Genomic DNA, 57,473 nt, shown 5'->3' with positions numbered 1-57,473 from the left:
AGTCTCTTTGGTGGAATGGCGATAACTGATGCTGGTGCAGGACTCGTTCACACCCTTGCACACATTTTAGGAGTTATGTACGATGTTCCTCACGGACTTGCAATCGCCATGTTTCTTGTTCCTGTCTTAAAATTTTACGGACTGGCAGCCGAAAGAGAGATTGTTGAAATCGGTAAAGCTTTCGGTTTTAAAACAGAAAATTTTGAAACTGTTTTATCAGAAATCGAAAGCTTTTTGAAATTCCTTGGAAAACCTGAAAGTTTACGCTCTTTCGGCGTTTCAGAGAGTGATATAGGAAACTTTGTTTCCCTTGCCATGGCAAAAAGATTCCTTATGGGAAACCTTCCAAGAATACCTGCAGAAAAAGATATAAGAATTATTGTTGAAAATTTGATAGATACTCCTTGACACAGGAGAATCGTAAGCCTATATTAGTTGCTACGCAGGTTCTGCGGGAGTGGCGGAATCGGCAGACGCGCTGTCTTGAGGGGGCAGTGCCCTTACGGGCGTGCGGGTTCAAATCCCGCCTCCCGCACCATCAGATTTCTCTCCGCAAATCAGTCATCTATCTGGTATCATTCTCCTATCACTTCTTTGCGGAGGTTCAATGAAAAAAATAATAAAAAATTTTCAAAATAAAAAAATTCTTGTTATCGGCGACCTTATGATAGATGAATATATTTTTGGAAAAGTTGAAAGAATATCTCCCGAAGCACCTGTCCCCGTTGTAGAAGCAGCAAAAACAGACATAAAACCGGGGGGAGCGGCAAACGTAGCAGCCAACTTAGTTTCTCTTGGTGCAGAAGTAGCAATGCTTGGAGTGGTTGGTGATGATGATAGAGGTTCTATTTTAAAAAATCTTCTTAAAAGTAACAAAGTAGATACTTCGTTCATAATAGAAGATTTTAATAGACCTACAACGGTTAAAACGAGAATAATAGCTGGAGCACAACAACTTTTAAGGGTTGACTGGGAATCAAAAGAGTACCTTACAGGCAGCACATTAAAAAAGGTGATAGAAACTTTTTTAGATAATTTTGAAAACTTTGACGGAATAATAATCTCAGATTACGGTAAAGGTGTTATAACAGAAGAACTTTTTAAATATACAGAAAAAGTGAAAAAACAGGATATACCAATAACTCTTGACCCTAAAGAGAGAAACTTTCCAATATACAGAAATATCACAGCAATGACACCAAATAAAAAAGAAACCTGTCAGGCAGTCGGTATATATCCAGAAACAGATAAAGACAGTGAAGAAGCCGGCAAACTCATAATAGAAAAATTTAAATGCAATTACGCACTTATAACCCGCAGTGAAAAAGGAATGAGCCTTATAGGAAAAGATGTTAAATACCACGTACCTGCAAAAGCAAAGCAGGTATTTGACGTTACAGGAGCAGGAGATACAGTTATAAGTGTATTTACTCTTTCACTAACTGCCGGAGCAACGGTTAAAGAAGCAACAGAGATTGCAAACATCGCAGGGGGAATTGTTGTAGGGAAACTTGGAACAGCCGTTGTTACACCTGAAGAACTGTTAAACGAAATAGGGGGAGATTAATCCCCCTTATCAATTTTTATTTATAACTTTTTGCAACATAGCCACCAGTCAAAGCACTCAATTTCACCCTTTTCTGCCTGCTCAAGTCTCTCTTTTGCAGTCTTAACATCAGTTGCTGGTGGAACTATAACTTTATCGCCGATAAGATCGTTATTTGGCCAGTTTGCCGGAAGAGCAACACCATTTGCATCAGAAACCTGAAGTCCCTTAACAGCCCTTACGATCTCATCTATATTTCTTCCAAACTCCTGTGGATAGTAGATAATAAGTCTTATAACACCCTCTGGATCAACGATAAACACAGCCCTTACAGTTGTTGAACCTTTACCCGGATGGATAAGCCCGAGCTCTTTTGACACATTTCCCACATTATCAGCAATTATTGGAAATTCAATCTTAACTCCAAGCTTTTCTTCAATCCACTCTTCCCACTTGATGTGAGAGAAAACCTGGTCAATACTAAGACCTATAAGTTCACAGTTAAGCTTTTTAAACTCATCCATTTTCTTTTGAAAAGCCACAAACTCAGTTGTACAAACTGGTGTAAAGTCAGCTGGATGGCTAAAAAGTACAAACCACTTACCTTTAAAAGCTTCTGGCAACTTCATAGGACCATGTGTTGTAACAACTTCAAGCTCAGGAAACTTATCACCAAGAAGTGGCATTCCCTTTCTTTCTTCCATTTCAACCTCCTTTCGGTTGTTATTTTTTTTCGTCGTATATAAATATATATCAATATGAGGTAATTGCAAGTAATTTTCAATTAAAATGTAAGTTTTTGATTAGTAAAGTGCCAAGGGGCAAAATAAACAAAAATTTCCATTAACTTTTTCTTTAAATTTTTGATAAATAAAAAAAGGGGGCTTTACAGCCCCCTTTCATCTTCTAAAGTCAACAAAGAACAAATTTTATAATCCTTCAGGTCTTTTAACATCGTAAAGAACATCATCCATAGGATGTCTGTAAAGAGGCATTGCAAGCCTTTTCTCATCAAGAATATGACCTATAAACCCGATAGACCTTCCAAGAACGAAGAAAGCGTTGAAAGCACCAGCATTAATAAGCTCATCTATTTCAGAATCTGAATATCCAAGATTCCTGAACATATCAACAAGAAGAACACCTATTGTTCCATCAACGTTAAGAATGAGATTCTCTTTTTTAGATGTGGTAACCTTCTCAACCTCAAGAGCATAATCAAGAAGTTCAGTTGATGGGAAATTCTCTTTTGCAAAGTTTTTAAGGAGCTCTACCCTTTTATCAGGGTTCTTTGTTGATTTAATTCTGTGTCCGATACCTGGAATAGGTATCTTTTCAACATTTTTCATGTAATCAACAAACTCAAACGGATCCATTCCCTGCTCTTTTGCAAACTTAAAGTATTTAGCAGCACCATCAATAGCACCACCAAACCTTGGTCCTATTGTCAAAATACCTGTAGCAAGTGCTGACATTAAATCCTTACCAGCCCTTGCAGTTACTTTAGCGTTGTGAGCACCGGAAACACAGGGACCATGATCAGCAACAACTTTAATAACCATATCTATAAATTTGGAAGCCCACTGCGGAAACTTCTTCTTAAACCAAAGAAGACCTATAACATCAGCAATGGAGAAATCTCTTTCTACAACTTCACTTATAGGTACACCACAGTATGTAGCTTCCTCGCCTCTATCATCTGAAATTGTACAGATAAAGTTTGTCGGCTTTCTAACCTTTCCAGCTTTAACAAGTTTCGCATAATCTTCAGGAATTTCAGGAATCTCAGGCTCTTCAATTTCCCCGATAAGACCTTTAGCTTTAAGATCTTCATAAACTCCTTTAATAAGCTCTGGAAACTCATCAAAAGAGTTTGGAACAAGTGCACCAGCAGCACGAAGAGCAGCATTTTTAGCATCAGCTGTTTCCATATCAGCACCGGCTTTAGCACCAGCATGACCAAACTGAACTTCTCCGGCAAAGTGCTTTGATATTGTACCTATACACCATGCAATAAGAGGTTTTGTGATAATTCCATCTTTTAATGCTTCAACAACCCTGTACTCAAGATCACCACCAAGCTCACCAAGCATAATCATAAACTTAACCTGTGGGTTTTTCTGGAATCTTATAAGATGATCAAGGAAGTCAGAGCCCGGGAATCTATCTCCACCGATTGCAATTCCTTCAACTATACCGTCAGCATTCCTTGCTATAACATTTGAAAGCTCATTGAAAAGACCGCCTGAACGGGTTACAAGACCAACAGAACCAGGTCTGTGAAGCTTTGATTTAACAATATTTTCGATAGTTCCACCTGCATTACCTATTCTAAATGCTCCAGCTGCTATACCACCAACAGTAGCAGGTCCTATAATAACTTTACCTGCCTTTCTTGCCTTGAGAGCCATATCCCTTGCAAATCTTTCAGGAATACCCTCTGCAGTGATGGCTATTGTTCTTATTGTAGGAATATTGATGGCTTCTATTGTCACATTGTAGGCTGTTCTAAATGAAGCAAAGTTTACAAGAACATCAGCTTCCGGATGAGCCTGAGCAGCTTCTGTTGTTGATTTATAAATAGGAATCATAATCTCTTTTGTGCCGTGGAAAAACTTTTCAAATTTCCTGTTCTGTGTTGGAGCTACTATAGCTGTGATACTTGGACTCCTACCAACAAGAAAATCGTAATCAAGCATCCTCTGAATCGCATTTCTGTTTAAGTTCCAGAAAATAGCTTTTGTGTCTCTATCAAAAAGAATGTAATCAGGCTTTGCCATTCTATTCCCTCCTTTAAAGTTACTTATTGTCTGTTAATGCTTTACTAACAATGGCTGTGATATGAGTTTCTGGTCCATAAACCTCTATCGGAAGGCCTAATTTCTCAGCAGCTTCTTTAATCTGCTTTAGTCCAAGCTCATAGTTTGGACCACCGCGTCTTACATAGATTCTAACACCAACATCTCTTAGCTTATCCGCATACTCCTGCATAGCATCAATTATCCCGGCAAATGTTTTAGCAACATCTGTAAAGTTAGCAATAGCACCACCGATAATAAGAATCTTCGGCTTTCCTTCTGGATGCTTGTTTCTTGTCATAAGGTCAAATACGGTCTTAACATATTCCCTTGTTTCTGTTCTTGAAGGGTTACCAGAATACTCACCGTAGTTTGCGAGCTCATTAACATATCCAAGGTCAGCAATGGTATCAGCATAAACAACAGACGCTCCACCACCAGCAACAAGGGTCCAGATTCTTCCTTCAGGATTTAAAATTGTAAGTTTTAAAGATGCACCGGATTTCTCATCCATCTCTTTAATATACTTTTCTTCAGGGCTGAGCTCTCCACCAAATCCTGCCGGAAACTCAATATCTCCCCACTTTCTTCCTGCAACAAATTGAGCTGTGTCATCAAGTCTTGCAACAAAATCAAGCGGATATACCTGAGTTCCCGTCATTGCAAGGGGGTTGATTTCAAGATATGTGAAGTGTAGGTCTCTAAAGAAGTTGTAAAGTTTTTCAACAAAGTTTGCATATTTATCTTTATCTTTTATATCAGCAGGTACATTCTCTCTTATAAGCTTTTTAATTTCATCATCTGTCGCAAGAGCGGGAATGAAGACTTCAACAACTTTATCCCAGTTTTCTTCAACATCTATACCACCATGGGCAGACATAAATATCTTGTCTCCTTCCCTTTCCATAGTCATAGCTATGTAATACTCTTCATCGTGAGGAATAAAAGGTTCAACAATAAAATGGGTAAGATAACCTGTCTGTCCTTTAATTGTTACCGGTTCAGACATTTTTTCCTTTATCCATTTCTTTACATCTTCCCATGTAACATCTCCCGGTTTCTCCTTTTTATAAAGAACAAGACCAAGCTTACCCCTTTTACCAAAAAGCATGTCAGGTTTTGCAACAAGAGGCATGTGTAAAAGCCACGGATGGTGTTCTGGAAGTTTATCAAGGTCTGTCTCTGGAGTAATTAAAACAGATTTAAAGTCATACTTAAAATCTCCATCAAAGTATTCAGACCAGTGGTTAAAAAGCATTCTTTTGGCATCATACTCTCTAATCGCCCTCTGAGCCATACTGTTTCCTCCTTAGAAGTTCTTTAAAATCAAAGAGGTGCGCCCTAAAAGCGCACCCCCGTATATTATCAAATTTTTAACATCTTTTCTCTCCACAAACTTATCCATTTAGAAGAGAGTCAATAATTTCATTAAGAGTTTTGCTTGGCCTCATTGCAGCTTCAGCCTTTGCATCGTCAGGATTATAGTATCCGCCGATATCCTGAGGCTTACCTTGAGTAGCATCAATCTCACCAAGAATTTTCTCTTCATTCTCAACAAGAGCAGCAGCTACAGGTTCAAAGATTTTTGCAAGTTCTGCATCTTCTGTTTGAGCAGCAAGCTCCTCAGCCCAGTAACGAGCAAGCCAGTAGTGGCTACCTCTTGTATCAAGCTGCCCAACCTTTCTTTTAGGAGTCTTATCGTTATCAAGATATTTACTTGCAGCTTTTGAAAGAGCCTCTGCAACAACAAGAATTTTCTTGTTATCTCCGCCAGCCTGTTTGTATGCAAGCTTTAAAGATTCTACAAGAGCAAGAAACTCTCCAAGTGAATCCCATCTAAGATGTCCTTCCTTAACAAACTGCTGAACATGCTTAGGAGCAGAACCACCAGCACCAGTTTCAAAAAGACCGCCACCGGCAATCTCAGGAACAATAGAGAGAGCCCTTGCACTTGTTCCAACCTCAATAATTGGGAAAAGGTCTGTAAGGTAGTCTCTTAGAACGTTTCCAGTAACAGCAATTGTCCCTTCACCTTTTCTAAATCTTTCAAGTGTAAATTTCATAGCTTCTCTTGGAGCTTTTATGTACCACTCAACATCGGAAAGGTCATACTTTTGAAGTTCTTCTTTAACTTTTTCAATAAGCTCTCTGTCGTGAGCTCTTAAAGAGTCAAGCCAGAATACTATTGGATATCCTGATTCTTTTGCCCTATTAACAGCAAGTTTAACCCAGTCACGAATTGCAATATCTTTTGTATGGCAGCTTCTATAAATATCTCCCTGCTCAACTTCATGCTCAAGAAGAACATTTCCATCTTCATCAACAACTCTTATTACGCCGTCAGATGATGGGAAGAAAGTTTTATCGTGAGAACCGTACTCCTCAGCTTTCATAGCCATAAGACCGACATTTTGAACAGTTCCAACCTTTGTAGGATCAAACTGACCGCGAACCTTTATATCTTCAACAATCTCACTGTACATTGTCGCGTAGGAACGGTCTGGAATAGTTATAACACAATCATCAGTTTCTCCTGATGGACCCCATCCTTTAAGGCCGTTTTTAATAACAGCAGGAACAGAAGCATCAATAATCACATCGTTTGGCCTGTGAAGGTTTGTAATACCTTGATCTGAATCTACCATATAGAGTCTTGGTTGCTTTTTATAAATCTCTTCTATTGTCTTTTTGATCTCCTCCTGCTTTTCAGGTGGAAGCTTTGAAAGTCTTTTTTCAAGGTCTGATAATCCCCTGTTAGGGTCAAAACCGATCTCTTCAAGCTCTTTCCCAAACTTTTCAAAAAGTTCTTTATAGTAAACTCTTATAGCATCACCAAAAATTACAGGGTCAGAAACCCTCATCATTGTAGCTTTAACGTGAAGAGAGAAAAGAATGTCCTTCTCTTTTGCATCGTTTATAACTTCATCAAAAAATTCTCTCAGTCTCTTTCTGCTCATATATGTAGCGTCAATAACATCACCCATTCCGGCATCAATCTCTTTAAGAACGGTAACATTGCCATCTTTATCAACAAACTCATACCTTAATTTTGTATCTTTACGGAGCGTTACAGATTTTTCATGCTCATAAAAATCTCCACTTTTCATGTGAGCAACATAGCTTTCAGATTTTGGAGAAACCTCTCCCATTCTGTGAGGATGTTTCCTTGCATACTCTTTAACAGGTGGAGCTATACGTCTGTCAGAGTTACCCTGCCTTAAAACTGGGTTAACAACACTACCTATACATCTGTCATACTTGGCTTTTATCTCTTTCTCCTCTTCTGTCTGAGGATTCTCAGGATAATCTGGAATATCGTAACCTTGAGATTGAAGCTCCTTTATTGTATCAAGAAGCTGTGGAAGAGAAGCAGAAATATTTGGAAGTTTAACTATATTAGCCTCTGGTTTCCACACAAGCTCACCAAGGTAAGCAAGGTCATCAGGAACAATTCCAAACTGTGCAAGAACTCTACCAGCAAGAGAAATATCTCTAAGCTCTACATCTACACCTGCTGGTTTTGTAAAAGCCTTTACAATTGGCAGTAAAGAATAGGTTGCCAGCGCAGGTGCCTCATCAACTTTTGTCCAGATAATCGTTGGCCTTTTTGCCATTCTCCTTCCTCCTTTAAAGTGGTTTTTTTATTTCAAAAATTCTATTTTTAAATTAAACTGTTAAATAGCAATATCCTTTGCTACTACTGTGAGATTATATAATTTTTACAAAAATTTTACAAGTCAGAAGTAAAAAAATTTTTACATTTTTTTTACAAATATTGAGGAGGTGTAAAATGTCAGTACTTGTGGAATTTGCCATGTTCCCTACCGATAAGGGAGAAAGTGTAAGTAAATACGTAAGCAGAATTATAAAGATGATAGACGAGTCAGGAGTAGAATACAAATTAACTCCGATGGGAACAGTGTTTGAAACAGAAACGATGGATGAGGCTCTTGAAATCCTGAAAAAGGCATACCAGCAACTTGAACCAGATTGTAACAGAGTTTACTCCACAGTAAAGTTTGACATTAGAAAGGGGAGAAGCAACCGCTTAATCCAAAAGATAAAATCGGTTGAAGAAAAAATTGGAAAAGAAGTTAAAAAATAAGGGGGAACCTTTCCCCCTTAAACAATTATTTTTCAAGGAGATACTCGTGAATTGCAGCTGCTGCTTTTCTCGCGTCACCCATAGCCTGAATAACAGTTGAACCGCCATGAATAACATCACCACCTGCAAACACACCTTCAAGGCTCGTTTGACATGTTTCAGGATCAACAATAATCTGTCCCCACTTTCCTATCTCAAGTCCCTCAACACCTTCCATAACAATAGGATTTGGTCCCTGCCCTATGGCAAGAACAACAGTTTCAACATCTATTACAAAGTTTGATCCTTCAATAGGCACAGGTCTTCTTCTTCCAGACTCATCAGGTTCAGAAAGCTCCATTCTCACACATTCAATTCCCTTAAGCCAACCATTTTCTCCTATAAACTTTACAGGATTTGTGAGAGTTTTAAATATAACTCCCTCTTCCTTTGCATGATGTATCTCTTCAACCCTTGCAGGCATCTCTTTTTCAGAACGTCTGTATATTATGTAAACCTCTTCAACACCTTTAAGCCTTTTTGCAGTTCTTGCGACATCCATTGCAGTATTTCCGCCACCTATAACAGCAAGCCTTTTACCCGCAAAAACAGGAGTATCATACTCAGGAAATCTATAAGCCCCCATAAGATTAACACGGGTTAAAAACTCATTGGCTGAATAGACACCATTCAGATTTAGTCCTTCTATATTAAGCATATAAGGAAGTCCCGCTCCTGACGCTATAAACACAGCATCAAATTCCCTCCTTAACTCCTCAAGAGTTTTTGTTTTTCCTATTACACAATTCAACTTAATCTCAACACCAAGTTCTTTAAGCGCTTCAAGCTCTCTGTGAACAATCTCATTTGGCAGTCTAAACTCAGGAATTCCATATATTAAAACACCACCCGGTTCATGAAGAGCTTCAAAAATAGTTACAGAATGCCCCAACTTTGCAAGGTCAACAGCACATGTTATACCACCCGGACCTGAACCTACTATAGCAACCTTTTTACCGGTAGGTTCAGCTTTTTCAATCTTTTCAGAACCCATCCTTGCTTCATAATCTCCAGCAAAAGCTTCAAGCCCGCCAATATTTACAGGCTGACCTATTTTCCCGATAACACAAACTTTCTCACACTGGTCTTCCTGCGGACAAACCCTTCCGCAGATTGAGGGAAGAATATTCTCTTCCTTAATTTTTCTTGCTGCCTCTACAAATTTTCCTTCTGCTATGAGCTTTATAAATTGAGGAATCGGAACCCTAACAGGACATCCTTCAACACACGGTGCCGTAGGACACTGGATACATCTTTTAGCTTCTTCAATAGCAAGTTCAGGAGTGTAACCTAACTTTACCTCTTTAAAATCTTTAATTCTTTCTTCTGCAGGTCTTTCTGGAACAGGAATTCTTTCTTTTTTTATCTCCTTTTTTCCCATAGCTTACTCCTTTCCACAGCCACAATGTTTTTTCTGGAACATTTTTAAAGCTTCAGCTTCAAGAGTTTTAAACATATTAAGCCTGTTTATAAGTTCGTCAAAGTCAACCTTATGAGCATCAAACTCAGGACCATCAACGCAGGCAAACTTAACCTCACCGTCAACTGTTACCCTGCACGCACCACACATTCCAGTTCCGTCAACCATTATAGGATTAAGAGAAGCAACTGTTGGAATTTCATACTTTTTAGTAAGTTCTGCCACAGCCTTCATCATAGGAACAGGACCTGCTGTAATAACCATATCTATCTTAACACCATCATCTATCAGCTTTTGAAGAGCATCAGTAACAAGCCCTTTCATTCCGTAAGAACCATCATTTGTAGTCACTATAACTTTATCTGAAAGCAGCTTCATCTTATCTTCCCAGAAAACAAGGTCTTTTCTTCTAAAGCCCATAATTGTAGTGATTTCGTTTCCTGCTTCCTTAACACCCTGAGCTATATGGTGAATCGGAGCAAGACCAAGACCTCCACCGATACAAACAACATGTCCCCACTTTTCTATATGGGTTGGCTTACCAAGAGGACCAACAACATCAGGAATAATATGTTCCTCTTCAAAACAGGAAAGGTGAAAGGTTGTCTTCCCAACTCTTTGCACCATCAAAGTAATAGTTCCAAATTCAGGGTCTTTTTCGGCAATTGTAAGAGGTATTCTCTCCCCTTTTTTTGATATTCTGATAATAACGAACTGACCCGGTTTTGCTTTTTGAGCAATCTCTGGAGCCTCAATAACAAACTCATCCACATTCTCTGCAAGTTCCCGCTTTTTTACTATCCTGTACATATCATCACCCCGTTTCCAGAAATTTGTAGGGAAATTTTACAAAATTTTTACATTTTATCAACACACTAAAACAGTGCGTTTTATCTCCTAAGACGTTCTCTATAAAAATCCAGAATCTGTTTTAAGAAAGTAAAATCATCTGCTGGAAACGTTTCCAGTATCTCTCCAAGAAGCGTGATAGCAAGCATCGCTTCAGCCACAACACTTGCGGCAGGCACAGCACATATATCTGAACGTTCAATAGAAGCTTCAAAAGGTTTTAAAGTTTCAAGGTCAACACTTCTTAAAGGTTTATAAAGTGTAGGTATAGGCTTCATAGCACATCTAACAATCACCGGCTCTCCGTTTGTCATTCCACCTTCAAGACCGCCGGCACGATTTGTTTCCCTGTAAAAACCTTTTTCCTTATCATAGAAAATCTCATCATGAACCTTTGAACCCGGAGTAACTGCACTTTCAAATCCCATTCCTATCTCAACACCTTTAATTGCCTGAATACTCATCATAGCCTTAGCTATTTTCCCATCAAGCCTTCTGTCCCACTGAACATGAGAACCAAGACCAACAGGAACATTAAGAGCAAAAACCTCAAATACACCACCTAAACTTTCCCCTTTCTCCCTCATTCTATCTATGTAAGATTTAATCTCCTCCTCAAGAGCCGCATCCTTAACAGGAATCCTAACTTCAGAACTTTCAGCATTTTTAAACCGCTCCAACAACTCTATATTCCCATACAACTCTTTTGAAACAGTAAACTCACCTATAGCAGTCACATAACTTCCAATCTCAATACCAAGATGCCTTAATACATCCTTACACAAAGCTCCCGCCGCAACCCTCCCGGCAGTTTCCCTTGCAGAAGAACGTTCAAGAACATTTCTAACATCATCAAAACTGTATTTTAGATAGCCTGTTAAATCAGCATGCCCAGGCCTTGGTCTTTTAACTTTCCTGTCATCTGGAAGTATTCCCTCTTCCGGTTTCATTATATCTTCCCAGTTTTCATAATCCCTGTTCCAGACAGCCATTAAAACCGGAGAACCGAGTGTTTTCCCAAGTCTTACACCTGAAAGAAATTCCACCCTATCCTTCTCTATCTTCATCCTGCCACCGCGGCCGTATCCTCCCTGCCTTCTGCGAAGTTCTTCGTTTATAAAGTCAACATCCACAGGAAAGTTTGCCGGAATTCCATCAAGAAAGGCAAAGATTCCTTTACCGTGAGATTCGCCTGCAGTATAAAATTTTAAAGCCACGTTTCCTCCATCACCAAAATATTTTCAACAAAATATACCAGAACAAACTTGAATTATAGGAGGGTATATCCTATCATTTTTAATAGTAAAAAGCTTTAAAGCGGGCGTAGCTCAGGTGGTAGAGCATCAGCTTCCCAAGCTGAGGGTCGCGGGTTCAAGTCCCGTCGCCCGCTCCAGAAAAATAAATATTTACCTTAGGAAAGAAAACTTTGGAAAGTTTTGAAAAAAACTACAGAAAACTTGATATCTTTGCATTTACAGTTTCGCTTGTAATTCACATTTTCATTTTAACTTTCTTTCAAATCAAAAACACCGTTTTTAAAACATCAGAATTTGAAGTGGTAGATTTTAACGCTTTTAGTCTTGACACAGAAGTTGAATCAAATCTTATAGCCCTTAAAAGCAACCCGGGAAAATCAACCACAACATCTGGAGAAAACTATAAAGTAGAAATTCCCCGGGGAATGAAAATAAAGCGATCCGGAAAAGGAGAAACAAAAAAAAGCATAACTTTTCCTGTAAAAAGGAAGGGACTCTCAAAAGCAATACCTGCACCAAAGACAGGAAGAAAAGATGCTATAAGCTCAAAAAGGGTTAATAACAGAGCCACAGGAAATGCAAGATACACTTTCTCAATTTCAGACAGCGCAGGTGAGAAAGAAAAGAGTTCTTTTTCCGACCTGAAAGTAAAAGGTTCACCGATAGCAGAGTATGCTTTACAGATAAAAAGAAAAATTATGGAAAACTGGCAAAATCCCTACACTAACAGCAACAAAAAGCTACTGGTTGAACTCTCCTTCACTCTTGATAAAAACGGAAAGCTCACATCGTTTAATATAGAAAAACTATCAGAAGATAGTCTGTTTAACGACTCAGCAATAAATGCAATCTACAGCTCGGCTCCTTTCCCTCCATTTCCAGAAGAGTTAAGAAATTTAAATAGCCTTACTTTGAAAGTAAAATTTGAAGTGAAATAGAGTAAAATTACTTTACATAGAACTGAACATTCCGGAGAGTTAGAAATGGAAAATCTTATAGCAGTAATAACAGATTTTGGAACCAAAGACCACTATGTTGGAACTTTAAAAGCTACTTTATATAACAATAACAATGAAGCGAAAGTCGTTGACATTACACATTCTGTAAGACCTTTTGACCTTGTTGATGCAGCTTTAAAACTTAAATGGTCATATAAATACTTTCCGTCAGGAACGGTATTTCTAATTGCTGTTGATCCTGACCCTTCAGCCGAACTTATAATAATTTCAACTGAGAAATATTATATTGTTACTCCAAATAACGGAATTCCAAGCCTGATGCTTGAAGAAGAACCTGCAGACTCTGTTTATGAAATCGTTGCAGACCACTACTTTATTCAGGGAAAAGGACACTTTAGAGGCAGAAACCAGTTAGCACCAATAGCTGCTCAACTTGCCAAATTTCAATCTCCATTTTACCTTGGAGATGAAAGAGAACTGTCAATAATAAAGCGGTTCAGAATTCCATCTCCTAAAGAGATTGCTCCGGGAAAGTTTGAGTGTCTTGTTTTAGATGTGGACAGTTTTGGAAACTTAATTCTTAATATGGAAAATACAGGAAAACTACCTAAAAAAGCAATAATAAACGGAGTTGAAATAATAACCGCTTCAGAACACTTTAAAAACTATAAAAAAGGAACTTGCTTCATCTCTATAAACCCCGAAGGGCACTACCAGATAGTTGCGTATATGAGTGCAGCCTCAAAACTTTTAAAAGCAAACAGAGGAACAAAAGTGATACTGGAGTTTTAAATGTGGGATGATGTTTTTGATGTGATTGTTGTAGGAGCAGGGCATGCAGGATGTGAAGCTTCTCTTGCAAGTGCCCGTATGGGATGTAAAACAGCTCTTTTCACAATTAATGTTGACAAAATAGCGGAAATGTCCTGCAATCCTTCAATCGGTGGAGTAGCCAAGGGAACTGTCGTAAGAGAGATAGATGCCCTTGGTGGAGAGATGGCAAAAAACATAGATGAAACCGGCATCCAGTTCCGACTTTTAAATAGAAGAAAAGGCCCTGCGGTAAGAGCCCCCAGAGCACAAGCTGACAAAGAAGCATACAGAAATAGAATGCGTCAGATTATTGAACACACCGATAATCTGTATGTGATCCAGCAGACAGTTGATGATATTATCGTTGAAAACGGTAAGGTTAAAGGAGTGATAACACACATAGGTGCAAGATACAGAGCAAAAGCTGTTATAGTAACCGCCGGAACTTTCCTCAAAGGAAAAATAATAATAGGTTTTGATGAGTTTGAAGGCGGAAGAATGTGGGAGCCTTCCGCCAATAAACTTTCAGATTTTTACAGAAAACACGGATTTAGAGTTGGAAGATTAAAAACAGGAACCCCCACAAGAATAGATGGCAGAACCATTGACTTTTCAAAGATGGAAGAGCAGCCGGGAGATGAGCCACCTCCATTCTTCTCTTTCTGGACCAGACCGCGAAAAATTGAGCAGATTCCATGTTACATAACTTACACCACACCTGAAACTCATGAAATAATAAGAAGAAATCTTCACCGCTCTCCGATGTATGGAGAAAAGAAACTTATAACAGGAGCAGGAGTAAGATACTGCCCTTCTATAGAAGATAAAATTGTTAAGTTTCCTGATAGAGAAAGACACCATGTATTTGTAGAGCCAGAAGGGAGAAACACAATTGAATTTTACCCGAACGGAACATCCACAAGCCTTCCCTACGATGTGCAGGTTGAGATTATCCATTCAATTCCCGGGCTTGAAAACGCAAAAATTATAAGACCAGCTTACGGTATAGAGTATGACTTTATAGACCCGACCCATCTTTATCCAACTCTTGAAACAAAGCAGATAAAAGGCCTTTTTAACGCAGGGCAGATAAACGGAACAACTGGATATGAAGAAGCAGCCGGTCAGGGTATAGTTGCAGGAATAAATGCAGCCCTTTACGCAAAAGGAAGTGATGAAAGATTTGTGCCTGGAAGGGATGAAGCATACATCGGCGTAATGATAGATGACCTTGTTAATAAAGGAGTAAGAGAACCTTACAGGCTTTTCACTTCAAGAGCAGAATACAGACTTCTTTTAAGATATGATAACGCAGATCTTCGCCTTGCAAAATACGGATACAAATTCGGTCTTTTAACAAAAGAGCAGTATGAAAGAGTGGAGAAAAAATACTCACTTGTTAAGGTTTTCATCAGCAAGCTAAAAGAGATAAAACTCAAACCTGAAGTTATCAACCCCGTTCTTGAGAAGGAGGGATCAACACCTTTAAAAGAATCTATATTATGCTACCAGATACTTAAAAGACCGGAGGTGAAGCTTGAAGAGATTCTAAAACTGATTGAATTTGACGTCGGTGAAGATGATGAAAAACTTATAAAAGAGGCCCTTGAAGAAGCCGAAATTGAAATAAAGTATGAAGGCTATATCAACAGACAGCTTGAAGATGTAAAAAAGTTTAGAAAAATAGAGAACATAAAAATACCTGAAGATTTTGATTACGACAGTGTACCAATTTCAACAGAAGAAAAACAGAAGTTAAAAGAAGCAAAACCTTTAACTTTAGGACAGGCATCAAGGCTTGAAGGCATAAGACCATCCTCCATCTCTGTCCTTGCAATATACATCAATAAACATAAAGCCTCAAAAGAGGACAAAAGTGCTTGAAAAACTGTGTGAACTTAACAACATCAGGCTAACAAAAGAGCAGATTAAAAAGTTCAATACTTACAAAGAACTTCTTAAAAAATGGGGAAAAAGAATAAACATTACATCTATCCTTGATGATGAAGGAATAGAAACAAAACACTTTTTTGATTCTATTGTCGGAATAAAAGCCTTTAAAAAAGCAGGAATAGAATTAAAAGGAAAAGAGATAGCAGATGTAGGTTCTGGTGGTGGCTTCCCGGGTATTCCCCTCGCAATAATGGTCCCAGAATCCCGATTTACTCTTATTGAACCGCGACACAAAAGGGTTGTATTTCTTGAACAGGTTAAAAGAGCTTTAAACCTTTCAAATGTTGAAATAGTAGGAAAAAGAGTTGAAGAGATAAGCAATAAGAAGTTTGATATACTAACAATGAGAGCCGTTGAAGACCCTGAAGATGCTGCAAAAATAACAAAGAGATTCCTTGATGAAGGAGCAGTACTCTGTATCTATAGAGGAAAGGAACCTTTCAAAGAGAATCTTAAAGGATTAAATATCAGAAATATCAATCTTGAGCTAAAAGGAGTAAACTTTTCAAGACATTTTCTCTTTATCACAAAAGGAGATAGATATGGAAATAAAAATTGATGGCGAAAAAATTTTCATTATTGAAAACGGTCAGGAGGCTTTTCTAAAATTTAAGATAGAAAAACAAACCATAATTGTTTCAACAACATTTGTTCCAGAACCTATGCGCGGGAAAGGAATAGCCAAAATTTTAAATGAGAAACTTGTTGAAATTGCAATAGCAGAAAATCTTAAAATATATCCTCTGTGCAGCTACACACAGAAATTTCTTGAAAAAAGAAAGCTCACAAACCTTATCTCTGACAACTTTTAACATAAAATGCAACTCATTCTCACTTGACTGTAAAAGAGTAAATGCATAAACTTTCTGATGAATACAAATTCACTCAGGATGGAAAAATGAGGAAAGCCTTTTTAATAGCACTGGGATTGGTTCTACCTGCCAATGCCCTTACCCTGAATCAGCTTAAAACGGTAATAGATAAAAACATACAGCTCCAGCAGGAAAAGAAAAAGATAGAATCTTTTCTGTTAAAAAAGAAATTTGACGAAAAAACACTTTACTACCCTGAAATTACATTCTCCGCTTCTGCCAGCACTTTCTATCCAGATATTCCTGGAGGGGATAACTGGGAAAAGAACTTTTCTGCCGGGATAACAGCTGCCGCAACTCTTTTAAACTTTCAGACAAAAATCGATACTAAAATAACAGATAAAAATATAGAAACCGAAAGACTAAACTATAAAAAACTCTTAAATGAACTTTATTTTGAAGCAACATCTCTCCTTTTTCAGCTTAAAGGAGCAAAAGAAAAAATTAATCTCAAGAAAGAAAATGTTTCAAATGCAGAAAAAATTTTAGAAGTTGCACAGGAAAAATATAAAAACGGACTTGTTCTTATAACCGATGTTTTAAAAGCAAGAGCAAATCTTGAAAAGGCAAAAACAGACCTGATTTCAGCACAAAACGATTACAGAAAACTTGAAAACAGTATTAAATACCTGCTGAATACTCAGGACGAGATTACACCAGAAGTTGAATTAAAAGACGATTTAAACGTTAAACCTTTAAAAGCACTTATAAAGGAAGGATTAAAAAACAGAGCAGAAATAAAAATCCAGAAAATAAAAATTGAAACTGCAAAACTTTCTGCAGAGCTTGTAAAAAGCAAAAATAGGCCAACGGTAAATGTATCTGCATCCTATGCCAGGCAGAGTGACGATTTATCCTTTGAAAATGAAGATATAAATGCTGCCATAACCTTAAACTGGAGAATTTTTGACTCTTTTAAAACAAAATATGAGTATCTATCCTCTGAAAAAGAAGTAGAAATAGCACAGCTTGAACTTAAAAATATAAAAAATTCAATAATAAAAGAGATTTCCGACGCCTATAGTGATTACGAAACTGCCAGAGAATCTCTGAAAAGCGCTAAAACTTACTTTAAATTCGCCAAAAAAACCTATGAAAGAGTACTGAAAGAATATGAACTTGGAGTATCAAATATCGTTTCTTTAATAAGCGCCCATACAGAATTTATAAACGCACAGGAACAGCTTTTAACAACGAAGGTAAACTACAATATTTCCTACTATAAGCTACTTAAAAGCACTGGAGGCTTAAAGTGAAAAAATTAGGTGTAATATTTCTAATTCTTGCTCTAATAGGCGGTGGTTTTTTCTATATGAAGAAGAAAAAAACAAAAGAACTTATTCCTGTTAAAACCGTTAAAGTAAAACGAGGAGAAGTTAAAAATATTGTTGAAGCCTCTGGAATGATGAAGCCGCAGGTAGGAGCAAAGGTTAAAGTGGGAGCAAGAATATCAGGAACGGTAATTAAAGAAAACGTTAAAGTTGGTGATTACGTTAAAAAGGGTGATTTAATCGCTGTAATAGACAACAGGGAACTTGGAGAAAATCTAAAAGTAGCCAGAGCAAATTTAGAGGAGATTAAAAAAATCTATCCAAAAAAGATAGAAACTCAAAAACTTGCCATAGAAACTGCAGAGGCAAGCTTAAAAACAGCACAGGCAAAACTTGAAACAGAGAAGCACAACTTTGAACTTAAAAAATGGGAGTTTGAAAGACAGCAGAAGCTTTTAAAAGAGGGATTCACAACAGAAGCAGATTTTAAAAAGGCAAAAACTGCCCTTGAGACAGCAAAGAACAATCTTAAAGTAGCTGAAGAAGCAGTAAAGCAGGCAAAACTTGCTGTTGAAAAGGAGAAAAAAGCGTTAAAACAGCTTGAAACCGAATATAAGGCAAAGTTAACCCAGGCAGAAGCTCAGTACAAACAGGCAAAAATAAGATTTTCTTACTCATACATCTACGCACCAAAATCTGGAATTATATCCTATGTATCCACACAGGAAGGAGAAACAGTTGTCGCGGGAATGAATGCACCTGAATTTGTAACGATTCTTGACCCGGAAAAGCTTGAAAACTGGATATATGTTGATGAAACAGAAATTGGAAAAATCAAAAAAGGACAGAAGGTTGTTTTTACAGTTGATACATACAGGGATAAGAAGTTTAAAGGAAGTGTGGTGGAAATATATCCAGAACCGACAGTTCTCAACAACGTTGTTTACTACATAGTTGTTGCAAGAGGTTTCAACGATGTTTCAAAACTTAAACTCAACATGACAACCCACAATAAAATCATAATAGGTATTAAGAAAAATGTTCTGGTTGTTCCAAACGAAGCTGTTAAGTGGAAAAAAGGAAAATATGTAGTTTACAAAGTTGTAGGTGGAAAAGTAAAAGAAGTTCCAGTAAAGGTTGGATGGTCTGACGATAAATATATGGAGATTTTAAGTGGACTGAAAGAAGGAGACAAGATAGCCATCAAGGTAAAGGTGAAATAATGGAACTTATTCGCCTTGAAAACATAACAAAAACCTTCAAACAGGGAGACCTTGAAACTAAAGTTTTAAAAGGGATAAATCTCTCAATTAATGAAGGTGATTTTGTAGCGATAATGGGACCTTCCGGTTCTGGTAAATCCACCCTTATGTATATTATCGGATTTCTTGATAAACCAACGTCCGGAAAATACTATTTTAAAGGAAAGGATGTCTCTTCCTTTGACGATGACACAATATCAAAGTTAAGAGGAAGGCATATAGGTTTTGTTTTCCAATCCTTCTATCTTGTTCCCTACTTAACAGTAAAAGACAATGTTCTTCTGCCAACCATCTATTTAAAAGGAGAGGACAGAAAAGAAGTTTTCAAAAATATAAATCCGGAAGACAGAGCGATAAATTTGCTCACACGGCTCGGATTAAAGGAAAGAATTAATTTCCGTCCCGACCAGCTATCCGGTGGTCAGAAACAGAGAGTTGCAATAGCAAGGGCTTTGATAAATTCTCCCTCTCTCATAATAGCCGATGAGCCAACAGGAGCTCTTGATCAGGCTTCTGGAAAAGCCGTTATGAATATTTTTAAAGAGCTTAACGAAGAGGGAAGAACTATCCTGATAGTCACCCACGACCCTGAAATCGCCCGTTACGCAAAAAGAATCATAAGAATTAAAGATGGAGTGATAGAAGGGTGAACGGGCTTTATATAAAAGACCTTATAAACTCCCTTTATCATAATAAGGTAAGAACTTTCTTTGCACTTCTTGGTATAGTGATGGGAGTTGCATCTCTTGTGCTGATTGTTGCAGCAATTCAGGGTAGCACTTTAAGGGCAAGAAAAGTGATTGAAGCTCTTGGACCGGATTCCATCTTTATCGTTTCAGGAAGAATGGGAGCGGGACCAAGAATGAGAACAATGGTTCTTTCAATGAAAGATGTAAGAGAGATAGGAAGACTTGAGGGAATATTTGCACTTACTTACGGTCTTGTTAAACCTATAAGGGTTTCAGCAGGAAAATTCTCTAAAAACACCACAAGCTTTGGTGTAGGACCAAACTGGATAACCTCATGGAACTACAAACTTGACATTGGGCGAGATTTTACTCCTGATGATTATAGAAACTTTAAAAAAGTCTGCATAATAGGATGGGATGTTGCTGATTTTCTATTTCCCGGTGAGGATCCTATCGGAAAAACTATTCTTGTTGAAAAAACACCCTTTAAGGTTATAGCTGTTTTTAAAAGAAGGGGTAAAACACCGCAGGGGAGGAACATTGACAACAGAATATTTATCCCCTATCCGATATATAAAAAGGTCGTAATGCCCCTAAAAGAAGACAACATTTCCCTTATAAGACTCAGGGTTCTAAATATGGATGAATACAATCTTATTCTTCAAGAAGTAAAGGATATACTGTCTAAAAGACACGATATTAATAAAGAGCTTACCATCATAACACCATCTCTTGTTAAAAAGGTTCTTTCAATGATAAGTGCAAGTCTCTCAATGTTTTTAGGTCTTGCATCAATTACAGCCCTTGTAGTGGGAGGATTTGTTCTTTCAAGCATCTTTTACATCAACATCTATGTGAGGAAATGGGAAATAGGACTTAGAAGGGCAATGGGAGCAACAAAAAAAGACATTCTTATAAGAATAATGGCTGAAAGCGTTGTTATAGCTCTTATAGGAGCAGTAATAGGAACGGTAATAGGACTTTTAAGCGTAAAGTTTGTTTTACCTTTACTCTCGATACCTGTTGTTTACCCTGTGGAAGCGTTTATTATTGCCGTTATATTTTCCCTTATCGTATGTTTGATAGCATCCTACACACCGGCTAAAAGAGCTGCAGAGTTTGAACCGGTAGAATCCTTAAGGTCAAAGGTTTAAAGATGAATCTGGAAATAGAAACTATACTGCAATATTTTGGAAGTAACAAGAGAAGGACAGTATTATCAGTTATAGGTGTAGCCATAGGAGTATTCTCCCTTGTTCTTATGATGGGCATCACAGGAGCCATGAAAAATAAAGTTGGTCAGTATCTTGGTGAGCTTGGAGAGCAGGTTTTTGTTGTTATTCCCGGAGAGGTAAAAACCTTAGGCGGCAGAAAATTACAAATCAGCTTTTTCCCCACACTTACAATAAATGACGCAAAAGCTATAAAGATGCGCTGCGCACTTGTAAAAGAGGTATCACCTGTAAAGGAAGTTTTTCCTCCCATCCATGTAAACGGAACATACGTTAATCCAAAGGTGTTCGGTGTGGATGAAAATTATGCTCTCATAACATCATCAGAACCAACAAAAGGAAGATTTATAACAAGGGATGATGTTGAAAACTTCGCCCAGGTAGCTGTAATAGGAGTTGAAGTTGCAAAAAACCTTTTCAATGAAAAATACCCTGTGGGAAAAACCATCTATTTATACAACGCACCCTATAAAGTTATAGGCATCCTTCCTGAAAAAGGAGTTGATATCTCAGGGGAAGACCTTGATAACAGAGTGTTGGTTCCAATAAGCTGCGCTGTAAGAAGGCTTGAAAATGTTGATTACATAGATTCCATTTATGTTCTGCCGGTATCTCAAAAAGTAACAAAAGAAGCGATGAAAGAGGTAGCTTCTCTTCTCAAAAAACGGCACGGAAAAAAAGACTTTTCAATAAGCAGATATGAGGACCTTGTAAACACGAGAAAGGAAGCTATGGAGATATTTTCCGTTTTAAGTATAACTGTCGCTACAATAGCTTTTAGCGTTGGAGCTCTTGGCATTCTTGCTGTTATGACCCTATCTGTTTATGAAAGACTCGTTGAAATAGGTATAAGAAGGGCTTTTGGTGCCACGAGAAAAGATATTTTCAAACAGTTCTTACTTGAATCCACCATTCTTTCTCTTACAGGCTCTCTATCAGGAGCACTGTTTGCAACGATTCTTGTAAACATCATAGCAAAACTTGCGAAATGGCCACCATACCTACCGTTAAACGGTATTGCAATCTCCATCGGTTTATCTATAATAATAGGGCTCATTGCAGGAGTCTATCCCGCAATAAGAGCCACATCTTTTGAACCGAAGGAGATTCTTAAAGATGGGTGAGATTACAGTTGAAATAAACGGTAAAGAAAGATCCATAGAGATAAAAAAAAACTCCATAAGAGTTGATTCCCTTCTCAAATCCCTTGAGATATACCCGGAAACTGCTGTTGTTGTTAAAGATAAAACGCTTTTATGCGATGACGACAGAGTTCACTCTGGAGAAAAAATAAAAATAGTGATAGCTACGTCAAAAGGGTAAAAAATGCTGTGTAAAATCTGTAAAACGAAAGGAAAAAGAGAAAAAGCAGTAATAAACTTAAGGCACCATAAACTTGCACTATGCAAAGAACATTTTATTGAGTGGTTTGAAAAGCATACACTTAAAACGATTGAAAAGTTTAAAATGTTTTCAAAAAATGGAAAAATCGGTATAGCAGTATCAGGTGGAAAAGACAGTCTGTCCCTGTGGTATCTTCTAACAAAAGCAGGATATGAAACAGTTGGAATTCACATATCTCTTGGAATAAAGGCAAATGACTATTCAGAAAAATCTTTGGAACTTTGCAAGCAGATGGCAGAAAGGATAAACCGTCCACTTATAACATTTAATCTCCCTGACGAATTTGGTTATCCGATAGAAAAAATTGCTCAGCTTTCTGGAAGAGACAGCGTTTGTTCTGTATGTGGAACATTCAAAAGATACATAATGAACAAATTGGCTTTAAAAGAGAATCTTGAAGCGATAGCAACGGGACACAACCTTGACGATGAGTCAGCTGTACTTCTTTCAAACACATTAAGATGGGATACAGGCTACTTAGGAAGACAGTATCCTGTTCTTCTTGAAAAGGGAGGATTTGCAAGAAAAGTTAAACCTTTCTGCTTTTTTACAGAAAAGGAGATAGTAAGCTACGCAATATTAAACGAAATAGAGTTTATGGAAACAGGATGCCCTAACTCTGAAAAAGCAACTTCCCCGGTTTACAAACAGGCACTTGCACTTCTTGAACACAAGATGCCCGGAACAAAGCTAAGATTTTATAAAGAGTTCATAAAAAAAGCCCGCCCCATATTTGAAGCTGTTAATAAAGAAGAAATCAAACTTGTTCCCTGCGAAAAATGTGGAACACCAACAACTGCAGATGTATGCTCTGTGTGTAGAATACTTGAAAAGGTGAAAAATGCTAAAAGTAGGGAAAATTGAATATATAAATGTTCTTCCTGTCTATTTTGGCTTTATAGACAAAGCTGTGCCGTTTAAATATGAGTTTGTTGAAGAAGTTCCATCTGAATTAAATGTAATGCTCAGAGAAGGAAAAATAGACATAAGTCCTATTTCATCGTATGAATTCATAACAAATAGTGAGAAATATTTTCTGTTCCCAGATTTTTCTATCTCTTCCTATGGACAGGTAAAAAGCGTTCTATTTCTTTCCAGAGTTCCTATTCATCAGCTTCACAAAAAAGATGTATGGCTTACAAAAAGCTCAATGACTTCAAGAGCTTTAATAGAGTATATTCTAAAAGAAAAGTTCGGTGTTGAACCGAACTACTACTTTTACAGCATGAAAGAGGGAAACCTGCCAAAAACTGCAACTGCAATCCTTTCCATAGGAGATGACGCTTTTAAACTTTTAAAAAACAAGAATTACAGATTTATTTATGACCTCGGTCAGGAATGGTATAATATGTATAAACTGCCGTTTGTCTTTGCAGTATGGGCTGTCAGAAGAGAAAGTTTTATAAATCACCCAGAAGATATTAAGGAAATATATGAAAGTTTTAAAAAATCAAGAAAATACGGCCTTTCAAATCTTCAAAAAATAGCGAAAATCTACTCAAAAAAAGTTTCTCTATCTGAAAAAGAGTGTCTTGACTACTACAACTACCTTAATTACAGCCTTACATCGCTTCATAAAAAATCACTAAAACAGTTTGCTCAACTTCTAAACTACAACATAGAAATAGAAGACTTTTTACTTCCTTTTGGAGAAAAGAATGGCAGAGAAAAGAATTAAATGTCCTGTGTGTAAAAAAGAAACAAATTGGGAAAACAACCCTTATAGACCGTTCTGCAGTGAGAAATGTAAACTTGCCGACCTTCACAAATGGCTGAATGAAGAGTATTCAATACAAGAAAACAGTGCCATTGCAACTAATCAGGAAGAAAAAAACTAATCTACTTTCAGGACAAATCCTCCCCTTCTTGGATCTCCTGCCCCACAAAAACTACCTGTAACAGCCTGAACTCCACCGAAAAACATATTTTTTGAAGAAAATCTAACAACTTCTGAAAACAGGTTTTCAATACCCTTTAAAACATCTTCTTCAAATCCTGGTTCAACAAAAACAGTTCCGTTTTCATAGTGAACCCTCGGAGCATCCACAGCATCTTTAACATTCATATCAAAAGCAAGATAATTAAGAATTACATTTACTATTGCACTTCTTATTCTATTACTTCCTGCACTGCCAAGAACAAGAATCGGCTCTCCATCTTTCACAACCACGGTAGGAGACATCATGGAAGGCAGTCTTACATAAGGAGGCCATTTAAAAAATCCTTTGGGATTTAAATCCTCCTCTCCCAGCATATTGTTAAGCATAACACCTGTATCTGGAATGATGTAGCCTGAACCTTCACCGTTTGTTGTTGTTATTGAAGCGGCATTCCCATATCCATCAATAACACTTATATGAGTGGTATTTCCAAAACGATTAACTTCCCTTTTATAAGATTCCATAAAAGCACTATTAAGATAATCCTGATAATTACTTACCTTTCCATCGTCAACAAACTCCCTGCGGAATCTATTCGTTTCTTTCATAGCGTTTAAAAGTTTTACAAGATGCTGTTTTGAACCAAACTCACCAAGAGAAAAATCTTCAAGCAATTTCAAAGTAAAAGCTATCAAAATACCACCGGGAAACGGAAGATTGTTGGTTAAAATATCATATCCTTTAAAACTAAATTTCAAAGGCTCCCTTTCCTCAACCTTGTATTTTTCAAGGTCCTCTTTTCTTAAATGTCCTCCACAATTTCTACACAGGTTATCTATCCTATCTGCTATCTCACCTTCATAAAAAACCCACTGTCCCTTTCTTGAAAGAAGTGATAGAAATTCATAATAAGAATGATTCTTAAAAACTGAAGTTTCATCAATAAGCTTCCCATTAGCCATAAAAACTTTACGGGACTCATCAGTAGCGGTAAATATCGGCTCAAGAAGCTTAACGAAAGAAGCCTGAACAGAAGAAAGGACAACTCCTTTTTTAGCATACTCCATAGCAGGATAAAGCACATCAGCTAAAGGTAGCTTTCCCCTTTCTTCATGCACCCTTAAAAGTCCTGCCACCGTCCCTGGAACAGCTATAGAAGCACAACCGATATGAAAATCCTGAAGAGCATCTCCAAAATCAACGGTTATCTTGAAAAAATCTGGACTTTCGACTCTCAGTGGTGGAACATCAACAAAAAAATCGTAAAGAACTGGACTGTAACCCTGTTCAAAAGCAAGGAGAAAACCTCCACCTGCAGGACTTGTTAACGCAGGCTCACACATGTAGGAAGCAAAAACTGCAGCAACAACAGCATCAAAAGCGTTTCCACCTTCTTTCAGAACTTTTTCAGCAGCCTCAGCTGTTAACCTGTCTCCAGCAGCAACTATTCCCTTCATTCAACTATTCCATACCTGACAACATCTCTAACTGAATTCCCTTTCCTGTATTCATCTATCATTTTGTAAGATACAGGAAATTGACTGAGTATATTGTATAGATTATCTGCTCTGATACCAAGTTTTTCAATAAGACCGCTCCTGTCAAACTCTTCCAGCAAAGAGTGGATTTTACTGTTTATATTCTCAATTCCATCTCCATCAATAAATACTCCATCAAGACCGTGTCTAACAGCATTCCAGCGGTTCTGCTTTACAACTTGATGATAAAAGCGCTCCATCTTTTTATCCTTTGACCATGCAGCAAGAAGTCTGAAAAAATCTGCAACTGCTTCTATTCTGTCAAAGTCGGGAATAGCATCACACACTCTAAGCTCAACAGTTCCAAGGTCAGGCCTTGGCCTTACATCCCACCATATATCTTTTAAGGCTTCAACAAAGCCAGCATACTTTAATGTGAGAAACATCTTCTCAAACTCGTCTGTTGAAAAAAACTGCTCTGGAACACCAGCCCTTGGAAGCTGCTCAAACACCTTTAACCTGTAGCTGTGCAAACCTGTAAACTTTCCCTTATAAAATGGAGAGGAAGAAGATATAGCAACGAAAAGCGGAAGATACTTCAACGCTAAATTATAGGTCTGCCACAGTTCCTTTTCCGTTTCAACACCAATATGGATATGAAGTCCAAAAATCAGAAAATTTTTAAGTACTATCTGAAATTCATTTAAAAGTTTCTCATATCTTTTGTCCCTTGTTATCCTTATCTCTAAAGGATTTGTAAAAGGATGTGTGCCAAGAAGCAAAGGATAAAACCCTTCCTTGCTTCCTATCTCCTTTATCTCAAAGTAAGCATCCTTTAAAAATTTAACAGCTTCAAATGAATTTTTTGACGGTGGAGAAACAATCTCAACCATAGATTGGAGAAACTCTTTATGTAGCACTTTTAAAAGACTTTTTGAAGCATTCTGAAAAACAGAATCAGATTTCTCCGTTAGTTCAAAAGTAAAAGAATCAACAAGCTGCACCTCAAGCTCAAGACCTACAGTATAAGGTAACGAAGGATTAAATTTCAAACCAAGCCTCTCTTATATAAAAATCAGCTAATATTTATTTTAACAAATTTTTTACAACCAGGATTCATCTCCCGTCTCAAGAACAGTCTCTACTATCAAGAGAACAATGGAAACAACATTTGCAACTACAGCACCCCAGGCCATAGCTTTAACAAGAGATATTCTCATTCCCATCTCATAAAAAATCACTGCTGGTATAAGATGAAGATCTGCAACAAAACTTGTAGCAAGAAGTTCAGCACTTAGAGTCCTCTTACTGCCAAGTTTTAAAAGAGTGGCTATCATGTTAAAAGTAACTGCAGCCATCAAAGTGTAAGGGTCTCCATCGTAAACAAAACCAACAATAGTGGTTAAAGACATCATCACACAGAAAAAGGTCCCAACCTTACCCCAATCCATTCTCTCTCTCCTTCAGCAGTTTCTTTAAAACATCTCTTCTTGAAAAAATACCAACAGTTAAAAAAGCCTTTCTTATTTTTTCTACAAGCTTTTTAGAAACCACAACCGCAATCAAATCACCTTCCATCAATTTCTCATCCTCATCAGGAAGATAAATAATCTCTCCATCAGTCCGTCTAATGGCTATAACTGAAGCCCTGAATTTCTCTTTTAAATTAAGCTCCTTTAAAGTTTTTCCCGCAACCTTAGAACCAGGCTGAACCACAAACTCCTCTATACCTATAAAATCTCTCTCACCAAAAAGAATCTCTTCAAATATAGATTTACATCCAAATACAGGTGGATTTTCGGCAAGAAAAGCAAGCCTTTTTGATGTGATTTCAGGAACAGCTTCAACATAATCAGCACCAACATCAAACAACTTATCTTTAAAGGAAATAGAGTTAACCACCGAAAAGATAAAAAAGTTTTTAATGTTCAACTTACTTGCAACCTTCTTAACGGTCAAAGTAACAGCCAGATTTTTATAATCATCGTCACACGCAACTATAGCTCCTACAGCACTCTCAGGATTTGCAAGAAGGATTGAATTTTCACAGGATGGATCAAGCTTCAAAAAATACTTTACATCCAATTCCTTTACAAACGCATCAAAGCTTTCCCCATCTGAAACAATAACAAATGGAATACCCTTTCTCTCAAATTCCTTAACAAGAAACTTTACATAATCGGTCATTCCTAAAATGATATAGTGTTTTTTCAAAGCAGAAATATCCGATACCATCTTCCTGAACCTCACTATCTCTTTTACTTCTCCCGATGTAACAATATTTATTAAAACAGCTATTGAATAACCCATAACAGTCCCAACACCAAGCGTCATTACAGCAATATTAAAAAGCCTATCTTTAACCCCCATATCCCACATTTCACCATAACCTATAGTGGTAACAGTAAGAATCGTCATATAAAACGCTTTTAAAAGATCAACTTTAGAGATTAGCATATAACCTATCGTAGAAACCATAATGGCAACAAGAGCAATTATAAGAGGGGGGCGGAATTTCATAAGAATATCAAGGACTTTATCCTGACTATACTCTTTCGGAATATATTTTTCTACCTTCTTCAAAAACCCTCCCTGAAGTTAAAACTACGCAATAACGCAATAAAATATTATAAACCAACTTAATTTTAAAACAATAAGTATCATAGACTATCAAAGAAGCCCTTAACTTTACCCTTAGAACAACAAAAAATTATCCTGAGATTACTTTACAGTCAAAATCAATACTCTTTGTAAACTATCACAGGAATCTTTAAAACAATCTCAATTTAGCTTGGTTAAATACCTTTAAAACTCCAACTCTAATTCCTATATTTAGAAATCCAATATGGAGGCAGATGGAGGCTGGTGTCTCCCCCGGACTTCAAATCCGGTGGTCCTGCGTCAGGCAGGACGGTAGGTTCGATTCCTATCTGCCTCCGCCATTTTTTTGCACTTATTATAATCATCATGTTCCGAATTTTGCACTTTTAATGTGCACACCTCGTCTGCTATTTTGAATTTAACCAATAAAACCAAAGAGCTCAAAACTGAATAAATCTATCTTTCAATTTGGCAAGAAATTTGTTTAAATAAAATTCAAGAATCCTAAAAATTATCGGAGGGATGTAATGAAGAAGATAGAAGCTATTATCAAACCTTTCAAGTTAGAAGAGGTGAAAGACGCACTGACAGACATAGGTATCCACGGCCTTACAGTGACAGAAGTGAAAGGTTTCGGAAGACAGAAAGGACATACAGAGCTTTACAGAGGGGCCGAATACGTTGTTGATTTTATCCCAAAAATAAAAATTGAAGTTGTTGTTTCTGATGATATGGCAGAAAAAGTTATAGAGACCATCGTAAACACTGCAAGAACAGGAAGAATTGGAGATGGAAAGGTGTTTGTTATTCCTGTAGAAGAGATAGTAAGGATAAGAACAGGAGAAAAAGGAGACGCCGCAGTTTAATTTTTTAAAAATCGTGTATTATAATGGATAAAAAAGAAATAATCAGGAGGTAAGAATGAGACCAAGTAACGCAAAAGAAGTTGTAGAGATGATTCAAAGGGAAGGGGTTAAGTTTGTTGACCTCAGATTCTCAGATATGTTCGGAACATGGCACCACATAACATTTCCAGCTCATGAAATCTCTGAAGAGTCTTTTGAACAGGGACTTTTCTTTGACGGCTCTTCAATTCGTCAGTGGCAGCCAATCAACGCAAGTGATATGATGTTTAAGCTTGACCCAACAACTGCAGTGCTTGACCCGCTCTCTGAAATCCCAACACTTGTTGTTATAGCTGACATTGTTGACCCTGTTACAAAAGAACCTTATGAAAAAGACCCAAGAAACATAGCAAAGAAAGCTCTTGAATACCTAAAATCAACAGGAATTGGTGATACAGTTTACTGCGGACCAGAGCCTGAGTTTTTCGTTTTTGATGATGTAAGATTTGACGCAGGAACAAACTACAGCTTTGCTTTTGTTGATTCTGAAGAAGGATGGTGGAGAACAGGAGAAGAAGAGGGACCAAACCTTGGACACAAAATCAAGCCAAAAGGTGGTTACTTCCCTGTGCCTCCAAACGATACTCTTGACCACATAAGAAAAGTTATGGCTCTTAAAATGGAGGAGGCTGGACTTGTCGTTGAATGTCTCCACCACGAAGTTGCAACAGGTGGACAGTGTGAAATAGACTTTAGATTCGGCGATCTTATCACCGCTGCTGACAACATTTTATGGGCAAAATATATCGTTAAAAATGTAGCCAAAATGTTTGGAAAAACAGCTACATTTATGCCGAAACCTCTCTTTGGCGACAACGGAACAGGCATGCATACACACATGTCCATCTGGAAAGATGGCGAAAACCTCTTTGACGGTGACAGCTACGCTGGACTTTCTGAAACAGCTCTTTACTTTATAGGTGGAATTATCAAGCACGCTAAAGCTGTGTGCGCATTCACAAACCCAACAGTAAACTCTTATAAGAGACTTGTTCCTGGATTTGAAGCTCCTGTTAACCTCTGCTACTCTGCAAGAAACAGGTCAGCTTCTATTAGAGTTCCTGTTGTTACAAGCCCTAAAGCAAAAAGAATTGAGGTCAGATTCCCTGACAATTCAGGTGCTCCATACCTTGCATTTACAGCTCTTCTTATGGCTGGACTTGATGGAATTGAAAATAAAATCCATCCAGGTGAACCTGTTGATAAAAACCTTTACGACCTTCCACCAGAAGAGCTTAAAGACATTCCTACAGTTCCAGGTTCCCTCGCAGAAGCCATTGACGCCCTTGAGAAAGACTATGAATTTCTTACAAAAGGCGGCGTAATGACAGAAAAATTCCTTGAGGATTACATTGAGTATAAGAGAAGTGAGGAAATTGACCCTGTTAGACTCAGACCAACACCTATGGAATATCTTCTTTACTTTGATGTTTAATCAAAGCTCTTTCATTTCTGGAGGGCGGCTTAAAAGCCGCCCTTTTTATTTATCTTCTAAAATTCTTCTTAAATGATACGGTGTGTGTAGTGCCCCTACAGGATTGTGTGCTAAAACCCTATCTTTAACAATAAGAACTGTTGAAGGTGCTTCAGAATATTTCTGAAATAAAATATCGTGACCAACACAAAGCCCGATAATAATGTTTAAATCGGTCTTCTTTTTATTTAAAACCTCTGCCTGCTTTACAGGATTACAAATCGCCTCTTTACCATCCTGTAACTTCGGCAGATTGAAAATATCTTTATCCACACTGCCTAACTTACAAACAGCAGAGAACACTTCAAATCCCTTTTTTGAGAAAATATCCGCAACAATTTTTGCTTCATCAAAAAGCCCGATACAGAAAGCAATACCGATCCTTTTATAACCCATCCTTTTTGAAAACTCTACAATCTCCTCAATCCGCGTCATCTTACAGTAGAACTCTTTTTCTATCAAAGATGCTGTTTTTAAAATCTTCATCTCCTCTTCAGGTAAGAGGAGATTATTGGAAGACTCAACACAAACCTTCCCCTCTCTATAACATCCTCTATCTTCACATAGATGACATTTCACCGTAAACCTCTTTCAATGATTGTGAGATTCAAAAGGTCTATCCAGAATTTTTAGCTTTCCATCTTTAAACAGTTTTATCGCCTCATCAACAAACTTTACATCTGAAGGAACAAGATAGGCCCTCATTCCTGCTCTCTCAAGATTGTAAAAAGCTCCCTCTCCGATTCCTTTAACAAGAACAACATCAACTCCGTTTCTCATAAACGTATCAAAGATAAACCTTCCAGCTCCACCACCGCAACCGGATTTCATCTTTGGATTTGAAACAAGAACTGTTTTTCCTGTAATATCATTGTAGATAAGAAACATTGGAGCTCTTCCAAAGTAAGGGCTTACAATTCTCTTCCCATCTATCTCCTTTTCAATTACAGGTATCCCTACAACCATACTTACTTCACCTCCAATCTAACAGTGTTAGCATTTACTAACTTAATTCCTCATTCCTTTAAAAGCAACCTGTAATTATCTGAAAGCCACAAGACAGCATCTACATGAATTAAAGGAATACCCGTCTCTTTCTCAAGTCTCTTCCAGAAATCTTTATCTTTAGAAATTTTTGAAATCCTGCTATCAAGTGGAATCATTATTCCACAGGGAGCAAAAATATCCTTACCAAAAGCTATTCTGAAAGCATAAATAAACATTTTAACAGCAAAAACCACCGTCTTTGCATCCCTTTTCTGATTAAGCAGTTTTGAAAGTTTTTCAAGAAATTCATTAAGATTTTGAGAAAAATAAAGAAGATCTTCCTCTGTTTTTAAAAGACAAAACACAACATCTCTAACTTTTTCATACCTTTTCAGTTTTCCACTTAAAATTCTGTAGTTATACCTTTTCAAAAATTCAGGAAAATACTCAACACCTCTTTTACTGGAGAAAAACTCTGAAAAACGTTTCCAGTACTCCTCCCCTTTCATGTTAAGCTGGTACGATAAAAGAGCATTAATAACAGCTAATCTAATAAACAAAAGCCTATCCTCCATAGAGTTATACAACTCCTCAAGGGCCTTATACTGTGGATCATTCTTTTCAATTCTGATAATTTCATCCTTGGAAAAACTTTTAACAAAATTCTTCACCTTTTCATATTTCATTGCTCTCTCCTGATTAATAGAAACAGTAATTATTATCATTAAATTTGACCTGAATCAAAGTAATTCTAATCAAATTCTAACAGATTAAATAAAAACAGTTCTGGAGGTATGATGAAGATAATTAAAAGCGAATCTGTATCCCCATTTGATAATCCACACAAAGTAAAAGCTCAAAAACTCCTTGAAAGAGATGACATCTCTGTAAACCTTATAACCCTTGAGAAAGGGGAAGGGTTAAAACTTCACAAAACCCCGGTAGATGTTCTCTTTTTCATTCTATCTGGTGAAGGAATAGTTGAGATAGGGGAAGAAAAAGAGAAGGTGAAAGAAGGCGACCTTATTGAAAGCCCTGCCAACATTCCCCACCGGCTTGAAAATACAGGAGATAAAACTTTTAAATTTCTCGTTTTAAAACTAAAAACAGCAGGAGGGAAAGATGCTTAAAAAATTCTTTGGGTCAAACACAGAGGAAAAAAACGGAAAAATTATAAGCTACCATGAAAGCATTAACTACATGTACGAAAAAGTTAAAAAAGCCCAGATGTCAAACGTTGCTGACAGATACGAAGCGATGGAAAAAATAAGGTGTAAATTCTGTAAAGAGGGTATTTCCTGTCAGCTGTGTTCCATGGGACCGTGCCGTATCACTCCTCAAACCCCAAGGGGAGTATGTGGAATTGACGCCCACGGTATCGTTATGAGAAACCTCCTTCACAAAACAAACATGGGACTTGCAGCATATACATACCATGCAAGAGAGGTTGCTGAAACATTGAAAGCAACCGCAGAAGGCAAAACAATCTACACAATCAAAGACCCATCAAAAATAGACCTTTTAGCAGATATCCTTGATATTGATCAATCTCTTGAACTAAACGAAAAAGCAAAAGCGGTAGCTGAAAAATATCTCCAGCTACTTGCTGAAAACAGAGAATCAACACTTGTTGAAAAACTTGCACCTGAATCAAGAAAAGAGGTTTTCAGAAAACTTGGCATCTTCCCAAAAGGACCTTATCAGGAGCTCGTTGACTCTGTAACAAGAGGAATGACAAACATTGACGGAGACTACATTACTCTTGCCCTTGCAGCATTAAGAAACGGAGTGGCATCAGTATTTGGTTCTCTTGTTCCCCTTGAACTCATGCAGGATGCTCTATACGGCACTCCATCACCTCATGAAGGTGAAGTTGATCTTGGCGTTCTTGACCCGGACTACGTAAACATACTTCCAAACGGCCACGAGCCTTTCGTGGGACAGGCACTTATAGAACTTGCAAAAGATGAAAAGTTTCAGCAGATGGCAAAAGAAGCTGGAGCCAAAGGAATAAGAGTTGTAGGTTCTATTGAAACAGGACAGGAACTTCTTGCAAGAAACAATCTATCAGAAACATTTGCAGGCCTAACATCAAACTGGATAGGAATTGAATATTTTCTCTCTTCTGGAGCGGTTGATGTATTTGCTATGGATATGAACTGTTCCCTTGCAAACCTTAAAGAATATGCAGACAAATATAAATTTAAACTTGTAGCTGTAACAAACATAATAGGTGTTCCAGGCTCAGAAAGAATAGAGTATAAACCAGGAAATGAAAAGGAAGTAGCAGAAAAAATTATCAAACTTGCCATTGAAAACTTTAAAGAGAGAAAAGCTTCTGTTAAGCCAGAAAACCTTACTTCCTACAGACAAAAAGCGATCGTAGGATTCTCAGCAGAAGCAATAATAAACGCTTTAGGCGGAAGTCTTACTCCGCTACTTGAGGTCATAAAGTCAGGAGATATAAAGGGTGTTGTTGCCCTTGTTAACTGTTCAAGCCTTGGAAACGGCCCACAGGACAAGCTCACCGTTGAACTTGCAAAAGAACTTATAAAAAGGGACATTCTTGTGATAGGTGCCGGTTGTGGAAATGGAGGATTACAGATGGCCGGTCTTGAGACCCTTGAAGCAGCCGAAAAGTATGCAGGAGAAAAGCTAAAAGGCGTATGTAAAGCACTCGGTATTCCACCAGTACTATCGTTTGGAACATGTACAGATACAGGAAGAATCGTAATGACTGTTGTTGCCATAGCAAACGCTCTCGGAGTAGATACAGCAGACCTTCCTGTAGCTGTTACAGCACCAGAATATATGGAACAGAAGGCTGTAATAGATGGATTCTCTGCCGTTGCTATGGGTCTTTACACTCATGTTTCCCCAACTCCACCAGTAACAGGCTCTGATAAGGTTGTGAAACTTCTCCTTGAAGATGTTGAAGCACTTACAGGTGGAAAAATAGCAATAGGAGATGACCCTGTAGCCGTGGCAGATGGAATAGAAGCCCACATTCTAAAGAAAAGAGAAGCTCTCGGTATATAATACCGGGAGTTAACTCCTCCTCTTCCATATTCCTTCAGGCGGGGATTCCCCGCCTTCTATTTATCTATGAGCGGGAAGGATCCATGAGTATAGAGAAGGAAAAGAAAGTTATAAGAAAAATGATTGAAATATACTGTAAAGGAAAACATAAAACCTACCATCAGCTTTGTGAAGAGTGTAAAACTCTTTTAAACTATTCGTTTACAAGGCTTGACCTTTGTCCCTTTAAAGACAACAAACCTTCCTGTAAAAAATGTCCCATCCATTGCTATTCACCTGAAATGAGAGAAAAAATAAGGCTGGTAATGAAATACAGCGGACCAAGAATGATATTTTACACACCTTTGGAGTGGCTAAAACATAAAATAGAAGAGATAAAACACAGTTGAAAAAACCATGTTCCTTGATAAATTAAAGTAGAAAACAGAAGGAGGAAAGTTTGTCTATTTATAACATATTAAAGACAATTCCTCTTTTTTCCAGTTTACCAGAAAAAACAATTAGGGAAATAGAATATTCATTGATAGAAAAACACTACAGCAAAGGTGAACTTATTTTCTCCTCTTACGAAAAAGCAAAGGGTGTTTTTATTTTAATAGAAGGGAAAGTTAAGCTGTATAAATCCTTAAGTGGAAAGGAACAAACCCTTAGAATTTTTACACCAGTATCAATGCTGGGAGAAGCTGGAACTTTTAAAGGAGAAAATTATCCTGCAAACGCTATAGCTCTTGAAAATTCTACTCTTTTACTGCTTGAAAAAACAACGCTGATTAATATCATAAAACATAATCCAGAAACAGCACTAAAAATGCTTGGAATACTTTCTGAAAGATTGTTTTACCTTGTAAATCTTGTGGAGAAACTGACGCTGAAAGATGCTGTTTCAAAAGTTTACGAATACATAAAAGAGAATAGCAACTCTAAAGGAGAAGTTGAATTTAAAACAAGTTTTGTAGCAATGGAGCTGGGATTAACTGTTGAAACAGTATCAAGAGCAGTATCCCGCCTTAGAAAAAGCGGTAAAATAGACAAAAAAGGACGGAAAATTATTCTGAAATAACACTAACAAACCATAAAAATCTTTCCTTTACCCTGCTCTTTTGCTTTATAAAGCGCTTTATCGGCTTCTTTAATATTTTCAATAAAAGGCACAGCACAGCAAACTTTTGATACACCTATAGATGCAGAAACACTAACTTTGCCTTTCTCCGTTAAAATGCTTATATCTTTAATTTTTCTCTCTATCCTTTCTGCAACTTTTAAAGCGATGCTTCCATCTGGGACATTTAAAACAACAAGAAACTCATCTCCACCATACCTAACAGCTATATCACCATTTCGCAAGCAGCTTTGTAGAATTTCCCCGACTTTTTTTAACACTTCATCACCTACATCATGTCCAAAATTATCGTTTACAAGTTTAAAATCATCAAGATCTATGAAAATAACATAGTTGTAATCTTTTCTGAGCTTTGAACTTAAAAGCTCAAGATAATTTCTGTTATACACCCCTGTTAAAGCATCAACAAAAGCTTGTTTTTCCTTTTCTTTAAGCTTTAAAAATGCATCAAAACATAGATCAAGATTTTGAATCATAGTCGCATTCTTTTTCAGAAAAGAATAGGCAAAATTTGAATATTTAACAACAACAGAAAGAAGAAATATTCTCTCATCAATATCGTTTATAGTTTCAAGCGACCATTTATAAAATTTTTCAAAAAGCTCAGAAGAAAAAACAAGATAAACCGGATCAAAAATAGAAGAACTTATACCTGATTTAACATAAAAGTGGGCCATCTTTACAAAGAAAGCTTCATCAAAATCTTTAATAAAAAGAGAACTGTAAAACTCAGACAAAAACCTTTCAAGAAATTTCTTATGTTTCTCATCAATATCATCAGCTTTTATAAGCTCATCAATCTTATTCTGCAAACTCAAATAATAGAAGGAATTTTTAAACTCTGCAAAAGTCTTTCTATTTTTGTCAACAGCGTTTTTTAAAGAGAACTTTAATTGATATACAAGCTCTGAAATCGTTTCATTATCCATAGGCCAAAGATCAACTGGCACAACATATCCCTGCTTCCTTCTTACATATCTTCGACATCTCTTGTAATCACTTTTACAAAACATTGTTTCTATCTTTTCCCACACCTCATCATCATTAATAAAAATAGGAAAAAGACAACCATCAAGAAATTCACACACTCTTTCTTTCACTTTCAAATCCCCTTTCATTATCAATCTGCCTGGAAAACTAAACCCGGTGTATCACCTGAAGCTTCAACATACAGAGAATCAAGATTTATAACGTAATAAGTGTTTTTACCTGTGAAAACAAAAACTTTTCTACCATCAGAAGATAAACTCATCTCCTTAACATCTCTAATGTTAAAAACAACATAAGGTGAAACGGTTGCTTTGTTCAAAACAACCAAATTACTTTTTGAAGCAAGAAAGAGAAAATCTTCAAAACTTCTTACAATTAACGGAGATTCAAACACTGGAAAACTCTCAATACTCTTCTGGTTAAAGCTATATCTATAAATAGCTTTCCCTTCCTTATCTGCAGCATAAACAAACCTATCATCACCTGTTACAGAAACAATATCCCCCGGGAAAGAAACCGTAGAAATAATTTTTCCACTTCCACCACTTAAAAGATATACACTTGAAGGATTCTCTGTGGCAACAAGAAGATAACCAGTTTTCTTTATGTAAAAAGCATCTTTAATCCTTCCATCTGTTGAAACGACAAACCTTGCCCCAGTCTCAGGACAGAAATAACAAATGGTATTTTGCCCTTTCTCAGGGATGTAAATCTTTCTATCTGAAGATAAAAACCTGTTTTCTAAAGAAACATCCGCTATAGAAACAGCACCTGACCAAAAACCATTTTCAGTATTAACTTCAGCTATCTGGCCATTTTCAAACCCTGTGTAAATTTTTCCATCTAAAACAGTAAGGCCATAGGGAGAATGAGGAAATCCAATGAACCCTACGATAAAACCGCTATCCTCATCTATAACACCAAGGGCATCAAGAGAAGGGATAGAAAAAAACTGCTTTTTTGAAACAGAGAGAATATTTTGAGGGAAAACCTGAACATTTTCATCTTTCATCTTAATAAAAACGGCTTTTACGCTGTTATCTTTTAAAGAGAGAGAAGGCGAAAGAGTATAAGATTTACCGTTTAAACTGATACTACCATAAGCACCAGCTGGAACATCTACTATACCTATAAAAAACTGCTTTTTTGTCTCTTCTGGTGCAAATGATCTTTTTAAAGAGATGGTTTTATTCCCGATTCCGACAGTTTCAACTTTAAAACCGCTCCCTTTATGAGAGTGCTCGTGATGGTGATGAGTTTCCCCTTCAAAATTAAGGTAAAACACCACCTTAGCTGCAAAAGATTGGGAAACATAAAAAAAAGAGAAAAACAATACTAAAACATGAAATCTTATCATCTCACCCTCTTTTCAAAAAGTCCTTCTTTCAGTATAACATTCAGGTTTTCCTGTATTTAAAATAGCACTATCATCACTTCCGTGGAAATGGCAGAGGAAACAGTTATCACCGTATCCTATAGTCCCGTGACACCAGCTACATCTCCAGTAGCAGTCTCCCTGATACGGTGCATCTGGCATAGTATGATGAATATCTCGCCACGAAGCAGCATCCCCAGAATCATGTAAATGACAGTTAGCACAGGCTTTGTATATCTCATTGTCAGTGGTTATTACAGGATTCCCATCATAAAGCTGAACACCATCACCAAGCTCTTTCCCGTTTATCTCTTCTCTTATAAGATAAAGATTCTGAGAACCGTGAGCCTCATGACAGTCCATACAGGATAAAACAAATCCTGCTCCGTTTGCATTGGCTATCGGACTGCCATCGTAAGGAGGTTTTAAAGAAGCTGTGTTTGTATCACCTACCCCTACATCTGAGTCCGCAACCCTGAATCCGTGCTTATCTCCACTGTTTGAAAACCAATCTATCTCATAAAGCTCCCTTCCAAGAGTAGTGCTGTAAATCTTATTTACCGTGTTGTGGCAGTCTGTACAGTAGGTTATGTAGTCGGGCATCTTTGCTGCCTGATTTGATGGGGTATCGGCAGCTCCGTCAGGTTCAAATGTTGTGGTTGAACCGTAGTAGTAAGGCGGCTGGTAGGCATTTGTAAGGGCTGCAAGGGTTTCGTTTGCATCGTCTCCCCAGAGGTTATTGTGGTCCGATGGTTTTGAAAGTGGTGTGTATGTCGGGTCTGATACATTTCTTTTGTTTGCTCTTACTATGTGGGGGTTGTGGCAGGTATCACAGGGGTTTGATTGTTGTTTGTAAAATGTGTTAAATGGAAGTGTTGTGCTTCCTGCATTTCCAAGGGCAAACTGGTGAAGGTCGTAAAGGTTGTGGTAGGATGCCTGGTTGAACATTTGATATATGCTTGTTGCACTTGGGGTGGTGTAACCTCCAAATGTGGCGCTGAAGTTTTTGTTGTCTATTCCTCCTACTTGAACAGAACCGTCTGTTGTTGTTGAGTGGCAGTAGAAGCAGTAGTTGTCTGATAGAGTGTATGGATTAACTGTTTTTGCAGTGTTGAAGTTTGGTGCAAATAGGGCAAATGGGGATGGAGAGCCGTTCTGGGGTGTTGGCTCTATTCCGTTTTGGCTTGCATGCATTTCGTGGCAGTGGTCGCAGTTTCCTGTTGAGTATCCTGACATTGAGTTTCTGTTTACTCCGTAGGTGGCGTTGCCGTGGGCAGATTGTAAATAGGAACCAGCATAAGATGTACCTGAAAAGATTAAAATTAAAAACAATATTTCAAGTCTCATAAAGGTCCTCCAAACAAAACCGACAATCAATCCTTCTGGGTGTGGCACACATTACACCCGCTCTTTTTACTATTTCCGGGCCAGTTTTTAAAATCCCATCTTAAAATATCAGCGTAAGGAGTTCCGTGTGCTCTGTGACAGGAAATACATGTTACAATCGCTGTTCCTGCAATACCGCCCTGAGAAACATCAACGGTTGAAAGAACCCCTTTAGTTAAATCGTTTGAAGCAAGAGGAGCTACTACGCTGTAAGGAGCGTTCGTGGGGTCTGTCGCACCGTTATAATACTGATATTCAGAACCAACAGCATCTGTCATATCAAAGTCGGTGGGATGCCTCAACCAGGGAGAAACACCGTAATTACTGGAAGAAACCTGTCCAGAACCTGAATGGTAAAAACCGTGACATTCGGCACAAAGGTATGAGATAGTATGCTTATCGGCAGTTGAAGGCTCAAGTAAAGTTGTTGAATCTCTAACCTGACCGTAGTATTGATTATGCTCTGTTTGGGTAGGCCTGAATTCCCAGTCGCTGTCTTCTATTCCGTAAATTCCAAGAAGAAAACGGTAGCTGTTTCCTACGGTATCTGCCGTTGTTAAAGCTGTAGTACTGTCATTCCCTTTATTACCGTGGTGAGCACCGTATATTCCCTTATAGTTGTCATCTCCTGCTCTGTGGTGTCCGTGACAACCGTAGAGCCCGGCACAGGTAACCTGCTGACCGGCAGGCCAGCTCCCTCCACCAACTGTTTCCCCTGCAGCGTTTGAAAATGTTCCATCAAAACCCGGCGGCGTTAAAAGAATGGTATCCGGATTTGTCAATCCTTCAACATTGTGTCCACACTCATCAGCTGCAGTATTTGAAGCAGTTGTCCCGAACTTAACCCAGTAAAAATTCCCACCGGCCAGTGTGTTTGTGTCAGGCTCTGTTCCCGTTTCATTATAAACAGGCGGAGTTGTTGAAAATACGTACGGCGTTGGATTTGTTCCTGTATTTGTGCCTGTATGACAACCTATACAATCTGTATTCAGCAGAAAAGGATGAGTTCCGTTAGCATTTACAGGAACACCATTTTGCATATTGTGCATGGTATGACAGTTAACACACGGACCGGAAACTGCAAAAGCATTTAAAACTCCTGAAAAAACCAACCCTATACCTAAAATAATCTTATTTTTTGCTCTTACCATCTTCACTTTCCCTATCAAACACTTCAACTCTACCGTTTCCCTCTTCTACTACCCATAATTTACCATATTTATCAAAAGCTATGTAGTTTGGATAGTAAAGTTCTCCTTTCTTCTGTCCTTTACTCAAAATAGCAGTTTTAAATCCACCCTCTTTGTAAAAAACTTTAATATTACCTGCCACTTTATCACATACATAAATATAACCATCTTTATCCAAATCAAGAGAAACTGGCAAAAGCAACTTTTCCATTCCGCTGTCAAGTTTTATCACTTTTTCAACATCTCCTGAAGGAACAGAAAAAACAACTACTTCCTTTGAGATAGGAGAAAGAGCATAAAGTTTATTCCTTTTTATCTTAAAATCTATAAAACCGTCCCTTTTTCCGTGAAAATAGGTTCTTACAGGATTAAAATCTTTATCAAAAACCGCTATATCTCCTGCAGTCATATCAAGAATATAGTAATTACCATTCTTAAAGTAAAAAACTCCGGGAATAAACGGAAGCTTCACTCTCCTTATCTTTCGGGTTTTAAGATTTATAGTGGTTAACTCTTTCCTGCCTCTATTAATCACTGCTATTTCTGAGGATGCTATCTTTGCCAGAGCGATCGGCTTATCAAGGACATTAGCAGCAAAAAATGCAGCACCAGGAGTTCCATAATCTGCCGTATAAGAAAAGAGCTTCCCTTTCGCATCTACAACATAGGCTTTTTTCCCATCGTTAGAAAATGTGATAAAAACAGGTTGTCGCATAAAGTTTTCTCTTTTATCTTTCTTTAAACTCATATACCACTTAAAGTTAAAATTCTCAGCCCTCACGGGTAAAGCAAAAAAAAGAACAAATATAAAAGTTAACAATCTCTTCATAATCAATGCCTCCATCACTTATACCTTTTTGGAGAATGACACTGATAGCACAGCGCTGACTCCCCATTTTTCTTTAAAAGATACTTGTAATCTGTCCCCATAGTGAAATGGCAGGAGATGCAGGTAACAGGTTGTCCATTCCTCGGGTCAAGATGTTTTTCACCCTGCGGATGTACACAGTAGCCGGCTTTATTTGTAGCATGACATCTCATACAAACAGTAATACCATCCCCTTTAAGCATAGCTATATTATCACTCTGATGGGGATCATGACACATCACACAGTTCCTAATATTTTTATGATGATAAAGGTGAGAATCTATCCTTTCATACACTTCTCTGTGACACTCATAACAGACAAGCTCACCTGAAACCCTTTTAACATCTTTTTTTGAAGGTGAATCTGTTTTATGGCAGTACAAACAGGAGTTCTTTCCATCACCGAAAGCATGAATATGGATATACTCAAAAGTTAATTCCTCTTTTATTTCCTGCGGATTAAACGTATCTGTAGCATTCTTTGAAACAACTCTTTTAAAACCGCCTCCTGGAACAGCATAGGAGATCCCTGTAAAGAGTAAAAACAAAGAAGTGGATAGTAAAAAATTAACTCTCATTCTGTTTCTCCCTTCCTTTAATATATCCAATTATAAATAAGCCCATTAAAGAAATCAGAAAAAGATAAAATGCATATTTTCCGTTAAACTCGGTTCTATTTTTGTATCTGTTAACTATCTCATTCCACACATCCCAGTTAACTTTAATCTCTTTTCCATTCATAAGAAGATTCATATAAAGCTTCTTAACGTAATCTTCTTTAGCTCTTTTAAATTTCTCTTCCCATACAACTTTCTCAATGGATTCTCTCACTTCTGCTAAAGGCTTATACTCCCCTCTATGCTTCTCAAGAAGTTGGAGAAGGAAATATGTATCTTTTATTTTAATAGGGGCAGAAACCTCCCCGGACTCTAAATTGTCAACCACCTTTTTTGTTTCCGGCAACAACTTGTTATAAGGAACAGTAACAACGTTATCATAACCCATTATATCAATGGTCATTTTCTTAAAATCTGCACCTTTCTTAACTTTCTCATAAAGTTTTTCAATAAGTTTCTTATCTGAAGTCTGCAAAAATCTGAATTTAACCTTATCTGGCAATCTGTATTTTTCCTTATTAAGCTCATAATACCTTTTTATATCTTTATCGGTTACTTTCACCTGAGGCTTAATAATTCTATCCTCAAGTTCCCTTATAATTCTATTCTGACAGTAAAACTCATACATAGACTTTAAAGGTTCTCTTCTCTCATAATGTCTGTTTATAGCTTCAATCCCAACAAGAGTTTGATTTATTATTGAGTCAACAACTCTTTTCTTTGCCACATTAATATCAACTTTACCAAATCTTGAATGTTTCTGCCACTCAACCTCTTTCTTCAAAAACTTCCCAAAACCTCCGGCTGTCAGGGCATAATTTCCAACTTCAAGCACAACTTTATTTTTAATATCTTCAGGGACATTCTCTGACGTGATTTTATCCAGAACATCCTTATATATTTTAACCTTATATTTTTTCTTAAGCTCATCAAGAAGTTGCTGTGTTGCCTGTGCTTCCCGTATTTTTATAAGTTTTTCCTTTGCAGCTTTGAGAAAATCTTTCTTACGGTTATCATTAAAAGTCTTATCAACCACTATAACTATAAGCCACTTATCTTTATCCTTTAAAGGTCCCACAACATCCCCTTTATTTGCCGAGAAAAGCATCCCTCTTTGCTTCATATCCTTGATATCAAATGGACGCATATATTTAGTAAATCTTTCAAAATTATCCGTATTTTTGATACCTAACCTTTCTGCCAGAACTTTTCCATCAGCAACACCCTGATCTATAAGCTTTTTTGCTTTTTCAGCGGTCTTTCTATCGTTAAAGTAGAAAATGTGAAACTTCTCCAGTGGCAAATACTCTTTCTTGTAAAATTCCTCCACCTCTTTATCTGTTACATTCTTTGCTTCTGAAAGAGTATCACCTTGAAGTAGAAGCAATGAGCGTACCTTGACAAATTGTCTTATCTTCTGCTGGTAAGAAGGATACTTATAGAGACCAAGTTCTGTTCCATTTTCAAAAAGAAGCATCCAATCTATAAAAGGTGTTGGAGTTTCTGGAAACTTTGAACCATCAACTTTCCAGTTATCCCACCAATTTTGAAAATCCTTAACTGTATAAGTTTTATTTCCTATTTTTACAAGCCAATCATTTGAAGAAACCTTCCCGTAAGAAAAAGAAGAAAAGAGAATAAAAATTCCTGTCATAAGCACGACTATTCTTTTATACATTTAATGCCGGCCTCCTGAAGTTTTTTAATAAGTTCATCGGTTCCTCTAAATGTAAGCTCCGCAATACTTTTAACAACTCCAAATTCAAGTATTTTCCTGTAATCATCCCCCCGACGAGTTATGTAGGCTGTAAAAACTCTTCTTCCAGTTTTTGTACTTATTCCCTCTATCCAGACCCTTATCTCAGGATACCGGCTTCCTCCCCCATAAGGTTTATATTCTATTACTCTCCCTGTAACAACAAGTCCAACACTCATATTATTACGCAGGAAAAGTAGAAGTGTATCTGGAATATTCTGATATGTAAAGAAATGCCTTCCTATCATCAGCTTCCTAACTTCTCCAGGAAGAACAACATCAACGCCGGTAGAAACAAACCCAGAGTAGAGAATAGTGGCAACTTTCTCTCCGGCATTCTCATCATTTTCTATCTCATTTTTAAACGGTAAAATAGCAACTTTGCACGGTCTAATCGGCTCTTTTGTAAAAACTTTCACATAGCCAGTTTGTGCTTCTTTACGGTTTAAAGAAGCACATCCGGAAACAAAAACGACTAAAAACACCAATATCAAAAACTTAAAACTCCTCAACCCAACCTCTTTCTTCCATTATCTCTTTATAAGATTTAATCTGAGGATTAAAATCCTTCTCAAGCTTATTGCCGAGTTTATCCTCTATATAAAGCCTCACCTTCAAACTGTTATACTTTGCCTTGAAAGTTATCTCTGCAGGTAACGACTCAAGTTCTGCTTTGCCAAGAGGATACCCTTTAGGAGAGTAAACAGTAACTTTTATCTTTTTTATACCTGTAGGAATATTTATTTTTCCTATGGAAAGAACAATATTTCCATCTTTATCCCTGTAAACCTTTACCTCTGGAACAGGAATTTCATGAAAGAAATAAAACCTTTTTTTAAGTACCGCCTTATTGCCAGCAGCATCTGTAACTGTAAACTTTATCTCATAAATCCCTTCAGGTAAGTTATTTCTAACAGGATCCCAATTAAAGGAAATTATAGGTGCGCCATAGCCAAATTTTTTAAAAATAACATCTCCATCCTCATTTAAAATAACAAGATTCCAGTGTAATACACTATCCGGCCTCTTCAATCCTGCAGTTATAAAAAGTTTTCCGGGAAGAAAATCTATTTTTCCAAGTCTTTTTAATCCCTTTAATTCAAGATAAACACCCGGTGGAGTATTATCTATTGTTAATTCATCAAGAAAAAGCTTCTTCCCGTTTACGTTTATATACACAGGATATTTTCCCTCTCTTAAGCGGGGTACATATATACCCTCATAATCCCCATCTACTCTCCTTAAAACTACACTATCTCCATCTATATGAACAACAATTTCATCTTTTTTAAAACCTTTGGTGGACTTTAGAAGAATAGACACCGGCTCTCCACTTTTAACATATCTTGGAGAAATAGAAAAATGCTCTATATGAAACTTTGAAAACGCTTTTTTTGAAGCTGTCATTCTTTCAGGGAAAACAGCCGCAATTCTATTTACGATAAGTTCCTTTATTCTATTTTCTGAAAGATTATTACCTATATCAAGAAGATGTTCTTCCGGCTGATAATAAAAAACCCGACTCCAGAACGTTTTCCCTTCAGGAACAGATGTAGCAAAAACAACAACACCGTAAAGGTGTTTCTTCTTATCAACTTCAAGTTTTGTTCCCCACAAAATTGTTGCTACCTTCAGCTCATAAGCAGCAGCAACTTTAGGAATATCCATAACTCCCGTTGCAAACAACCCTTTTTCCGAAAGTTTCCTGTAAAGATCTTTCTGATCAACTACATCAACTCCCCTCTTTTTAAGGGCATTAACTATCCTATCGGTCAAATCAAGATCTATCCCGGGAGGATAAACAGTCAAATCCCTTATTGGAAAAACTGCGATCTGTGCAAAAGTAGATTTCACACAGAAAACCATTAATACAGTTAATACTGTTAAAAATCTTTTCAAAACCCTCATTTTTCCACAGTAGTAGCATTAGATAAAGTTGGATTCCTTAGAATCTTTCTGTTTTTAACAGCCTTTACATTAAATGTTTCAAGTAACTCATATACAAAATCTTTAAGCGCTACAACAGGATCCTTACTTTTAAGGCCAAACAACCTTCCAACAGTGCTGTAGTAGCTCTTTACTCCTGATGCCTGCCACACAACGTTTCCATTTGTATCAAGGACTTTCAAAGTTACAGCAACAACCGGATATGCGTATGTTCCTCTTCTCTCTATTTTATACTCATCAACAGACCCCTGTACAAAACCATTCACCTTAAGAACATCGGCAAGCACTCTTAAATCGTTTACGTCAAAAAAGAAACCTGAGGGAACTCCAAGCCTTTTCACCTCTCTATCAACAGCACCTTTCGGAACAACATCAATTCCCTTTTCAAGTAGAGCGGTTATAACAAAATCTCTTGCCCTTTCTCCTGCAAACTTGTCTGTTGTAAGATTCATAAAAGGAAGAACTGCAACTCTGGTTATTTTTGAAGCACTTTTAGGTTTAACAAAATAATTTATACTACCCTGGTTGGAAGCACAGCCAAAAATAAAAGAAGTAAAAATAACAAATATAAAGACCATTTTCCTCATTACCGCCTCCAAGATTATTTATAAATCCCCATAAAATATACCACAGTCCAATTTCATTAAGCAATCATTTAATAAGAATCAGAATAACAAACAACCTTATTTTTTCCTGTTTTCTTTGCTTTATAAAGTGCCTCGTCAGCTTTCTCTATAAATGTTTCTATGGAGAAACTACCAGACTTAAGCTCATCAGGTAAAATCGGATAACAACCGATACTCACTGTAACCGGTATTTCCTGTCCTTCAAATTCAAAAGTGAACTCTTCTATATTTTTCCTTATTCTTTCAAGAACTTTATAACCAGCATCTTCATCTGTATTAAAAAGAACCAGTAATATCTCTTCACCACCATATCTGACAACAAGATCAACATCCCTTATATGTGATTTAACAATAGCCGCAAGATTTCTGAGTACATAATCTCCTGCTAAATGACCATAGGTATCATTTATTCTTTTAAAGTTATCTATATCCATCATTGCAACAACAACAGGTTTTTCCTCTCTTGATGCAAGAGATAGTATCTCCTGAAACCTTTTCATTCCAAATCTTCGATTATATAGCTTTGTTAAAGGGTCAAGATACGATTCTTCCTGAAGCCTGCTGTAATTCCTTGCATTGGTCAAACCAAGAGACATCAAATCTCTTATTCGTCTCAAAAACCTAAGTTCAAAACCTGTAAACTTATCAGGCTTTGCAAGAATAAGAACAGCAGCAAAATCTATGTTAACAAAAGGAATAACAAGAATTTCTTTTACTTTTACATTATCCACCAACTTCAAATCAATACCTGAAGTGGAGAGAAGTTTTAAATCCTTAAAATCAAAGCAGGCTTTAACAAAATCGGATAACTCACAACGATTGAAATTAAAACAGGCAACATTTGACACAGTCCCATCATTTTCTTTTACAAAAACAGCCATTCCAACCATTCCAAACTTTTCAAGAAGAAATTTATAAAAAGACTCTGCAAGCACTTGAGGAGTTGAAAGTGTGACAAAAAGTTTTCCTACTTCTCTCTGATACCGGTCAAGAAGTTCATTATAGTATAGCTTTTCTATAAAGTGATTAATCTCTTTTGACACTTTATAAATAAAATCACCCTTTTCCGCTTCAATCTTAAGATCTTTAATTTCTTCTATGGAATGGGATTTTGAACCTTCAAGAATATGCCTTATCTTCTTAAAAATATTGGTTAAAGTGTCAAAATATTCTTTAAGATTTCCGCTTACTATAACGTAATATATGAACCAGCCAAGTAAAAAGTTAGAGGTAAGAGACATAACAAATTCCGGAAGGGTTACAGGATAGCCTTCAAGAAAAAAATGGTGTATAGTAATGGGAGCTGCTATACCTGAAATAATAGACATAGCAGCAATACTGATTATAAGTCTTCTCCTTATATTAACCATAAATCCTCCATGGAGAAACAGAATGAACAAAGAAGATTATACTAAAGAATTAAACAACATAATTAATCAAGGGCTTAAAAATAGCGATATTGAGTTTTTAAAAGAAGAAGTTGAAAAGTTTCTAATTAAAATAGAGAAACCAGCCCAAGACACATGTCTTGAGCTGGCATCGCTTGTTTCGTTTCACATAATTGAAATTATAGACCAAGAATTTCTTTAATTATAGAATCAGAAATCTTATGAACATCAACACTATAATCCCCAGAAGCAATAGCTTGCTTTATCTGGTCAACTTTTTCAGAATCAACTTTTTTAAGAGCAACCTGCTCTTTTATTTGCAGTTCTACATTAACCCCTTCAGAAGAAAGAGAAACACTTTCCTGAACAGTATTTCCCTTAAGCTTACCATTCCTTTCTCTATTTCTCAGCTGCTTCTGCTTAACATCAGATATATCCACAAAATTTTGTTGAAATCTTTCTATTTTCATTTTCCCATCTCCTACCAATTCGATTAAGCCATTCACTATTTATTATCGTAATCTTCACCAAAAATTTTAGCCTATTTATTTCCAAATATGAAAAATATTATCGAGGCTGTTTGAAAAATGGCTATGAACTTTAAGAGATCCTTCGGGCTTTGCCCTCAGGATGACTCTCTTCGTCATTCTGAGGCTGCTTTGCAGCCGAAGAATCTCAATACCTTTTAGAAACAAATGAGAATTTTCAAACACTTTTAAGATATTATCCTTCTAATACCTTAACAATAACCCTTCTGTTTCTCGGACCATCAAATTCACAAAAATAAATTCCCTGCCACTGCCCTAAAAGTAACCTACCATCTTTAACTATCACCGTTATATTACAACCTATAAGAGAAGACTTGATGTGTGCTGCCGAATTTCCCTCTATATGTTCAAAGTAAGCTTCCTTCCACGGAACATACTTTTCAAGATAACTAACAATATCTTTCCTGACTGTTGGATCAGCATTTTCATTTATTGTTATACCAGCTGTAGTATGGGGAACATACACAACACATATTCCCTCCTCCACACCGCTACGGGAAACAATCCCCTGAACCTCACGGGATATGTCTATAAACTGCGAACGCTTTGATGTTCTAAGAGTAATTTCATATATCATAACTCTTCCCCCACTACCCAGTTATCTATAAGCCTTGCATCTCCAACAAAGACAGCAAGAGCTATTAAATCCCTTTCCTTTACATATTCTACACTTTTAAAACTATCCTGGTCAACAATTTCAACATAGTCCACATTTTTAACATGTGGAAAAGAAAGGATAAATTCTTTCATCTTCTCTTTTATCCTCTCTGCAGATGTTTCTCCTTCCTCTATTAGCTTCCTGGCAAGAAGTAAACTTTTATAAAGAGCAAGGGCTGATTCTCTTTCCTTCTCTGTTAGATAAATGTTTCTGGAACTCAAAGCAAGACCGTCCTTTTCCCTTACAATGGGGCAACCCACAACCTCTACATCCATGTTAAGGTCTTCTACCATTCTTTTTATAACTTTAAACTGCTGAAAATCCTTTTTTCCGAAATAAGCCCTGTCAGGCATTACTATATTAAAAAGTTTTGTAACCACAGTTGTCACACCTTTAAAATGCCCAGGTCTTTTACCACCGCAAAGATACTGTGTTATCTCTTCTACTTCAACAAAAGTTAAATTTTTTCGGGGATACATCTCTTTTACCGAAGGCACAAAAACAATATCAACACCTTCCTTTTCTGCAAGGTTAAAATCCCTCTTCTCATCCCTCGGATATCTCTCAAAATCCTCACCTGGAGCAAACTGAATAGGATTAACAAATATACTCATAACAACAAGATCATTTTCTTTCTTAGCCGCTCTAACAAGACTCAAATGCCCTTCGTGTAGATAACCCATTGTTGGAACAAAGCCGATACTTTTCCCCACTCTTTTAAAAGCTCTTACAACACCTTTCATCTCTTTAACCGTTCTTATTACCCTCATAACCTTCCCCATAACTCCCTTCAACTATCATTTTAGCCTTTAAAATACCTGCGCCTATCAGAACCATTATTGCAGAATAGTAAATCCAGAGAAGAAAAACTATAACCGCAGCAAAAGAACCAAACAGAATATCAATCTTTGAAATGTTCTCTACAAAATAAAGAAAACCTCTCTCAAAAAGAATCAGCATAATAAACACAAAAACTGACACCTTAAAAACCATTTTCCAGTGAAACTTTACAGGAAGCAAGAAGTAGTAAAGACAGAAGAGAATAAGAAACATAACAACAAGAAGTCCCACAGAAGATATTAACATTGCAAGAAAGTTGGAGGGAAAAACAACAGCAAAAAACAGCTTTAACGAGTAAAACCCAAACATCAAAATCCACAGAACAAAAATAAACAAAATAACAAGAATATTTCGCCCTATATAACCAGCAGGATTACATTTGCCAAGAATGTAGGTGAAAGACCGCTCAACAGCAAGAAAAACTCCACGGGCAAACCAGAGCATTATAGGAATAGCAGTTCCACTTACTATTCCGGTGCTTAAAATAACATGCTGGATTCTCTCAAAAAACGGCTTCAAAGGAGAGTTAAGAAGCTCTTTAGGAAGCATAGAAAGAATATCCACGTTAAAAACAAGAATTTCTATAAAAAACATAGTTATAAAAAGAGGAATAATTGAAACAAGGGTAAAATACGCTATAGCCGCTGCGCAAAACATATAATCACTTTCAAAAGCATCACACACAGCGTAAAGCACATAGTTTATAAATCTTTTCTTTCCAAGAAGTTTTCTACATATCATGGCAACCAATGATACAAAATAATGTTTAAGCTTAAAAGACTTTAAGAAATAACCTAAGATATTTCTTTAAGAACTCTCTCAGCAGCCTCTGCAACATTCGCAGCTCTTGTTATAGGTCTTCCAACAACTATAAAATCAGCTCCTGCCTTTTTAGCCTCTTTCGGTGTCATTACCCTTTTCTGGTCATTTTTTGCTGCCCAATCAGGACGAATACCGGGAGTTACTGTGATAAATCCTTCACCAAACTCCTTTTTTATCATTTCAATCTCTTCAGGAGAACAGACAACCCCATCAAGACCGGCTTTTTTAGCATTTTCAGCAAGCTTAAGCACGACAGTTTTAACACCGCTCTCTATACCGATAGTTTTTAAATCTTCATCATCCATACTCGTAAGAATGGTAACACCTATGAGAAGAGGACGCCTTACACCCATCTGCTCGGCATACTCTCTATTAAAATCTGCAACCTTTTTCAAAAAATCAAATCCTCCAAGTGTATGAACGTTATACATAAAAACCTCATTTTCTATTGCAACCTTTGCAGCACCGCAAACGGTATTTGGAATATCATGAAACTTAAGGTCAAGGAACACTCCACAACCTCTATTGTGGATTTTTTCAACAATTTCAAATCCACCCCTCAAGAAGAGCTCAAGACCAACCTTAAAAGTTTTCACTTTTCCTTTCAATCTATCAACAGTTTCCATAGCAGTTAAAGTATCAGGAAAATCAAGAGCAACTATAAGCATTCTATCCTCCGATCTTTTTGTTGCCACACAATTTATTCTTTTCAGAAAGAAAAAGAAACCTTAAAACAGTTTTCTATCATTTGATAAGTTCCTATCTTTATAAAATCAACTTTTAAAACAAAAAGGAAATCATGAAAATAGATTTTGTCAAACTTTACTTTATGATTATCTCATCTATAACATTCGGATATGTTATAGCAGGAATATTCACCCAGACAAAGTTTATAAACTGGCTCGGAGTAAAGACGGTAAAATTATCAAGATTTGGCATTCATCCTCTCCTTTCCCATCTACCAATTCTCTATCTTGTAAGTCCAAGAGCTGCCCATATTCACGCTTCAAAACTTTTAAAAGAGAAAAAAATAAAACCTATAGATCTTTACCTTACAATAGCAGCTACAAACTTTCCGATGAGAATAACCTTTCTTTACAGATACTATTTCCCTGTATTAATTCCCCTGATAGGAGTTTTAGCCATTTATTACGGAATGTTGCGATTGCTGTTTGACTTTATTGTATTTATAGCTGTGATGATAATAGGCAAAAAACTTTATAGAAATTTAAGAAAAGAAAAAATTACTCCGGAAAAAGTAAATGTTGAACTAACGTTTAACACAATTAAAACAGGTTTTATCATCGGCATAAAGGAAAGTGTAAAATTTATACTGAAATTTACTCCTCTTTTCACACTTGTTATCTACCTTATAATCCACGGAATAATGGATAAGATGCTCCTGATAATGAATCCGGTCCTTAATTGGATAGGTCTTGACAATTTATGCGCTACTTACGTGGCAACAGCAGCAATAAGTCCTCCTGTGGCCTACGGGCTCATTAAGGTTATGATAGCAAAACATTATCCCATAACAAAAATTCTTGGTGCAATGTTCCTTGGAAACGCCTGTTTTACATTTTTAAGAGCATGGTGGGCTTATGTTCTTCCATACTACCTTGGATTATATCCCTTAAAGGTTGTTGCGGTTTTAATCTCAATTCAAAGTTTCATGCCAGCAACATATAATATGATTATGGGAATCATGTTAAGCAGGATGGGATAATGGAAAAAGAGAAAGTAAAAAAGTTAAAATCGTGGTTGATCGATCTGAAAAACTTCATAAACAGAAAAGAAAAAGCAATTATTGTAGTTGAAGGGAAAAGAGACCGCACAGCCCTTGAAAAGTTTGGAATAATGAATGTTTATGATCTTAAAGGGAGAAATTTTCACACCTTTTCTGAATTTATTGCAGATAAAGTAAATCCATCAGTAGTGATACTTCTTGCAGATTTTGACCCTGAAGGAGAGGAAATTGCAAAAAAATTAAAATCGGTATTTTGTAAATACAATCTAAATGTTAACACCTCGTTTCGTGAAAGTTTAAGAGAAACAGGAATAAGATTTATTGAGGAAATTCCTTCAAAGCTACTTGCCCAGCAGTCTTTTAACAGAAGAAATTGATAGAAAAATCACACCTCCCAGACAAAAACCTATGAGAATTTCTGTCACAATTAAAGGCACTTGAATAAGCAACCTTTCAGTAATGTGAAAAGCATGATTATAAATTCCACCAGCCACTGTAAACATAGCAAAAGTTCCAATAACTTCAAGAGCTTTTATAACTTTTGGAAGAAGGAAAATTAAAAACCTTCCTACCGCTTTCAAAATTTTAGAATCTGTAGAAACAAGCACCAGGCCAAAATCATCCATTCTTACTATTAGCAGAACAAGTCCGTAAACTCCTACAGTAGTAATGAGTGAAATAAGTGTGACAACTACTATCTGTGTTATTAAAGGTTTATCAATAACAGCACTAAGGGCTATTATTATAACTTCAAGAGAAAGTATAAAATCTGTTATAAGTGCTTCTTTTATTTTTTTATCTTCCACTTCCCTTGAAAAGATTGATACCTTCTCTTTCCTCTCCTTATGAAAGAAAAACTCAAACACCTTTTCAAAAGCCTCATAGGCAAGATAAGCTCCACCAATTAGAAGCAGAATCCTTATAACAACCGGAAAAAAGAAATTTAAAAGAAAAACAGCAGGAAGAATCACAGCCTTATTAATAAAAGAACCTTTTATTATCTCAAGAAGAACAGGAATCTCTCTATCTGAAGCAAACTTAGAAGATTTTTCTGCATTTACCGCAAGATCATCACCTAAAATACCAGCTGTTTTCTTTGTAGCAATTTTAGCCGCCGTTGATATGTCATCAAGTAAAGTAGCCACATCATCAAGAAGTGCAAATATCCCTGAAGCCATCTAATCTCCCATTTATAAAAAGTAACTAACCTGTGAAACCTTTTTCAGAATTTCATAAGGCTTACCGGAAGCAAGTAAATCAAGCGCTTTTTTAACTCCCTCTAAAGGTGAATGAACAACTCCTGCCACGTAAAACCCAAATCCTGCGTTAAGAGCTACCATGTCTCTTTTTGGAGAATCATCCTCCCCTTTTAAAATCTTCTCAACAAGCAGTTTGTTTTCTCCGGTAGTATCAAAAGCTTTAATGTCTGAAATATCGGCTCTTTTAAATCCAAAATCCTCCGGTGCGACTATATAACTTTCAATCTTCCCGTTTGAAAGCTCGGTAATTTTTGTTCTATCGCATATAGTAATCTCATCCATCCCGTCAAAACCGTGAACGACACAAGCCCTTTCAACGCCTAAAACAGAAAGCACTTTCGCAAGTTTCTCTGTCAAATCTCCGTTAAAAACACCCATAAGCTGTTTTTTAGCTCCGGCTGGGTTTGTTAAAGGACCTAGAATATTAAATATTGTTCTAACTCCCAGATCTTTCCTTGGCTTTACGACATTTGCCATAGCAGGATGAAAAACAGGAGCAAACATAAAACCAAACCCGGTTTCCTCTATGCACTTTGCCACACCTTCTGGAGGAAGGTCTATCTTAACACCAAGAGCTTCAAGAATATCAGCACTTCCACATTTACTTGAAACAGACCTGTTACCGTGTTTTGCAACAGGAACACCACCTGCAGCAAGAACAAAAGCAACAGTTGTTGAAATATTAAACGTCCCTTTAAGGTCCCCTCCCGTTCCGCAGGTATCAACCACTTTATTTCTCATATCATCTGAAAGTGGAACCTTTCTACTTTTAGCTCTCATAACAGAAGCCGCAGCCGCTATCTCATCAACAGTTTCTCCTTTCATCCTTAGCGCCACAAGTATTCCCGCTATTTGAGCTTCTGACAGCTTCCCGTCCATTATATTGTTAAAAAGGCCCTGAGTATCTTTAAAAGAAAGATGTTGACCTTCAATAACGCTATCAAGTAAAGTTTTAAACTCCACAACTACCCCCTTAAATCAAATTTCTCAAACTGGAATTCTTTAACTATTCTATCAATTTCTCTGGAGTTTTTATCTTCCATAAAGAAAAGATGAGAAATGCAAGAGCAATCTGAAGCACCAAATCCTGCTACAGGATAAAACACTTTTAAGAATTTTTCAGCTATCTCACACTCAATTTTTAAATTAAAAAAACAATAAACAGAAACCGCTTTAAAGAAAGGCGAGACAGAAAGAAAATCAAGATGCCAGTGTTTCTTCTTCCGTTTTTTTAAATGCCTTTGAATCCTTGAAAAGATGCCTCCTGACCCAAATGCCGAACCGATATAACAATATCTTCCTTTCTCAATAAAAAATTTTCCTGATTTAACCTTTATCATCCTGCTTTTCCCGTAATTAAAAACAATAATATAGGTTCCCTTTTTCGGTGGAAAACTCATCAGCCATACTTCTCCAGAATAGAAATTGCAACATTTATACCATCAATTGCAGAACTTGTTATTCCGCCAGCATATCCAGCACCTTCACCTGCAGGATAAACATTAGGAAAACCAGCAGCAGAAAAATTCCTTTCTCTTAACATCTTAATCGGAGAGGATGTTCTTGTTTCAACTCCAACAAGAGTGGCTTCCTCAGAAACAAAAAATTTCAACCTCTTTTCCCAGTATTTAAAAGCACCCTTTAAAGCACAGGTTATAAAGCCCGGAAGAAGCTTATCAAGTCTTACAGATGAAATCTCCGGAATAAATCCATGTTTTGGAAGTTTCCGAAGGGAAGTTTCTTTACCCTTAAGAAAATCTATAAGATTTTGCGCCGGCATAGAATAATTCCCACCTGCTGCCACAAAAGCCTTTTTCTCAAGACTTCTCTGAAACTCAATTGCCTTAAACGGGTCATTGGCAAAGTCTTCAGGGAACATCTGAACAACTATAGCACTATTTGCCATAACTCCTTCCCGTGCATAGTTGCTCATCCCGTTTGAAACAACAGTTTCTCTTTCTGAAGATGAACATATTACAACACCGCCAGGGCACATACAGAAAGAGAAAACTCCTCTATTCTTTATTTTTGCGGTGATAGAATACTCAGCAGGGGGAAGTTCCGGATGTTCATGAAATCTACCATACTGCATGCGATTTATAAGACGCTGAGGATGAATAATTCTTACTCCTACAGCAAACGGCTTAGCAACAGTATGAAATCCCCTCTTTTTAAGCATGGAAAAAGTGTCTCTTGCACTATTTCCAATAGCAAGAACCACCTCATCAAACTCTTCTGAAAAGTCCTTCTGGAAAAGAAGATTTTCATAAAAAAGTTTCACTCTCTCTTCTGGCTCAATATCATATACAAGAGAGGAAAACTTAAATTTAACCCCCATAGATTCAAGAGTTTTTCTAAAAGATGGAATTATTTTCCGAAGTTTATCTGTCCCTATATGTGGTTTTGAAAGGTACAAAATCTCAGATGGAGCTCCATGTTCCACGAAAAGTTTATATACAAAATACTTCTTTTTATCCTTCACACGGGTAGTAAGCTTTCCATCGGAAAAAGTTCCAGCTCCACCTTCTCCAAACTGAACATTTGAGTTTTCATCAAGTTCTCGCTTTATCCAGAATCTTTGAACATCCTCCTCTCGCTGGGAAACAATCCTCCCTCTTTCAAAAACTGTAACATCTGCTCCTCCTTTCGCAAGAACATAAGCAGCAAACAATCCTGCAGGACCACTGCCCACAACAGCCACTTTAAAAGGTTTTGAAACAGACGGAATTTTCAGCTCTTCAATAGGTTTATAAGGTTTTGCTATCCCTTCTGTAATCAACCTGTCAGCCGCCTTTTCAGGTAAATCAAAAAGTAACCTGTAATGAAACTCGGGCCTTTTCCTTGCATCAAGAGACTTTTTTAAAATTTTAAAATCACCAAAAAGACCTATTTCTTTAAGTTTTTTCTCTAAATTCTCTTCAGGCTTAACTTTAATATCAACTTCAACCTTCATAAGGCACCTCTATACGAAGCTCTTTTAAAAATTCAACAAGCCCTTCTTCTAAATTCTCCACCTCTTTCTCAAACTCCTTAACAAGCGAATCCTTCAGCACTTCTATATCTATAATAACTATCTCTTCAAATTTTTTTATCCCAAGTCTTTTCTCCACCTTCTCCTTTACATAGATCAAAGAATCTCGCTTTAAAACTTCGGCCTTTTCAAGAACATCTCCTATAAACTTTTCAGCATTATCTATATCTCTTTGCTTTACTCTGCCTGAAAGCAAAAAAGTAAATGAAACTTTTACAGGTTTATCTATAGGAAAAAGCTCCATACCGTATTTTTGCTTTTGAATATGAAATTGAAAAATCGCCTCCCGCTGAGAGGCTAAAACATCGGCACTATTTATTATAAAAGGCTTCATCTCTCCGTAAACACGCCTGTGAGAAATCTTTTTGAAGTTTGCCTTACTTGGAATCTTTCCAACAAAATAAAATCTAAATCTTTTCATCCACACTCCACACTATTTGTAGTGGTATAATCTCCTTTCAAAAAGATATCAC

Annotated in this window: 61 protein-coding genes and 3 tRNA genes (1 of these 64 cut by a window edge); 29 read left to right on the top strand and 35 right to left on the bottom strand. The window is 37.0% G+C overall.

The genetic code is table 11. The features are described 5' to 3' along the window. The 3 genes from CHB58_RS03540 to rfaE1 all read left to right on the top strand — a co-directional run. On the top strand, positions 1-408 hold the end of the coding sequence (locus tag CHB58_RS03540; protein ID WP_089322726.1) for an iron-containing alcohol dehydrogenase family protein. Its footprint begins 735 nt before the window's first position; 408 of the gene's 1,143 nt are visible here — the last part of the coding sequence; the start codon falls outside the window, past its left edge; the stop codon is at positions 406-408. Positions 409-451: 43 nt separating this feature from the next. Continuing rightward, positions 452-538 (top strand) — tRNA-Leu (locus CHB58_RS03535). Between the two features lie 69 nt (positions 539-607). Further along, complete coding sequence (gene rfaE1 / locus CHB58_RS03530; protein WP_089322725.1) at positions 608-1,567, top strand: D-glycero-beta-D-manno-heptose-7-phosphate kinase; 960 nt, start codon at positions 608-610, stop codon at positions 1,565-1,567. 20 nt (positions 1,568-1,587) lie between these two features. Here the strand turns inward: rfaE1 and CHB58_RS03525 are convergent, their stop codons facing one another. The 4 genes from CHB58_RS03525 to CHB58_RS03510 all read right to left on the bottom strand — a co-directional run bounded on the left by CHB58_RS03525 (position 1,588) and on the right by CHB58_RS03510 (position 7,958). Continuing rightward, a complete protein-coding gene (locus CHB58_RS03525) occupies positions 1,588-2,250 on the bottom strand; it encodes a peroxiredoxin (protein ID WP_089322724.1) in 663 nt (220 codons plus the stop codon). Positions 2,251-2,475: 225 nt separating this feature from the next. Then, positions 2,476-4,326: a citrate/2-methylcitrate synthase gene (locus tag CHB58_RS03520; protein WP_089322723.1), complete on the bottom strand. Its 1,851-nt coding sequence runs from the start codon at positions 4,324-4,326 to the stop codon at positions 2,476-2,478. Between the two features lie 19 nt (positions 4,327-4,345). Further along, complete coding sequence (locus CHB58_RS03515; RefSeq protein WP_089322722.1) at positions 4,346-5,641, bottom strand: ATP citrate lyase citrate-binding domain-containing protein; 1,296 nt, start codon at positions 5,639-5,641, stop codon at positions 4,346-4,348. Between the two features lie 100 nt (positions 5,642-5,741). Continuing rightward, a complete protein-coding gene (locus CHB58_RS03510) occupies positions 5,742-7,958 on the bottom strand; it encodes an NADP-dependent isocitrate dehydrogenase (RefSeq protein WP_089322721.1) in 2,217 nt (738 codons plus the stop codon). Between the two features lie 176 nt (positions 7,959-8,134). Between CHB58_RS03510 and CHB58_RS03505 the strand changes: the two genes are divergently transcribed. Beyond that, entirely contained in the window at positions 8,135-8,449 is a 315-nt protein-coding gene (locus tag CHB58_RS03505; RefSeq protein ID WP_089322720.1) for an MTH1187 family thiamine-binding protein, read from the top strand. Between the two features lie 25 nt (positions 8,450-8,474). On the opposite strand, the gene gltA is transcribed toward CHB58_RS03505, so the two are convergent. From gltA to aroC, 3 genes are all read right to left on the bottom strand, one after another. Beyond that, entirely contained in the window at positions 8,475-9,869 is a 1,395-nt protein-coding gene (gene gltA / locus CHB58_RS03500) for an NADPH-dependent glutamate synthase (RefSeq protein WP_089322719.1), read from the bottom strand. A 3-nt stretch (positions 9,870-9,872) separates the two neighbouring features. Then, entirely contained in the window at positions 9,873-10,718 is an 846-nt protein-coding gene (locus tag CHB58_RS03495) for a sulfide/dihydroorotate dehydrogenase-like FAD/NAD-binding protein (protein ID WP_089322718.1), read from the bottom strand. Positions 10,719-10,798: 80 nt separating this feature from the next. After that, on the bottom strand, positions 10,799-11,974 hold the full coding sequence (gene aroC / locus CHB58_RS03490) for a chorismate synthase (RefSeq protein ID WP_089322717.1): 1,176 nt from the start codon (positions 11,972-11,974) through the stop codon (positions 10,799-10,801). A gap of 100 nt (positions 11,975-12,074) precedes the next feature. On the opposite strand from aroC, the gene CHB58_RS03485 reads away from it, so the two are divergent. The 15 genes from CHB58_RS03485 (at position 12,075) to CHB58_RS03415 (ending at position 24,306) form a co-directional block, all read left to right on the top strand. Further along, positions 12,075-12,150, top strand: a tRNA-Gly gene (locus tag CHB58_RS03485). Positions 12,151-12,183: 33 nt separating this feature from the next. Further along, positions 12,184-12,951, top strand: coding sequence for an energy transducer TonB (locus tag CHB58_RS03480; RefSeq protein ID WP_089322716.1), 768 nt, complete (start codon positions 12,184-12,186; stop codon positions 12,949-12,951). A gap of 45 nt (positions 12,952-12,996) precedes the next feature. Further along, complete coding sequence (locus tag CHB58_RS03475; RefSeq protein ID WP_089322715.1) at positions 12,997-13,764, top strand: SAM hydrolase/SAM-dependent halogenase family protein; 768 nt, start codon at positions 12,997-12,999, stop codon at positions 13,762-13,764. Beyond that, entirely contained in the window at positions 13,765-15,669 is a 1,905-nt protein-coding gene (mnmG, locus tag CHB58_RS03470) for a tRNA uridine-5-carboxymethylaminomethyl(34) synthesis enzyme MnmG (protein ID WP_089322714.1), read from the top strand. Next, on the top strand, positions 15,662-16,297 hold the full coding sequence (gene rsmG, locus CHB58_RS03465; protein ID WP_245807327.1) for a 16S rRNA (guanine(527)-N(7))-methyltransferase RsmG: 636 nt from the start codon (positions 15,662-15,664) through the stop codon (positions 16,295-16,297). The genes mnmG and rsmG overlap by 8 nt, the downstream gene beginning before the upstream one ends. Continuing rightward, positions 16,281-16,550 carry a GNAT family N-acetyltransferase gene (locus tag CHB58_RS03460; protein WP_089322713.1) on the top strand — a complete coding sequence of 90 codons (270 nt, stop codon included), beginning with the start codon at positions 16,281-16,283 and terminating at the stop codon, positions 16,548-16,550. The genes rsmG and CHB58_RS03460 overlap by 17 nt, the downstream gene beginning before the upstream one ends. An 86-nt stretch (positions 16,551-16,636) precedes the next feature. Further along, complete coding sequence (locus tag CHB58_RS03455) at positions 16,637-17,866, top strand: TolC family protein (protein ID WP_180706421.1); 1,230 nt, start codon at positions 16,637-16,639, stop codon at positions 17,864-17,866. Further along, complete coding sequence (locus CHB58_RS03450; protein ID WP_089322711.1) at positions 17,863-19,104, top strand: efflux RND transporter periplasmic adaptor subunit; 1,242 nt, start codon at positions 17,863-17,865, stop codon at positions 19,102-19,104. Before CHB58_RS03455 ends, CHB58_RS03450 begins: the two co-directional genes overlap by 4 nt. Then, on the top strand, positions 19,104-19,793 hold the full coding sequence (locus tag CHB58_RS03445) for an ABC transporter ATP-binding protein (RefSeq protein WP_089322710.1): 690 nt from the start codon (positions 19,104-19,106) through the stop codon (positions 19,791-19,793). The genes CHB58_RS03450 and CHB58_RS03445 overlap by 1 nt, the downstream gene beginning before the upstream one ends. Beyond that, the gene (locus CHB58_RS03440; RefSeq protein WP_089322709.1) at positions 19,790-20,986 is read left to right on the top strand and encodes an ABC transporter permease; all 1,197 of its coding nucleotides are present in this window, start codon (positions 19,790-19,792) and stop codon (positions 20,984-20,986) included. The genes CHB58_RS03445 and CHB58_RS03440 overlap by 4 nt, the downstream gene beginning before the upstream one ends. Positions 20,987-20,988: 2 nt before the next feature. Beyond that, complete coding sequence (locus CHB58_RS03435) at positions 20,989-22,188, top strand: ABC transporter permease (RefSeq protein ID WP_245807326.1); 1,200 nt, start codon at positions 20,989-20,991, stop codon at positions 22,186-22,188. Further along, positions 22,181-22,387 carry a ubiquitin family protein gene (locus tag CHB58_RS03430; RefSeq protein WP_089322708.1) on the top strand — a complete coding sequence of 69 codons (207 nt, stop codon included), beginning with the start codon at positions 22,181-22,183 and terminating at the stop codon, positions 22,385-22,387. Before CHB58_RS03435 ends, CHB58_RS03430 begins: the two co-directional genes overlap by 8 nt. Before the next feature lie 3 nt (positions 22,388-22,390). Beyond that, entirely contained in the window at positions 22,391-23,332 is a 942-nt protein-coding gene (locus tag CHB58_RS03425) for a TIGR00269 family protein (RefSeq protein WP_089322707.1), read from the top strand. After that, positions 23,310-24,146, top strand: a complete 837-nt coding sequence (locus tag CHB58_RS03420; RefSeq protein ID WP_089322706.1) for a menaquinone biosynthesis protein — start codon at positions 23,310-23,312, stop codon at positions 24,144-24,146. Before CHB58_RS03425 ends, CHB58_RS03420 begins: the two co-directional genes overlap by 23 nt. Next, positions 24,127-24,306, top strand: a complete 180-nt coding sequence (locus CHB58_RS03415) for a DNA gyrase inhibitor YacG (protein WP_089322705.1) — start codon at positions 24,127-24,129, stop codon at positions 24,304-24,306. Before CHB58_RS03420 ends, CHB58_RS03415 begins: the two co-directional genes overlap by 20 nt. On the opposite strand, the gene CHB58_RS03410 is transcribed toward CHB58_RS03415, so the two are convergent. The 4 genes from CHB58_RS03410 to CHB58_RS03395 are packed head-to-tail and all read right to left on the bottom strand — an operon-like array spanning position 24,303 to position 28,409. After that, complete coding sequence (locus tag CHB58_RS03410) at positions 24,303-25,805, bottom strand: gamma-glutamyltransferase family protein (protein ID WP_089322704.1); 1,503 nt, start codon at positions 25,803-25,805, stop codon at positions 24,303-24,305. The genes CHB58_RS03415 and CHB58_RS03410 overlap by 4 nt on opposite strands. Then, positions 25,802-26,878, bottom strand: coding sequence for a carboxylate-amine ligase (locus CHB58_RS03405; protein WP_089322703.1), 1,077 nt, complete (start codon positions 26,876-26,878; stop codon positions 25,802-25,804). Before CHB58_RS03405 ends, CHB58_RS03410 begins: the two co-directional genes overlap by 4 nt. A gap of 51 nt (positions 26,879-26,929) precedes the next feature. After that, positions 26,930-27,277, bottom strand: coding sequence for a DUF6394 family protein (locus CHB58_RS03400; protein WP_089322702.1), 348 nt, complete (start codon positions 27,275-27,277; stop codon positions 26,930-26,932). Continuing rightward, a complete protein-coding gene (locus CHB58_RS03395; RefSeq protein ID WP_089322701.1) occupies positions 27,264-28,409 on the bottom strand; it encodes a potassium channel family protein in 1,146 nt (381 codons plus the stop codon). Before CHB58_RS03395 ends, CHB58_RS03400 begins: the two co-directional genes overlap by 14 nt. Before the next feature lie 264 nt (positions 28,410-28,673). Here CHB58_RS03395 and CHB58_RS03390 point away from each other — a divergent pair. The 3 genes from CHB58_RS03390 (at position 28,674) to glnA (ending at position 30,767) form a co-directional block, all read left to right on the top strand. Beyond that, a tRNA-Sec gene (locus CHB58_RS03390) sits at positions 28,674-28,768 on the top strand. A gap of 186 nt (positions 28,769-28,954) precedes the next feature. Continuing rightward, positions 28,955-29,293 (top strand): P-II family nitrogen regulator, encoded by a 339-nt coding sequence (locus CHB58_RS03385; protein WP_089322700.1) that lies wholly within the window; start codon positions 28,955-28,957, stop codon positions 29,291-29,293. A gap of 55 nt (positions 29,294-29,348) precedes the next feature. Further along, complete coding sequence (gene glnA, locus CHB58_RS03380) at positions 29,349-30,767, top strand: type I glutamate--ammonia ligase (protein WP_089322699.1); 1,419 nt, start codon at positions 29,349-29,351, stop codon at positions 30,765-30,767. Between the two features lie 45 nt (positions 30,768-30,812). Here glnA and CHB58_RS03375 read toward each other — a convergent pair whose 3' ends face one another. The 3 genes from CHB58_RS03375 to CHB58_RS03365 are packed head-to-tail and all read right to left on the bottom strand — an operon-like array spanning position 30,813 to position 32,479. Next, complete coding sequence (locus CHB58_RS03375) at positions 30,813-31,385, bottom strand: DUF1847 domain-containing protein (protein ID WP_089322698.1); 573 nt, start codon at positions 31,383-31,385, stop codon at positions 30,813-30,815. 12 nt (positions 31,386-31,397) lie between these two features. Further along, complete coding sequence (locus CHB58_RS03370; protein ID WP_089322697.1) at positions 31,398-31,772, bottom strand: NifB/NifX family molybdenum-iron cluster-binding protein; 375 nt, start codon at positions 31,770-31,772, stop codon at positions 31,398-31,400. A 50-nt stretch (positions 31,773-31,822) separates the two neighbouring features. Next, on the bottom strand, positions 31,823-32,479 hold the full coding sequence (locus CHB58_RS03365) for an N-glycosylase/DNA lyase (RefSeq protein ID WP_180706420.1): 657 nt from the start codon (positions 32,477-32,479) through the stop codon (positions 31,823-31,825). A gap of 111 nt (positions 32,480-32,590) precedes the next feature. Here CHB58_RS03365 and CHB58_RS03360 point away from each other — a divergent pair, with 111 nt between their 5' ends. The 4 genes from CHB58_RS03360 to CHB58_RS03345 all read left to right on the top strand — a co-directional run bounded on the left by CHB58_RS03360 (position 32,591) and on the right by CHB58_RS03345 (position 35,892). Further along, positions 32,591-32,923: a cupin domain-containing protein gene (locus CHB58_RS03360; protein ID WP_089322695.1), complete on the top strand. Its 333-nt coding sequence runs from the start codon at positions 32,591-32,593 to the stop codon at positions 32,921-32,923. Next, positions 32,916-34,832 (top strand): anaerobic carbon-monoxide dehydrogenase catalytic subunit, encoded by a 1,917-nt coding sequence (gene cooS, locus CHB58_RS03355; protein WP_089322694.1) that lies wholly within the window; start codon positions 32,916-32,918, stop codon positions 34,830-34,832. Before CHB58_RS03360 ends, cooS begins: the two co-directional genes overlap by 8 nt. An 83-nt stretch (positions 34,833-34,915) precedes the next feature. Continuing rightward, entirely contained in the window at positions 34,916-35,221 is a 306-nt protein-coding gene (locus tag CHB58_RS03350) for a nitrous oxide-stimulated promoter family protein (protein WP_089322693.1), read from the top strand. Positions 35,222-35,271: 50 nt separating this feature from the next. Then, the gene (locus tag CHB58_RS03345) at positions 35,272-35,892 is read left to right on the top strand and encodes a Crp/Fnr family transcriptional regulator (protein ID WP_089322754.1); all 621 of its coding nucleotides are present in this window, start codon (positions 35,272-35,274) and stop codon (positions 35,890-35,892) included. 2 nt (positions 35,893-35,894) lie between these two features. On the opposite strand, the gene CHB58_RS03340 is transcribed toward CHB58_RS03345, so the two are convergent. The 11 genes from CHB58_RS03340 to CHB58_RS03295 all read right to left on the bottom strand — a co-directional run bounded on the left by CHB58_RS03340 (position 35,895) and on the right by CHB58_RS03295 (position 48,077). Then, the gene (locus CHB58_RS03340; protein WP_089322692.1) at positions 35,895-37,070 is read right to left on the bottom strand and encodes a GGDEF domain-containing protein; all 1,176 of its coding nucleotides are present in this window, start codon (positions 37,068-37,070) and stop codon (positions 35,895-35,897) included. A gap of 2 nt (positions 37,071-37,072) precedes the next feature. After that, positions 37,073-38,299 (bottom strand): YncE family protein, encoded by a 1,227-nt coding sequence (locus tag CHB58_RS03335; protein WP_089322691.1) that lies wholly within the window; start codon positions 38,297-38,299, stop codon positions 37,073-37,075. A gap of 12 nt (positions 38,300-38,311) precedes the next feature. Continuing rightward, on the bottom strand, positions 38,312-39,664 hold the full coding sequence (locus CHB58_RS03330) for a hypothetical protein (protein WP_089322690.1): 1,353 nt from the start codon (positions 39,662-39,664) through the stop codon (positions 38,312-38,314). Between the two features lie 26 nt (positions 39,665-39,690). Beyond that, on the bottom strand, positions 39,691-40,854 hold the full coding sequence (locus tag CHB58_RS03325) for a hypothetical protein (protein ID WP_089322689.1): 1,164 nt from the start codon (positions 40,852-40,854) through the stop codon (positions 39,691-39,693). Continuing rightward, the gene (locus CHB58_RS03320; RefSeq protein WP_089322688.1) at positions 40,835-41,722 is read right to left on the bottom strand and encodes an NHL repeat-containing protein; all 888 of its coding nucleotides are present in this window, start codon (positions 41,720-41,722) and stop codon (positions 40,835-40,837) included. Before CHB58_RS03320 ends, CHB58_RS03325 begins: the two co-directional genes overlap by 20 nt. A gap of 14 nt (positions 41,723-41,736) precedes the next feature. Continuing rightward, positions 41,737-42,339 carry a cytochrome c3 family protein gene (locus tag CHB58_RS03315; protein WP_089322687.1) on the bottom strand — a complete coding sequence of 201 codons (603 nt, stop codon included), beginning with the start codon at positions 42,337-42,339 and terminating at the stop codon, positions 41,737-41,739. Then, complete coding sequence (locus CHB58_RS03310) at positions 42,329-44,056, bottom strand: peptidyl-prolyl cis-trans isomerase (RefSeq protein WP_089322686.1); 1,728 nt, start codon at positions 44,054-44,056, stop codon at positions 42,329-42,331. Before CHB58_RS03310 ends, CHB58_RS03315 begins: the two co-directional genes overlap by 11 nt. After that, positions 44,041-44,646: a hypothetical protein gene (locus tag CHB58_RS08990; RefSeq protein WP_143340995.1), complete on the bottom strand. Its 606-nt coding sequence runs from the start codon at positions 44,644-44,646 to the stop codon at positions 44,041-44,043. Before CHB58_RS08990 ends, CHB58_RS03310 begins: the two co-directional genes overlap by 16 nt. Continuing rightward, on the bottom strand, positions 44,633-46,033 hold the full coding sequence (locus CHB58_RS03305) for an Ig-like domain-containing protein (protein WP_143340994.1): 1,401 nt from the start codon (positions 46,031-46,033) through the stop codon (positions 44,633-44,635). The genes CHB58_RS08990 and CHB58_RS03305 overlap by 14 nt, the downstream gene beginning before the upstream one ends. 5 nt (positions 46,034-46,038) lie before the next feature. Beyond that, complete coding sequence (locus tag CHB58_RS03300; RefSeq protein WP_089322684.1) at positions 46,039-46,668, bottom strand: hypothetical protein; 630 nt, start codon at positions 46,666-46,668, stop codon at positions 46,039-46,041. Between the two features lie 68 nt (positions 46,669-46,736). Continuing rightward, positions 46,737-48,077, bottom strand: a complete 1,341-nt coding sequence (locus tag CHB58_RS03295) for a GGDEF domain-containing protein (protein ID WP_089322683.1) — start codon at positions 48,075-48,077, stop codon at positions 46,737-46,739. A gap of 22 nt (positions 48,078-48,099) precedes the next feature. Here CHB58_RS03295 and CHB58_RS03290 point away from each other — a divergent pair, with 22 nt between their 5' ends. Next, a complete protein-coding gene (locus tag CHB58_RS03290; RefSeq protein WP_089322682.1) occupies positions 48,100-48,297 on the top strand; it encodes a hypothetical protein in 198 nt (65 codons plus the stop codon). Here the strand turns inward: CHB58_RS03290 and flgM are convergent. From flgM to pyrF, 5 genes are all read right to left on the bottom strand, one after another. Then, positions 48,275-48,565, bottom strand: coding sequence for a flagellar biosynthesis anti-sigma factor FlgM (flgM, locus tag CHB58_RS03285; RefSeq protein WP_089322681.1), 291 nt, complete (start codon positions 48,563-48,565; stop codon positions 48,275-48,277). The two genes, CHB58_RS03290 and flgM, sit on opposite strands and share 23 nt — an antisense overlap. Before the next feature lie 253 nt (positions 48,566-48,818). Next, complete coding sequence (locus CHB58_RS03280) at positions 48,819-49,220, bottom strand: secondary thiamine-phosphate synthase enzyme YjbQ (RefSeq protein WP_089322680.1); 402 nt, start codon at positions 49,218-49,220, stop codon at positions 48,819-48,821. Then, a complete protein-coding gene (gene panC / locus CHB58_RS03275; RefSeq protein WP_089322679.1) occupies positions 49,217-50,071 on the bottom strand; it encodes a pantoate--beta-alanine ligase in 855 nt (284 codons plus the stop codon). Before panC ends, CHB58_RS03280 begins: the two co-directional genes overlap by 4 nt. Next, a complete protein-coding gene (locus CHB58_RS03270) occupies positions 50,049-50,882 on the bottom strand; it encodes a YihY/virulence factor BrkB family protein (protein ID WP_089322678.1) in 834 nt (277 codons plus the stop codon). Before CHB58_RS03270 ends, panC begins: the two co-directional genes overlap by 23 nt. A gap of 53 nt (positions 50,883-50,935) precedes the next feature. Next, positions 50,936-51,631, bottom strand: coding sequence for an orotidine-5'-phosphate decarboxylase (gene pyrF / locus CHB58_RS03265; protein ID WP_089322677.1), 696 nt, complete (start codon positions 51,629-51,631; stop codon positions 50,936-50,938). Positions 51,632-51,762: 131 nt separating this feature from the next. Here pyrF and CHB58_RS03260 point away from each other — a divergent pair, with 131 nt between their 5' ends. After that, positions 51,763-52,689 (top strand): hypothetical protein, encoded by a 927-nt coding sequence (locus CHB58_RS03260; RefSeq protein WP_245807325.1) that lies wholly within the window; start codon positions 51,763-51,765, stop codon positions 52,687-52,689. Beyond that, complete coding sequence (locus tag CHB58_RS03255) at positions 52,689-53,087, top strand: toprim domain-containing protein (RefSeq protein ID WP_089322676.1); 399 nt, start codon at positions 52,689-52,691, stop codon at positions 53,085-53,087. Before CHB58_RS03260 ends, CHB58_RS03255 begins: the two co-directional genes overlap by 1 nt. Here the strand turns inward: CHB58_RS03255 and CHB58_RS03250 are convergent. The 5 genes from CHB58_RS03250 to CHB58_RS03230 are packed head-to-tail and all read right to left on the bottom strand — an operon-like array spanning position 53,052 to position 57,421. After that, positions 53,052-53,888, bottom strand: coding sequence for a DUF808 family protein (locus tag CHB58_RS03250; RefSeq protein WP_089322675.1), 837 nt, complete (start codon positions 53,886-53,888; stop codon positions 53,052-53,054). The two genes, CHB58_RS03255 and CHB58_RS03250, sit on opposite strands and share 36 nt — an antisense overlap. A 12-nt stretch (positions 53,889-53,900) precedes the next feature. Further along, positions 53,901-54,932 (bottom strand): anthranilate phosphoribosyltransferase, encoded by a 1,032-nt coding sequence (gene trpD / locus CHB58_RS03245; protein ID WP_089322674.1) that lies wholly within the window; start codon positions 54,930-54,932, stop codon positions 53,901-53,903. 2 nt (positions 54,933-54,934) lie between these two features. Beyond that, entirely contained in the window at positions 54,935-55,369 is a 435-nt protein-coding gene (locus CHB58_RS03240) for a GIY-YIG nuclease family protein (protein WP_089322673.1), read from the bottom strand. After that, positions 55,369-56,922 carry an NAD(P)/FAD-dependent oxidoreductase gene (locus CHB58_RS03235; RefSeq protein ID WP_089322672.1) on the bottom strand — a complete coding sequence of 518 codons (1,554 nt, stop codon included), beginning with the start codon at positions 56,920-56,922 and terminating at the stop codon, positions 55,369-55,371. The genes CHB58_RS03240 and CHB58_RS03235 overlap by 1 nt, the downstream gene beginning before the upstream one ends. Then, positions 56,912-57,421, bottom strand: a complete 510-nt coding sequence (locus tag CHB58_RS03230; RefSeq protein WP_089322671.1) for a RusA family crossover junction endodeoxyribonuclease — start codon at positions 57,419-57,421, stop codon at positions 56,912-56,914. The genes CHB58_RS03235 and CHB58_RS03230 overlap by 11 nt, the downstream gene beginning before the upstream one ends. Positions 57,422-57,473 lie beyond the last annotated feature (52 nt).

Origin of the sequence: Desulfurobacterium atlanticum, assembly GCF_900188395.1 — a bacterium.
Lineage (GTDB): Bacteria > Aquificota > Aquificia > Desulfurobacteriales > Desulfurobacteriaceae > Desulfurobacterium_A > Desulfurobacterium_A atlanticum.
This window is presented reverse-complemented; position numbering and strand designations above follow the sequence as displayed.

Bases quoted from the DNA above. Each gene is read 5' to 3' on its own strand.
- rfaE1 (WP_089322725.1), top strand. From the start codon at position 608: ATGAAAAAAATAATAAAAAATTTTCAAAATAAAAAAATTCTTGTTATC.
- CHB58_RS03525 (WP_089322724.1), bottom strand. From the start codon at position 2,250: ATGGAAGAAAGAAAGGGAATGCCACTTCTTGGTGATAAGTTTCCTGAG.
- CHB58_RS03520 (WP_089322723.1), bottom strand. From the start codon at position 4,326: ATGGCAAAGCCTGATTACATTCTTTTTGATAGAGACACAAAAGCTATT.
- CHB58_RS03515 (WP_089322722.1), bottom strand. From the start codon at position 5,641: ATGGCTCAGAGGGCGATTAGAGAGTATGATGCCAAAAGAATGCTTTTT.
- CHB58_RS03510 (WP_089322721.1), bottom strand. From the start codon at position 7,958: ATGGCAAAAAGGCCAACGATTATCTGGACAAAAGTTGATGAGGCACCT.
- CHB58_RS03505 (WP_089322720.1), top strand. From the start codon at position 8,135: ATGTCAGTACTTGTGGAATTTGCCATGTTCCCTACCGATAAGGGAGAA.
- gltA (WP_089322719.1), bottom strand. From the start codon at position 9,869: ATGGGAAAAAAGGAGATAAAAAAAGAAAGAATTCCTGTTCCAGAAAGA.
- CHB58_RS03495 (WP_089322718.1), bottom strand. From the start codon at position 10,718: ATGTACAGGATAGTAAAAAAGCGGGAACTTGCAGAGAATGTGGATGAG.
- CHB58_RS03475 (WP_089322715.1), top strand. From the start codon at position 12,997: ATGGAAAATCTTATAGCAGTAATAACAGATTTTGGAACCAAAGACCAC.
- mnmG (WP_089322714.1), top strand. From the start codon at position 13,765: ATGTGGGATGATGTTTTTGATGTGATTGTTGTAGGAGCAGGGCATGCA.
- CHB58_RS03460 (WP_089322713.1), top strand. From the start codon at position 16,281: ATGGAAATAAAAATTGATGGCGAAAAAATTTTCATTATTGAAAACGGT.
- CHB58_RS03455 (WP_180706421.1), top strand. From the start codon at position 16,637: ATGAGGAAAGCCTTTTTAATAGCACTGGGATTGGTTCTACCTGCCAAT.
- CHB58_RS03445 (WP_089322710.1), top strand. From the start codon at position 19,104: ATGGAACTTATTCGCCTTGAAAACATAACAAAAACCTTCAAACAGGGA.
- CHB58_RS03435 (WP_245807326.1), top strand. From the start codon at position 20,989: ATGAATCTGGAAATAGAAACTATACTGCAATATTTTGGAAGTAACAAG.
- CHB58_RS03430 (WP_089322708.1), top strand. From the start codon at position 22,181: ATGGGTGAGATTACAGTTGAAATAAACGGTAAAGAAAGATCCATAGAG.
- CHB58_RS03425 (WP_089322707.1), top strand. From the start codon at position 22,391: ATGCTGTGTAAAATCTGTAAAACGAAAGGAAAAAGAGAAAAAGCAGTA.
- CHB58_RS03420 (WP_089322706.1), top strand. From the start codon at position 23,310: ATGCTAAAAGTAGGGAAAATTGAATATATAAATGTTCTTCCTGTCTAT.
- CHB58_RS03415 (WP_089322705.1), top strand. From the start codon at position 24,127: ATGGCAGAGAAAAGAATTAAATGTCCTGTGTGTAAAAAAGAAACAAAT.
- CHB58_RS03410 (WP_089322704.1), bottom strand. From the start codon at position 25,805: ATGAAGGGAATAGTTGCTGCTGGAGACAGGTTAACAGCTGAGGCTGCT.
- CHB58_RS03400 (WP_089322702.1), bottom strand. From the start codon at position 27,277: ATGGATTGGGGTAAGGTTGGGACCTTTTTCTGTGTGATGATGTCTTTA.
- CHB58_RS03385 (WP_089322700.1), top strand. From the start codon at position 28,955: ATGAAGAAGATAGAAGCTATTATCAAACCTTTCAAGTTAGAAGAGGTG.
- glnA (WP_089322699.1), top strand. From the start codon at position 29,349: ATGAGACCAAGTAACGCAAAAGAAGTTGTAGAGATGATTCAAAGGGAA.
- CHB58_RS03370 (WP_089322697.1), bottom strand. From the start codon at position 31,772: ATGGTTGTAGGGATACCTGTAATTGAAAAGGAGATAGATGGGAAGAGA.
- CHB58_RS03365 (WP_180706420.1), bottom strand. From the start codon at position 32,479: ATGAAATATGAAAAGGTGAAGAATTTTGTTAAAAGTTTTTCCAAGGAT.
- CHB58_RS03360 (WP_089322695.1), top strand. From the start codon at position 32,591: ATGAAGATAATTAAAAGCGAATCTGTATCCCCATTTGATAATCCACAC.
- cooS (WP_089322694.1), top strand. From the start codon at position 32,916: ATGCTTAAAAAATTCTTTGGGTCAAACACAGAGGAAAAAAACGGAAAA.
- CHB58_RS03350 (WP_089322693.1), top strand. From the start codon at position 34,916: ATGAGTATAGAGAAGGAAAAGAAAGTTATAAGAAAAATGATTGAAATA.
- CHB58_RS03340 (WP_089322692.1), bottom strand. From the start codon at position 37,070: ATGAAAGGGGATTTGAAAGTGAAAGAAAGAGTGTGTGAATTTCTTGAT.
- CHB58_RS03335 (WP_089322691.1), bottom strand. From the start codon at position 38,299: ATGATAAGATTTCATGTTTTAGTATTGTTTTTCTCTTTTTTTTATGTT.
- CHB58_RS03330 (WP_089322690.1), bottom strand. From the start codon at position 39,664: ATGAGACTTGAAATATTGTTTTTAATTTTAATCTTTTCAGGTACATCT.
- CHB58_RS03325 (WP_089322689.1), bottom strand. From the start codon at position 40,854: ATGGTAAGAGCAAAAAATAAGATTATTTTAGGTATAGGGTTGGTTTTT.
- CHB58_RS03320 (WP_089322688.1), bottom strand. From the start codon at position 41,722: ATGAAGAGATTGTTAACTTTTATATTTGTTCTTTTTTTTGCTTTACCC.
- CHB58_RS03315 (WP_089322687.1), bottom strand. From the start codon at position 42,339: ATGAGAGTTAATTTTTTACTATCCACTTCTTTGTTTTTACTCTTTACA.
- CHB58_RS03310 (WP_089322686.1), bottom strand. From the start codon at position 44,056: ATGTATAAAAGAATAGTCGTGCTTATGACAGGAATTTTTATTCTCTTT.
- CHB58_RS03300 (WP_089322684.1), bottom strand. From the start codon at position 46,668: ATGAGGAAAATGGTCTTTATATTTGTTATTTTTACTTCTTTTATTTTT.
- CHB58_RS03295 (WP_089322683.1), bottom strand. From the start codon at position 48,077: ATGGTTAATATAAGGAGAAGACTTATAATCAGTATTGCTGCTATGTCT.
- CHB58_RS03290 (WP_089322682.1), top strand. From the start codon at position 48,100: ATGAACAAAGAAGATTATACTAAAGAATTAAACAACATAATTAATCAA.
- flgM (WP_089322681.1), bottom strand. From the start codon at position 48,565: ATGAAAATAGAAAGATTTCAACAAAATTTTGTGGATATATCTGATGTT.
- CHB58_RS03280 (WP_089322680.1), bottom strand. From the start codon at position 49,220: ATGATATATGAAATTACTCTTAGAACATCAAAGCGTTCGCAGTTTATA.
- panC (WP_089322679.1), bottom strand. From the start codon at position 50,071: ATGAGGGTAATAAGAACGGTTAAAGAGATGAAAGGTGTTGTAAGAGCT.
- CHB58_RS03270 (WP_089322678.1), bottom strand. From the start codon at position 50,882: ATGATATGTAGAAAACTTCTTGGAAAGAAAAGATTTATAAACTATGTG.
- pyrF (WP_089322677.1), bottom strand. From the start codon at position 51,631: ATGCTTATAGTTGCTCTTGATTTTCCTGATACTTTAACTGCTATGGAA.
- CHB58_RS03260 (WP_245807325.1), top strand. From the start codon at position 51,763: ATGAAAATAGATTTTGTCAAACTTTACTTTATGATTATCTCATCTATA.
- CHB58_RS03255 (WP_089322676.1), top strand. From the start codon at position 52,689: ATGGAAAAAGAGAAAGTAAAAAAGTTAAAATCGTGGTTGATCGATCTG.
- CHB58_RS03250 (WP_089322675.1), bottom strand. From the start codon at position 53,888: ATGGCTTCAGGGATATTTGCACTTCTTGATGATGTGGCTACTTTACTT.
- CHB58_RS03240 (WP_089322673.1), bottom strand. From the start codon at position 55,369: ATGAGTTTTCCACCGAAAAAGGGAACCTATATTATTGTTTTTAATTAC.
- CHB58_RS03235 (WP_089322672.1), bottom strand. From the start codon at position 56,922: ATGAAGGTTGAAGTTGATATTAAAGTTAAGCCTGAAGAGAATTTAGAG.
- CHB58_RS03230 (WP_089322671.1), bottom strand. From the start codon at position 57,421: ATGAAAAGATTTAGATTTTATTTTGTTGGAAAGATTCCAAGTAAGGCA.